Here is a 57,671-nt window from a genome sequence, read left to right on the forward strand (position 1 = left end):
AATCAGAAGGTTAGATTGATTAGAATAAATTTTCAAATTAATTTTAGTAAACTCTTTAGGACTGTGAAATTTGACAAAATCAGGCATATCAATTCTCTGCATGACTTCTCTCAAGAAAGCCAATGATTTATTTATTTCCTTTACAGTACACTCAGTAATTTTCGCAAAAATTTCAGGTGAAAAAGTAGCTAAAAAATGATAATCAAAAGTGCCTACATATTTGCTATCAGAAGTTAATTGTATAATTTTTTCAAATTCTTCAAGCAATCTGAATTTTTTACTTTTGTATTTATCTAACGAAATTACATTAATTTCTAAATCACCCACGTTTGAAATAATCAAATCAGATTTAAGATTCTTTAAGTAAGTGGGGGTTAATTGTGTATTACTAACAATCTTTGAAATTGGCAAAAAGTGAATCAAAAATTCGCCATCAGTAAAGACTTCTATATTAAATTCAAATGCCTTGAGAAGTTTGAAGGGTGGGAAATTCAAACCCTCAACTACAAAAGTGTTATAGTTTAAGAATTGCTTATAAAAAGAGGATAGGTTTCCCCTTAATAGATGGCCGACATAAGAAGAAATCTTAGTAGTATTAGCGTAAGGGGGTGTTATATAGACTGATTGCAAATGTTTGTATTGAGGGTTCGACTTCGCTTCAAGAGGTTGTAAGAGAGTAAAAGAGTCTTCTGTTACTTCGTACAAGTATTGATGCTCTAACCAGCTTATAAACTTATTACGTTTATCGGAATTACTCTTATAACCTTCCGAAAAAGCATATTTATGAGTTGAAATTTGGCTTAAAACTCCTGTTTTGCTTGTAATAAGAGGAACTTCCACAAACGCTCATTTTAACGCTGACAATAAACAACTAAAAGCAAGGTTGGGCTATTTATACTTATAACATTGTTGCCTGTGTTACCGAACCAGAAACTTCCGAAATACAGTGCATCCTTTGTCGCTATAGCACAACCCCGCAAGCCCAAACTTACTCAACGAGGGCAATCCTACTGTCAACCGCAACCCGGAAATGCAAGCCCCAAGTCTCCCGTCGAGACGTGCAACCTGTCACCGAGAACCTACCTAACGTATTTGGGCTAAGCTGTCGGGGCGTTCACTTTGTCACACGCAACCCGGAAATGGAGACCCAAAAACTTGACCGCTGGGATGGGCTGTGTGTCGCACGAAGCCCGCCCCGAAAGCATTTTTTGGACCTTCCACCCAACACCAACGGGTGTTGATGGTGGGCGCGAAACCCGACTGAACAAACGTAGCGCTGACCTTTACACACCCGTTTTTGTTGGGCTGAATACCTGCCTTCGGGACGTGCTACCTGTCGCCCGAAACCTGCCTACGCGGAGCGAAAAACCCTTATTATTTTGACTTCTTAAACACCACTGGCAGGCGGAGAGATTAATAGGTTTTCCAACTTACTGCCATTATCTAAAGCATGACTAATCACTTTCATCTCAGCACTGTTAACTAAAATTTTCAGTACGTCTTCATTGGACATGATGGGTAAACGTTCTTGCAAGACCGTTACAATTTGGCGGTACACAGCAATACTGTTTAGTTTAATCTCCTTGCCTTTGCCCTTACCATTGACTTTCAAATAAGTATCGGACAACTTGACAGGCTGATGTTTGAGCCACTCCCGTGTCAAAGCCACAGGAAGAAACACATAAATTTGGTCAGTCACTTTTTCTTCACCAACGTATTCACGAATAGCGTCGTAAACAAACTCTTCATCTTCAACCTCACTGCCTTCAATATATTTATCAATGGCAAAGTAGATGGCTGCTGAATAATCCCGTGTATCTTCTGGGGCTTGCTTTTTGAACAGGCCAAATAATTTTTGAACCATGCGATATGTTGCCAAAATCTAATTTACTCAGGCGTTTGACATGTCAGCTGAACGTAACTAAGCAAATTTAAACCCACCAAACGGGGCGTTTAGCCTGTCAACCGGAACGCCGAAATGAAATCAAAGCTTAAAACTTACCCTTTTGGGACGTTCCCACTGTCGAACACAACCCGACAAACACGCTTTCTTATACTTTGACTCGCCACCCAACACCAACGGGTGTTGATGGTGGATGACGCTACGTCCCTAAACAGGATCAACCCGCAACCTTTACACACCCGTTTGGTTGGGCTGCCAAGCTTCACCTCGGGACGTGACCCCTGTCACCAAGAAACTGCCCTGTGCAGAGCGGTCAACGACGCTTGGCTAACTATTCAGTAAAATTCACTCAGGAACTTTGTCCCATCCAGCAGCTGGAATTATAGCCACCCAAGCTGGTACCTCCTTATCAGTCACAATTTCTGATAAACTGGGATATTTGCACGAAAAACGAACGTAACGCCTATACGCCATCAGATTGCGCTCCCTTTGTTCATCAACTCTACCCTTCAGGCTACAGCTTGCCTCATACTTTTCTCCGTTAACCTTGTAGCGAAAATTTAATGAATGGCCCGTTTTATAGCTTCCTGAAACGCCATAGGGAAAAGCAACCGTTACCCTATGGCAACCTGTCAGCATAATTTTTTTGTAAATCTGTTTGCCTGTTACAAAGATTAGCGCACCTATTATCAAGTACATTACCCATCTACCAGAATCTACTTTTTTCATCCTAAAGTTTTCGTAATCGGGGCGTTTCTGCTGTCGCACACTACGTGGCAAACGCACTTTTGACTACCCCAACTGGGGCGATTCTCGTGTCGACGGAAGCTGGCTAACGAGCCACAAAATAGACTGCTGAGACGGTCCCCTTGTCGCACCGAAGCCCACCGCTACGTTATTGGCTGTTCTATCCACCCAACATAATAAAGTACGCAAAGTCGCGGAACTAAAAGTAGCTGATAATCAACAAGAAGCAGTTCCGTGTTTTGCATATACGTATCTTTGCTAGACCCTTGCGAAATAAATCAATATTTGTAACTTTTTCAACTAAAAGTATTGAATTGACTAAGCGGTATATGCCGCTCTCGGTATGCCGGATTTGGGATATTGAGGGCTATCCGAATTACTTCTTTGATGCCGACGGACAACTCTACCGGATTACCCCACGGGGCGATATAAAACCAGGACGTCGAACCGTTAAACGGTATACACAAGGCTATGTGTTGAAAAGTAGATTTTACAGTCTTTCTCAACTCCGACTAATGCTACGTCGACATGACCCTACAGATCATCCAACGGGCTTTTAAGCTCGCTGATTTTATGGGCCGTTACGTGTGTATATCGCATAGTGGTCAGGATACTTTCGTGCCCGAGCAATTCCTGTATATACCGAATATCGGTTCCTGATTCGAGCAGATGTGTCGCAAACGAGTGTCGAAGCGAATGAATGCCTCCCCGTTTCCGAATTCCTGCCGAGTGAATAGCAGTACTGTAGACCAATTGAATCGTACGAGTAGCGATAGGTTCGTGAGTCTCGGGATTTTCGAACAAAAATAGGTTGGGTTTATATGCCTTCAGATAGTCGGTCAGCATGGCCTCGATTTTTTCGGTCAGCATAACCACCCGATCTTTCTTTCCCTTTCCCCCACGTACCGTAATAAGTCGTCGGACGCGGTCAAGGTCAGCCAGCCGAAGATGAGCCACCTCGCTCAGCCGCAAACCCGTTGCATAAACCAGTTTGAAAAGTGTTCGGTATTTCAGACTGGTGGTGGCACTAAAAATAGCTTTTATTTCATCAACACTATATACCGTAGGCAATTTCCGGGCCTGCCGCGGATAAGCAATGTCATAAAACTCCTTTTCCCGCTGTAATACTTTTTCCTGATAAAACTTCCAGGCATTGATATGCACATTGATAGTTGCGCTACTCAGCCGTTTCCTGTCAATCAGAAACAGTAAGTAGCTCTGGTATTCCTGCCTGGTCAGTTTATCAAGCGGCCCATTGCCTACATAACGTAGCAACGCAATCATAGCCTGCCGGTAATTGCGGATTGTTTTATAACTGTATTGCAACAGGCGCATCGCATTAGTCAGCGATTCAATGACCGGATGCCTATCAAACTCGCGTAACGGTGGCGAATATCGAAACGAAAGTCGGGCGATTGTCTGCGCACGCTTGCGCAAGGGCGGCCACGGCGGATTAGTGGCCAGTTCGATTTCGGCAATAGTAACGTCAGGTTTGTATAAACGGACCACAGCTTCATCGAAACGGCAATAGTCCCGGCCAAATAATTGCCCAATCCGAACAATACTGTCGCGCGTGTTTGGTACTACCCAGCACCGACGCGTATAACTCCACCGGCGCCCCCACACGCTACGTATGGCTTCATTACCAACCGGGTCCTGTGCAAACGAAACGGTTAGCAGCGTCGAGTCTTTTTCGTCAATACGTATCGTGATCATACACGATAAGACTACGTAACGACTAAAAAGTCTCTTTTCGACAGGATTAATACGAGCGATTAATACTTAGAAGCCGTTTAAACTTTTCATTTTACAGGAAATTTCATGCGTTATGTTGTCATTCCGACCGGTCCGCCGGTGCGGCAGAGGAATCTCAGAGCCCCATATCAGTCAAACTTGAGATTCCTCCTGCCGCACCGGCGGACCGGTCGGAATGACAAAAATTTTATCAAAGCAAAAGCTTAAACAGCCTCTTTAATAATCCTGACAATCTTGTTAATCCTGTCCAAAAAACTAAAGCTCGAACGTAATGCCCTGTGCCAGCGGCAAGGCCGTTCCGTAATTAACCGTATTGGTTTGTCGGCGCATGTAGGCTTTCCAGGCATCGGAGCCGGACTCACGGCCACCACCCGTTTCTTTTTCTCCGCCGAAAGCCCCACCAATTTCGGCGCCCGACGTACCGATGTTCACGTTGGCAATCCCGCAATCGGAACCAGAAACGGCCAGAAACCGCTCAGCTTCACGCATATTTAACGTGAAGATAGCCGACGAAAGACCTTGGGGCACGCCGTTTTGCTGCGCGATAGCGTCATCCAGCGTCGTGTATTTAAGCAGATACAAAATAGGCGCAAAGGTTTCCCGCTGAACTATAGCCCAGTGGTTTTCAGCTTCTGCAATGCAGGGTCGGACGTAGCAGCCCGACTCGAAACCGAGTCCATCCACAACACCGGGTTCAACGACGAACCGCCCGCCCGACTCCCGAATGTCATTCACGGCCAGTTGATAATTGTGTACCGCCTGCTGATCGATTAACGGACCAACGTGAAACGATTCGTCTAACGGGCTGCCTATACGTAGCTGCGCATAGGCGTTCTTAAGTCGATTTTTTACGTCATCATAAATGGTCTCCTGCACAATCAGTCGGCGGGTGGTCGTACACCGTTGCCCCGCTGTTCCAACGGCTCCAAATACAATCGCCGGAATAGCCAGATCAAGATCGGCATGCTCCGACACAATAATAGCGTTGTTGCCGCCTAATTCTAACAGATATTTCCCCAATCGTCCGGCGACGGCTTCGGCCACAGCCTTTCCCATGCGTGTGCTGCCGGTAGCCGATACGAGCGCAACCCGTGGATCATTCGCCAGCCATTCGCCAGCATCACGTCCACCCGTAACCAGACACGATACGCCCTCTGGAACGTTGTTGTTACGTAGCACCTCACCAATAATCTGCTGACAGGCCAGGGCCGTGAGTGGTGTTTTTTCCGAAGGTTTCCAGACGCAGACATCGCCACATACCCAGGCCAGCATGGCATTCCACGACCAAACGGCTACGGGAAAATTAAAGGCCGAAATAATGCCCACTACACCCAATGGATGCCACTGCTCGAACATCCGGTGAGCGGGTCGTTCGGAGTGCATCGACAAACCATACAACTGCCGCGATTGGCCCACGGCAAAATCACAGATGTCGATAATTTCCTGCACTTCGCCCAGTCCTTCCTGAAGTGACTTGCCCATTTCATAACTAACTAACGTGCCCAGCTCTCGTTTATACCGGCGGAACTGTTCGCCCATTTGCCGAACAATTTCGCCCCGACGCGGAGCCGGAACCTGACGCCATTCCAGAAAAGCGGCCTTCGCCGTGTCAATAACACGATCATAATCAGCGCGTGTTGATACGTGTACTCGAGCAATTAACTGCCCGTCGGCTGGCGAATATGAATCGATTGTTTTGTCCGACGATTGCCAGAACTGCTGTCCTGTGCTGGTTCCGGGTTTTACGGGCTGTGTTGGTAGGGGAAGAATCGACTGCATAACGATCAGTACTCAATAGGTTGATGTGATGGCAAATCTATCGGCCATCCTGTAAACAACGAATATATGACAGTAAACTTTTTACGCGCAAAAGGGTTGAAAACATAGTAATAAACTAGCTCAACAAAGACACAACGTTATGAAAATCAACCAAACCCTAAGCTTGCTGACACTCGGAGCAGTGTTGGCAACGGGAGCTGCCTGGGCACAGACAACACCCACCGGTACGGCCACGTCAACAACCTATCCTACTGGCGCTATAGCCCCTGATTCTACGCCTGCTTCGGCCCGGAGCCAACGGAAAGCGATGAAACAGAATCGAAAAGCGATGCAGCAAAATGCCCGCCAGAATCCGGGAACGTCAACGAGCGTACAGGACGGTCAATATCGGCAGAGTTCGAGCAGTGATGGAACGGCCATCAACAATAGCAACACCACAAATTATAATAGCAACAACGTAACCAATGCTCCTACGGGCGCGGGTAGTAACCCCACAACAGCGGTTCCAACACCCGCCGATCAGGTAAGCAATGGTCAGAACAATTCGGCGGCTCGTAGTTCGGTCAGCAGTGAAGGCAGTAGCTACTCGCCCAATACGAACGCAACGCCATCCGGAACCAGTGTCAGTACGTCGGGAACGGGCGAGGCTGTTTCGGGAGCGCGTTCCAGCGAAATGCCAGCCGTGAAAGCCGGTAGCACGAATCGTAGCGCCAGCGTCGGTGATTTTATTTCGTCATCGCCCAATTTCACTACGTTACAGAATGCACTGCAAACATCCGAACTAGACGAAACGCTAAAAGGCACAGGTCCTTACACGGTTTTTGCCCCATCAAACAATGCGTTCAAAAAAATACCAGCCAGTGCCCAGAATGGCCTGCTGGAAGGCAATAACCGCGATGCGCTGAAGCAGCTTCTCTCCTACCACGTTGTTCGTGGCGAGGTAGACGTAGCAGAATTGAAACGTCGAATTAAAGAAGGCAACGGCAAAGCAGAACTGCAAACACTGGCAGGTAGTACGTTGCTGGCTAAAACAGGCCCAAACGGCAGCATTGAACTAACCGACGATCAGGGCCATTCTGCTCAAATTGATGCAGGTGATAACTACAAATCGGCCAACGGTGTCGTACACGGCATTAACGTCGTGCTGATGCCAAAAGCAGGAGGCAGCATGTTTAAGTAAACGACTCAGGTTTTTTGTTTAGGAACCCCAACACCTAAAGGTATTTAATCACTTGTCGATTAAGTCCCTTTAGGTGTTGGGGTTTTTGCTTTTATCGGAAGGGCTGGGTGGCCGTTAACTCGTTTTCCGATAATTCAGTATAGCCCATCCATTCAGGACGATGGCAAAGCCCACTTCATACAGCAGTTGGCGCGAAATATCGGCGAAACCACTTCCTTTCAACACAATCATCCGGACTACGTCGATAAAATGAGTAACGGGAGTCATATACGCAATGGCTCTGGCCCAGGGCGGCATACTATCTACAGACGTGAACAAACCGCTCATGAGAATAAAAATCATGATGAAGAAGAACGCGACAAACATGGCCTGAACCTGCGTATCGCTATAGGTAGAAATCAACAGGCCAAACCCCAGTAGCGCGATCATGTACACACCCGCAAACGTATACAACGTAACAAGACTTCCGACGGGAATAATGCCATAAACAAACCGGGCAATGGCCAGGCCAATGGTGAAAATGAGCATACCCAATACCCAGAACGGAATCATCTTGCCCAGAATAAACTGCCATTTTTTGATGGGCGTTACGTTAATCTGCTCAATTGTCCCGATTTCTTTCTCCCGCACGATGTTCAGCGCCGACAGAAACCCGCCTACCAGCGTCAGCAACAGCACCAGAATACCGGGCACCATAAAGAAATAATACTCGCCCAGCGGATTGAACCAGTTCGACGACGTAACGTCAATAACGGTCATGTCGTTGAATCGGCCGGGCTGTATCCATTGCAATCGAATGTCGTTGTTAAAATCGCCAATAATCCGGCTCAAATACGCTCCTCCGATTGTTGCTTTGGTGCCATTGATGGCATCGACGGCCAGCGATAGTTTTTGCGAGCCTTCGCGCACCAGATTCCGTTCGAAACCGGCCGGGATTTCCATGATCAGATCGGCTTCGTTATCCTCCACGCTACGTAGCGCCTGTTTAAACGACGGGCTGGCATCAACAATACGAAAATAACCCGATGAGCTGACTTTCGTAATTAGCCGCTGAGAATACGTACTATGATCGTTATCGACAACCGCCAGATTCACGTTCTTCACATCAAAATTGGCGGCCTGCGGCATAATGATCAGTTGGATGGTTGGCATCAAAAAGATCATTGCCAGAATACTCTTGTCCCGGAAAATTTGCCGGAATTCCTTACGCAGCAGAAACTTCAGGATTCTCATGCCAGCCGGATTTTAAAATTCTTCAGACTTATTCCCAACAGCGCCAGCGTCATGCCCATCAGGATGAGCGTTTCTTTCCAAACCGCCCCAAGTCCTAATCCTTTCAGCATAATGGCCTTTACAATCAGGTAGTACCAGCGCGACGGAACTACGTTTGCTATAATTTGAAGCGGCACTGGCATGTTTTCGAGCGGAAAAATAAAGCCCGTAAACAGAATGGTTGGCAGCATCATGCCCATCATGGATACCAGCATGGCGACCTGCTGCGACGACGTTACGTTCGAGATCATCAGACCCAGCGATAGACAACAGATGATAAACAACGTACTTTCGGCAAACAACAACGACACACTCCCGCGAATGGGCATGTGGAGCACAAAAACGGCCAGCACCAGAATCAGTACAAAATCCAGCAGCGACAATACCAGATAAGGCACGGCTTTCGCAATCAATACCAGAATGGGCTGAAAAGGTGATACCAGCAGCACTTCCATCGTTCCTAACTCTTTCTCCCGCACAATCGAAACAGACGTCAACGTCGTACAAACGATCATCAGAATTAATGCCAGCACACCCGGAATAAAATTCAGCGAGCCGTTCATATCGGGGTTGTACAGCATTCGCATTTCAGTAACGATCTGATACGGCACCCTGGCATTTTGGTTCATCTCCTGTTGATAATCGCCAACAATCCGGGTCAGATAATTCGTGATGGTGGTGGCCGTATTGGGGTCCGACGCGTCGGTAATGATCTGAATCTGCGCTTTCTTGACGTGCTGCAAATCGTCGTAGAAATCCGTTGGAAACACCAGAGCCGCTTTTATTTTTCCTTTCAGAAAAGCACGCTCCATATCGCCATAACTCATTGTCGATTGCTGTATGGTAAAATAAGTGCTGGATTGAATCTTTCCAACGATCTGCTGCGACGCTACGTCCTTCGAAAAATCGACAATGGCCAGACTGATGTTTTTAACCTCGCTACTTAACGCATAACCAAACAACATAATCTGCGCCGTAGGCAGCCCAAACAGAATCAATAACGTACGCCGATCCCGGAAGACGTGATAAAACTCTTTTCGTATAAATACCACTAGTTGTTTCATGACGGTAACTGCTACGTTAGTCGGCCGAGCGTTTTGCCCCGCGCGCCAACTGGTAAAAAACATCGTCCATCGAATCGGTATTGAACTGGCGCTTCAGGTTTCCCGGCGAATCCAGCGCTTCGACTTTCCCATCGACCATAATCGAAATGCGGTTACAGTACTCGGCTTCGTCCATGTAGTGTGTGGTCACAAAAATGGTAATGCCCCGGTCGGCGGCCGCGTAAATCAAATCCCAGAATTGCCGACGCGTAACCGGATCGACACCACCCGTTGGTTCGTCCAGGAATACGATTCGGGGCTCGTGAATAATCGCGACCGAAAACGCGAGTTTCTGTTTCCAGCCGAGCGGCAGGCTACCCACCAGTTTCCTGGCTTCTGGCCCAAGCCCCAACGTACTGACCAGTTCATCGCTTTTCAGCTTCAGCTCTTTATCAGAAAGTCCGTAGATGCCGCCAAAAAATTCGATGTTTTCCAGAACCGTCAGATTCTCATACAGCGAGAATTTCTGGCTCATATAGCCAATCGTTTTCTTAATCGATTCCTGCTGTTTGTAGACATCAAAACTAGCTACGCTGGCCTGGCCAGAAGTTGGGTACGACAACCCGCAGAGCATGCGCATAGCCGTCGTTTTTCCGGCTCCATTGGCCCCCAGAAAGCCAAAAATTTCGCCAGCCTCCACGTCGAACGTGATTTTATTGACAGCCACAAAATCACCGAACTGTTTGGTCAGTTCGCGGCATGAAATGGCTTTTTCCTGTGTTTGATTCATGAGCTGGTGTCTTTCGTCATGAGCTGAATAAACCGATCTTCAATAGTTGGCGTAATGGCGGTTACGGCTACGTTTGTATGCCCTTTCTGTTGCAGATACTGAGTCAACTGTTGCTGATTCTGTTCATTATCATCCCGAAACGTTACGTGGATGGTATCGCCAAACGCATAACTGCTACGTACTGGATCGAACTGCCGGATTTCGGTTAGCGCGTGTGGAATGGAATCGGCCCTGGCGGCAAACAACTGACCGGCATAAGCGTTCACAATGTTTTGGGGTGTATCGACCGACAAGAGTTGCCCCGTCTGAATCAGGGCGATACGTTCGCAGAGAACGGCTTCATCCATATAGGGCGTCGATACCAGAATGGTAATACCCTGTTGTTTCAGCCGCTTCAACATGGCCCAGAATTCCCGTCTCGACACAACGTCGACGCCCGTGGTTGGTTCATCCAGAAACAACACCGTCGGTTTATGAATGAGCGCACAGCACAACGCTAATTTCTGCTTCATGCCGCCCGACAGTTTACCCGCCCGACGCGTTTTAAACGGCTCGATCTGTTCGTAAATGTCTTTGATGAGATCGTAATTCTCCCGAATAGTTGTTCCAAACAACGTAGCAAAAAATGTCAGATTCTCTTCGACCGTTAAATCCTGATAGAGCGAGAAGCGGCCCGGCATATAGCCAACCGTTTTCCGAATAGCCCGGTAGTCCTTCACTACGTCATAGCCATCGACCGTAGCGGTACCGTTGTCGGCCAGTAGTACCGTTGTCAGGATACGGAACAACGTCGACTTTCCGGCTCCGTCGGGGCCAATGAGCCCAAATAACTCACCCGGCTCTACCGACAGGGAAACGTCATCGACAGCCAGGACTTTTCCTTCGTCGTAGGTTTTTGTTACGTTCGTTAGCGTTACAGCGCCCATAACGGATCAGTTTGTCTGGGGTTTTTGCGTCTTCAGCAGCACTTCGCCATACATACCAATTTTCAGAAAACCGTCGTTTTTCACGCGAATCTTGGTTGCATACACCAGATTAGCCCGTTCGTTTTTAGTCTGAATGGTTTTGGGCGTAAATTCTGATTTGCTCGAAATCCAGGATATAGTACCGGGATAGTCGGTAAAGCCCTTCTCCCCGTTATCGATCCGTACCGTAACAGCCTGATTGATTTTAACCTGCGGCAACTGATCGCCGGTGATATAAGCCCGCAGCAGTAACGTATCGGTATTGGCAATCCGGTAGAGTGGCTTGCCAATCGTAGCCATTTCGCCCGCAAAAGCGTATTTAGTCAACACGGTGCCTGTTACGGGATTAACAATCTGGCCTTTCTGCACCTGCACGCCATACTGCTCGGCCGCTTTAGCGAGTGAACCCTGCTCGCTCAATGCGCCCCGATTCTGCGATGCATTATTGGTTTCGGCAACCCGAATCTGCTGCCGCGTTACGTCCAGTTGCTTTTGCAACTGATCGATCTGGGCGTTCAGATCATCGAGTTGTTTCTGCGTTGCGGCATCGGCCCGAATCAGATTCTCGGTCCGTGCCCGCTCATGAAAAAGTTGTTTTAGCTGTGCTTCCTGCACAATCAGATGGCGCTTCGTTAACTCAACCTGCGGCCGTACGCTGGTGGTACGTTCCCGCAGGGCCTGCATCGATGCCCGAACCTGCTCCTGCTGAAGCCGGGACGTTGTTACGTCAATTTGCCCGACTGTAGCGCCCGCCTTCAGCAGGTCGCCTTCGTTGAGTGAAAATGCCAAAATCTGGCCGGTTTGCTGCGCCGATACGATAACTTCATCGGCTTCAAAGTTGCCAGAGGCATCATAGTCTGGCTCGTTTTTCTGGCACGAAAACAGCGCCGAAAAAGCAGCTATGGATAGAATAGTGATATAGGCTTTCATGGGACAGGATCGGGTTAATTTCCAGACGTATTGTTATGCGTATACTGAGCCTGAAGCCATTGAATCTGATGAAGCAGCAGATTTTGGCGGGCTTCGTTCTCGGCATTCACCTTATTGATGTATTCGTGCGACGTAATGACGCCATTCTGTAGCTGTGCGTTAGCCGAGTTTTTGACCGACGCCCGTAAGTCGACGATCTCATTATCCTGCGTAATCAATTCCTGATATTTCTGCACCTCAACGCGCTGCTGCGTGAGCGACAGATTGGTATTGAACAGAAATGTTTCGCGTTGTACATCGATTGATTGACGGCTGATGGCCAGCAACTGCACATCGTTTTTGCGGGTGGTATATAAACTACTCAAAGCCCAGTTAAACCGAACACCGCCAATCCAGAAAAAGTCGAACGAATTATTCAGAATATTGAACGTTGGCCGCCCATAGTTTTCCTGAAAAAACGCACTGACTTTAGGACGATAGGCCACTCGTAGTTGCTTTTCCTGTATATCAACGATACGTTTCTGACTTTCATAAAGGCTGAGTTCGGGGCGGTTGATTTGGGAAGACAACGTAACGGGTTGTGGCTTGATGAATACTGTGTTATCGTCCAGCGGCTGATTAATCAGCGCTCCCAGCATCGTTACGTAGGCCCGACGAGCGGCTTTCAATTCCGTTGCCAGTTGGTCGGCTCTGATCAATTCAGCTTTCAGTTCGTTGAGGCTACTCCGAAAAGCCGTTCCGTTAGTTAACGCTCCCTGCATTTTGTCGGCCCCGCTCTGAATATCGGCTTTCCGAAGATTAGCTAGTTTGAGCTGTTCATCAATCAGCGCAACGCCAAAAAATAATTGATTGACCCGACCCCGAAGCGCGTAAAGACTGACTTCCAGGCTCTGCTCCTGGGTATCGGCATCGGTGCGCCGGGCTTCCTGCGCGTAGTGAATGGCTCCGCCATCATAAATCACCTGATCGATCTGCCCCGTAATTTTATATTGATCTTTGCTGATTTTAGGCAACGTAACAGTAGGCGGAACAATCGCCCCAAGCCCCGTTTCCGAAAAATCGACAGTTTGGTTCTGATACGTTGCCTGCCCCGATACACTCAACTGCGGCAAATAGCCTTTAGCCGCATTCGCAACGGAAAAATCGCGGGTTTTCTGAATTAACGACCGTTGTTTAATCAACGGATAGTTTTGCCGGGCCAGCGTATAGCAGTCTTCCAGCGCCAAGGACTGAACCGTTTGCGCCCAAACGCTGATCGGCGTTACCAGTAGAATAAATAGCCTGATAAGGAGCGGTTTCATAGATACATATGCGACTTAAAATTTATTTTTAAAAACTTTTTTAATTGGATAGTAAAAAAATTTAGCCAGCCTTTATCATAGACATCACCCACCTAGGAATCAATAGCTTCCGCTCCTGCATGAGTCCATAAAACTCAGTAATTTCCTGCCTGGAAATAACCTGAACAAGTGGCCGGGCGATAAACGGCATAACCACAAGACTCATTAAGCTCATCAAAATCTGCATAGGATGCATCGGCGCATTATTGGTCGCCAGCTCGGCTCGCAGTTGTTGAAAAAAATAGGAATGCATCACCTGATTTCTGCCGATAATATCCACCAGTTTCTCCGGATTGGCGGTTACTTCCCGAAACACAAACAGAGGCAGTTCGGGCTGGCCCGTAAACAGATCGATATAGAACGTAACGATTTTCTCTATTTTCGCCTGAAGAGACGTAGCTGGGTCCATCATGATCTGTTTGATGGAACCCGCAATCATCTGGACATTTTCGGCCATGATGATGTCGAACAGTTTTTCCTTGCTCCGAAAGTAGTAATTGAGCAACGCAATGTTCATCCCGGCTTCGTCCGCAATGTCCTTCACACGCGTAGCGGCATAGCCTTTCTGCATAAACATCTTACGTGCTACTTCCTTGATCCGCTCCTCGGTTGAACTATCAATTGAACCCTCCATACTTTTTCCGTTCCTCGTGCTTTGTTATCCCAGACACCAAGACGCTGTCTGAGACACTATACAGTGTCCAAGCGTATAAGTTTTACAGGGCAAAGATTACGGTTAAAAATTATTTTTAAAAACATTTTTAACACCAACTTTGACAAAGTTAAAAGTTCAGTTCAAGATCGAACTAATGAACAAACAAGCTTAACGCCATTACCCCAGCCAGACCAGTTACTGATACCAGCGTTTCCATAATCGACCAGGTTTTTAATGTATCGGCCATCGATAACTGAAAATACTCGCGAAACAGCCAAAAGCCCGTGTCGTTCACGTGCGAGAACATCATACTCCCCGCGCCAATACTCAGCACCATCAGGTTAGGATCAACGCCGGTCGATGTCAATAAAGGAACCATAAAGCCAGCCGTTGTAATACCCGAAACGGTCGAAGACCCAACGCATACGCGAATGACCGCTGCCATGCACCAGGCCAGTACATAGGGATGCAGTGACGAACCGTTCATCAGATCGGCAATGTTCTGGCTTACGCCACCGTCGGTCAGTACTTGTTTCAAGGCGCCAGCTCCGCCAAAAATCAGAAACAACATGGCCACTTCTTTTACCGACTCCCCAAGCAGCGTTGTTACGTTGGTTATCGATTTTCCCCGTTGCGTTCCTAACGTAACGCCTGCCACCAATACCGATACTAACATACTGACCGTTGGCTCCCCGATTGTCAGAATCACCTGCTGGATAACCGAACCGGCAGGTAGGAACGGCGTTAAGACCGTACTAAATCCAATTAACAGAATCGGTAGCAAAACCGTAAAAAAACTAACCGCTACTGATGGCATTTGATCGTCGGTCAGCTCGTCGGCCATAAACGCCTTGTTCGGTAACGTAGTGTACCGCTTCAAGGTCGATCCAAACAAAGCGCCCGAAACAAGAATAGCGGGAATCGAGACGATAATTCCGTAAAACAGCGTCAGACCCATATCAGCATTGAACTGTTTCAGAATAGCCAGTGGTGCCGGATGTGGAGGCAGGTAACCCTGTGTTACCGATAAGGAAGCCAGCATTGGCAGGCCGATGTACAGAGCAGGGAGTTTGTAGCGATAGGCAACGGTGATGACCAACGGAGCCAGCAGCATGAAACCAACCGAATAAAATAAAGGCAAACCTACGATAAAGCCCGTCACCATGAATGCCCAGCGTGCGTGCTTTGTCCCTACCAGCGACATCATTGTAACCGCAATCTGCTGAGCCGCTCCGCTGGTTGCTACCAGTTTGCCCAACATGGCACCCAGCGCAATAATGCTCATGATCGAACCGAGCGTACCACCAATACCTTTTTGAATCGAATCCAGAATCGCCATCGGAGCCAGGCCAAGCGCCAGCCCGACGCCCATTGATACAAGCAGAAAGGCCAGAAACGTGTGCAGCCGTACGTATGAAATCAACGCAATCAGTACGAGAATGGCAAGGGTAGTGATTAGTAAGGGCATAGCCTCAAAAGATGCATACGAAACAGATTTACTACGTTCCGCCAGCAGGTATTTCGTTTATAGTCCGCTTCCGCTACGTATCTACATCCCCACAATTTTCCTGTACTTTCGCCTGACGTTACGTAGTCCTGATTGATCATTATGCAAAAACTAGTTTACCTGTTTCTAGCGACTATTCTTTCTGTTACCACTTACGCACAACCCAGCAGTGACCTGATCGAACTAGTCAATCCGCTCATTGGTACCGACTCAAAACCCAGCTTATCGAATGGTAATACGTATCCGGCTGTAGCCCTACCCTGGGGCATGAACTTCTGGATGCCACAGACCGGCAAAATGGGCAATGGCTGGGCTTATACCTACGCAGCCGACAAAATCCGGGGCTTTAAACAAACCCACCAGCCATCGCCCTGGATGAACGATTACGGCCAGTTTTCGATCATGCCCATGACGGGTAAACTACGGATCGATGAAGACGAGCGAGCCAGCTGGTATTCTCACAAGGCCGAAACAGCGAAGGCGTACTACTATAGCGTTTACCTGGCCGACCACGATGTTACGACCGAAATAGCACCCACCGAACGAGCCGCCAGTTTCCGGTTTACCTTCCCCAAAACCGATAGTTCTTTTGTTGTTATCGATGCGTTCGACAAAGGCTCATACATCAAAGTCCTTCCCAAAGAACACAAAATCATCGGCTATACCACCCGGAACAGTGGTGGCGTTCCCGCCAATTTCAAAAATTACTTTGTCATTTATTTCGACAAGGCCTTCTCATCGGCTCAAACCTGGCACGATAAAACGATTGCGAAAGACACGCTGGAATTAAATGCCAACCATGCCGGGGCAGTTGTTGGTTTTAAAACGACCAAAGGTGAGCAGGTTCACGCCCGCGTGGCGTCGTCGTTTATCAGTTTTGACCAGGCCGAGCAGAATCTGAAAGAACTGGGCAACGATACGTTCGACGTAGTGAAACAGAAAGCCAAAGCGGCCTGGAACAAAGAGCTGAATCGGATTCAGGTGGAAGGCGGATCACTGGCTCAACGGCAGACGTTCTACTCCTGCCTGTATCGGTCGCTGCTTTTTCCGCGCAAATTCTTTGAACTCGACGCCAACAAAAAAGTCGTTCATTATAGCCCTTATAATGGTCAGGTATTACCCGGCTATATGTTCACCGACACCGGGTTCTGGGATACGTTCCGATCGATGTTTCCATTCCTGAACCTGATGTATCCATCGCTCAATACGCAGATGCAGGAAGGGCTGGCCAACGCCTATAAAGAAGGCGGCTGGCTCCCGGAATGGGCAAGTCCTGGACTACGTAACACGATGATTGGCTCGAACTCCGCTTCGGTCATTGCCGATGCTTACCTGAAGGGCCTTCGTGGTTACGACATCAATGCGCTCTACGAAGCGGTTCTGAAAAATTCGGAAAACGAAGGACCAATGGATGCCGTTGGGCGTCGGGGAGCGGCCTATTACAACAAGCTCGGCTACGTACCCTACGACGTACAGATCAACGAAAATGCGGCCCGAACGCTGGAATACGCGTACGACGATTTCGCCATTTATCAGCTAGCCAAAGCCTTAAAACGCCCACAGGCCGAAATTGATCGATTCGCCAAACGCTGCCAGAATTACCGAAACCTGTATGACAAACAAAGCGGGCTGATGCGGGGTAAAAACCAGAACGGTACGTTCCAGTCGCCGTTTAATCCTTTCAAATGGGGAGATGCCTTTACTGAAGGCAACAGCTGGCATTACACCTGGTCGGTTTTTCACGACGTACAGGGCTTAATAAAGCTAATGGGCGGCAATCAGAAGTTTGTGACCAAACTCGATTCCGTTTTTACGATTCCGCCTGTTTATGACGAAAGTTACTACGGCAGTGTGATTCACGAAATTCGCGAAATGCAGATTGCGAATATGGGCCAGTATGCACATGGCAACCAACCCATTCAGCACATGATTTACCTGTACAATTACGCTGGCGAACCCTGGAAAGCGCAATACTGGCTTCGTGAGGTCATGAATCGGCTCTACCTGCCAACACCGGATGGCTACTGCGGTGATGAGGACAATGGCCAAACATCAGCCTGGTACGTTTTTACGGCCATGGGATTTTACCCAGTCTGCCCTGCTACGGATCAGTACGTAACCGGAGCGCCGTTATTCCAAAAAGTTACCGCTACGCTGGAGAATGGCAAACAACTTATCATCAATGCACCAAACAACAGCGACCAGAATCGGTATATCAACGTTATGCGAATAAATGGGCAGGAGTATAGTAAAAACTGGCTGAGTCATCAGGAGCTACAGCAAGGTGCCATTATCGATATCGATATGACAGCGACTCCTAATAAAAAACGGGGCACTCAGCCTGCCGACTTCCCGTATTCGTTTTCGGCTGAGCTGAAGTAAAACAGACAGGCTAACTGCTTTTTGTATGGTCAGTTAACTGAAACTGGCCATACAAAAGAGAAGGCATTAATCAGCAGGGCTACCTGGATCATATTCTGTTCGAATCTTATTTTAGAAGAGACCGCCTAATAAATATTAATTAACAAAATGCCGGAATAATCCTTATCTATTCTAGCAAAATCGCTCTATTTATCGTCTTAATCCTTATTTGATTATACTTTCAATTCCATATATTTGGCTCATCTAACCTTATCCATGTGAAACGTCAGTCATCCTTAGTATCGGAAAGTGTTCTAATCGAGAAGCTGAACAGGCGCGATGAACAGGCTTTCCATTGGCTGTACGACCAATACTCGCCCGCTCTTTATGGTGTTGTTCTTCGTATTGTACGCGATGAGGAGCAAGCCCAGGATCTTGTCCAGGATATTTTTGTAAAAATCTGGAAAAACTTAGACGCCTACGACGCTAGTAAAGGTCGGCTGTTTACGTGGATGCTGAACGTAGCCCGTAATACAGCGATAGACGCCATTCGCGCCAGAAAAACGCAACCATCTCCTTCTAACGCAATCCGAACCGACGAAGATAACGTACATATTGTCGATCGTCAATATAATACCGAACAACCCAATCCCGAACATATTGGTATTAAGGAAGTCGTTAGCCAGTTACGTCCTGAACGCAGAGAATTAATTGACCTGGTTTATTTCGGAGGGTATACCCACGAAGAAGCCGCCGACGAATTAAAACTGCCGTTAGGGACGGTTAAAACCCGCATTCGCGCTGCGTTGCAGGAACTAAAACAATTATTCAAATCATGAATGTAACGGAGTATATAGAGTCTGGCATTTTAGAATCCTACGTTGTGGGCGCAGTAAGCGAACAGGAACGGCGTGAGGTTCAGTGCTTGTCGTCTATTTACCCTGAGATCCAGCAAGAGCTGGATCAGTTAGCTTTATCCCTCGAAAACTACGCGCTGCTACACAGCGTTGAACCGCCTGCGGATTTAAAGTCGCGGATCATGGCCGAGCTTACGTTTGAGCAATCGACAGAGCCAATTATCCGTCCTATGCCTGTCGATTTCACAACAGATCGGCCCACGTTCAAAGCCTCCTGGATTGTAGCCGCTTCGGTTGGCCTGTTAATGTTTGTTCTTTCGTTCTTTCTGTTAGCGCGTCTTCGCTCCAACCAGGATTCGCTGGCGAAGTTACAAAACGCCAATAGCTCGCTTCAGAAAGAAGTGACCCAACTGAAAGATCAGCAGCAGCTACTAGCTTTGCTACGTCAGCCGGGTAGCCGTACGGTGGCCCTGCATGGCAATGAGAAAGCACCCAATGGCGATATGCTTGTTTTCTGGAACCCTAAAACACGGGAAGTTGCGGTGGAAGTCCACTCATTGCCCGCGCTCCAGCCTGACCAGCAGTATCAGCTTTGGTCGCTGGTAGGCGGTAAACCCGTTGACGCGGGCGTCTTCGATGCCACCACGGCTAATCAGCAGATTCAAAAACTAAGACGACAGATCGACCGGGCCGATGCGTTTGCCGTTACGGTCGAAAAACGCGGAGGTAGTCCCACACCAACCCTCACTACGTTGCTGGCGATGGCCAACGTAGATGCCTGAACGATACCCAACGTTTTCTTGTTTTTACGGTAGCGGGAAAACCTTATTTTCCGTCGTTATGCCCGGCCTGTTGTTAACTGGCAGCTAACGTCCAATGCCTGATGTGATCCGTTTTCGTGTACCTTCTATAATCAACCGATGAGAAACGTCCTGTTTTTTTTAGTGTCTGTCTGTTTACTATCGAGCTTCATCGCCCTGCCCAATCGGTCGTTGACTACTATACCAACTCAGGGCAAGCCAACGGCAGATGGGAAGCCTGGTCGTCGGGTCGTTAAAACCGACGCCGAATGGAAAAAAATCCTGACCCCGAATCAATATGCTGTTTTGCGGGAGCATGGCACCGAACGGGCTTTTACGAGCCCCCTCAACGACATTCATGATCGGGGTACGTTCTACTGTGCTGCCTGTCATAATCCGTTGTTTTCATCGACCACCAAGTTTGATTCAGGAACTGGCTGGCCAAGTTTCTACGCTCCTATATCCAAAACGGCGGTAAAGGACTTAGTCGATAAAAGCTACGGCATGGTACGGACGGAGGTAACCTGCAGCGTCTGCGGTAGCCACCTCGGCCACGTATTTGAGGATGGCCCTAAGCCAACCGGACTTCGTTATTGTATGAATGGCGTGGCCATGACGTTCGAGAAGAAATAATCCTTTCTGTTTTCATTTGCCGATAAAGTAAACAACAGAGCAACATACTAGAAAAGAAGCCTACTTTTGGTCTATTAGCCTGTATGGTCTATTTTTATATAGCCAGTCTCCAGTAGGGACTGGCTTTTTTATATCACTTAGCCCGAAAATACGTTATATTTGAAGCCCGGTGGCTGTACTACATAGCCGGGACTATAGCCGGAGTTTTAGCCCTCTGGCAGTTTCATCCCATAACCGAGAACATACAGCCTTAAAACGCATGAGTGAATACAGGGAGCGATTCCGCGCCGTCCGACACGCATTTGGAGCGTTTCGGCGACGGATCAGGCAACGTCAGCAACAATTGGGCGGGGTCAGGCGCGGAGTTGGCCGACAAATTTACCGACAGACGGCACGGCTTGCCGGTGAAGAACGGGTTAGTTCATGGGTATCTACCTACCAAGAATACCGCGAGCGTCTACGCTCATTTATCCACCAGTATATAGATCCTGACGCCTGGTATTACCCCTACGTAAAGCATGGACTAAAATGGAGTCTGATTGCTGTACTGGCCCTTGGCTTTTACGTATTCACCCTGAATTATAACTTCCTGTACCTGACGGGCGAAATGCCCAGTGTTGAAGAGCTGAAAAATCCGAAACTCAATCAATCGTCAGAGATTTACTCGCAGGATGGCGTAATGATTGGTAAGTTCTACGCCGAAAATCGAACACCAATCAAATACGAGAATATCCCGAAACAGCTTATCAATGCACTAGTTGCTACAGAAGATGCCCGCTTTTATGAGCACGGTGGTGTTGACCTCCGCGCCATAGGCCGGGTTGTATTTAGTTTCGGCGGTGAAGGGGGTGGCTCAACCATTACGCAGCAGTTGGCCAAAAATCTATTTAAGACGCGTCGAAAAACAACTTCTGGCATTTTAACCCGGATTCCCTTTGTTCGTAAAGTCATTTACAAATCGAAGGAATGGCTGATGGCACTGAAGTTGGAGCGTAATTTCACGAAGGAGGAAATCATTACGTATTACTTCAACACGGTCGACTTTGGCAGTAACGCATTTGGGCTTAAAACGGCAGCCCGCACCTTTTTCAACAAAGTGCCCGACAGTTTAAACGTACAGGAAGGCGCTGTTCTGGTCGGCCTGCAAAAAGCTACCACGAGTTATAACCCACTCCGAAATCCAAAGCGTTCGAAAGAACGTCGGAATGTGGTTCTGGGGCAGATGGCCAAATATAAATACCTGACCAAAAACCAGGCAGACTCCATCAGTACCTTACCACTCCTGACCGATTATACCCCCGAGAATCCTTATTCTGGACCGGCTAGCTATCTAAAAAATGCCGTACAGGATTACGTAAAGAAATGGGGTGAAGAAAACGGATATGACCTCTATACCGACGGACTACGTATCATTACGACGGTCGACTCACGAATGCAGAAATACGCGGAGGAAGCAACCAGCGATAAAATGAAGCAGTTGCAGCGTACATTCGACAACCACTGGCGCGGACGAAACCCATGGACAGACGAAGACGGAAATGAACTACCGGGTTTTATTGATTCCGTAGCCAAGCGAACAGAACGCTACAAAACCCTGAGTCGCCGGTTTATGCCGCTTTATCCCGACTCGATCATGTACTACATGAAAAATGTCAAGTACAAAATGCGGGTGTTTAGCTGGACGAGCAAGCGCGGCTACGATTCAACCGAAATGACTCCTTACGATTCCATTGCCTACTACAAACATTTTTTGCAGTCGGGCATGGTGGCGATGGACCCTCATAATGGCTATATCCGGGCCTGGGTTGGTGGCTTAGACTATGATTATTTTAAATATGATCACGTCAAGCAAGGGAAACGGCAGCCAGGATCAACGTTCAAACCTTTTGTTTACACGACGGCTATCGACGACTCGCTGGTCAATTTAAGCCCCTGCGACCGAATTGAAGATCGACCTTTCCGCAAAGAGTTTATCAATGCCAAGGGAGAAGAAGATGTCTGGGAGCCCCGAAATTCGACCGGCTACTATACGTATTCAAATATGACCCTCCGGCGGGCACTGGCCCGTTCCGTAAACTCGATTACGGCCCAGTTGACCGACCGTGTCACCCCTGAACGCGTGGCTGCCTATGCCCATCGAATGGGTATCAAGAGTCCGCTGGCCGCTGTTCCCTCCATCGGTTTAGGTTCATCAGACGTATCACTTTATGAGCTGGTTGGCGCCTACTGCACATTTATCAACGATGGCGAAGCCATTGAACCCCTCATTGTTCAGCGGATAGAAGATCGGGACGGCAACGTCATCGAAACATTCACCGCAAAAACCAAACGAGCCATCAGCCCCGAATCGGCCTTCCTGATGCGGTATATGCTCCAGGGCGGACTACAGGAATCGGGCGGTACATCTCAAAGCCTATGGTCGTTTGACTTGTTCAAAAATCGCAACGAAATGGGCGGAAAAACCGGTACTACGTCCAACAACTCCGATGGTTGGTTTGTTGGTGTTTCGGAAAAACTGGTCGTTGGTGCCTGGGTCGGTGGCGATGATCGAAGTATTCACTTCCGCTCTACGGACCTTGGCGAAGGAGCTAAAACAGCGCTGCCCCTGGTAGGCCGGTTTCTGGAGAAAGTATATGCCGATCCAAAATTCAAGAACTTACAGGGCCCATTTGCTAAACCAGCGTTCACAATCACGAAAAACTATTTGAACTGCGGGCCTAACGGCGATGAAAGTGAAGAAGTCTCGGATTCGACAGCGACTGATCTTGGCGACTCAACTCTAATTCAAACGCCAGTACAGGAACCAACCGTTCCGCCCGATACCACCGGCAATCCAGAATAAACCCTTACCTGAGAGCCTGGCCACTGTTGCCGGGCTTTTTTATTTATTCAAAGTTAGCGGTAGTGGGTACGTGACAGACTATGAAATCACTTGTCCTTCCGTAAATTAGATGTAAAAGCGGCTGTAAGCGAACCGAATTCACTTTTGATTACCTTGCTACGTAACAATCCGGCTGAAATGAGGATAGATACGTAGCAGCTCTGCCCCAAAATTTAAAAACAAAGATTCAGTACGTAACCATAGAAACGTAGCAATTATCATGTTAGATATAGTCATTGATGCACGTCAGGCTTCATTAGGCAATGGCTTTACTGTACGCCGAATTCTCCCTTATCGACTGCGTCGGATGCTCGGGCCTTTCATTTTTATGGATCATGGTGGGCCCGTCAATATTGTTCCTTCGGAGGTAGCGAACATGGACGTCCTTCCCCACCCGCATATTGGTCTCTCAACCGTTAGTTATCTGTTCGATGGTCAGGTAACCCACCGCGATAGTCTGGGCGTTCAACAGGTGATTCGGCCGGGCGAGGTCAACTGGATGACGGCCGGAAGCGGTATTGCTCACTCCGAGCGGTTTGAAGATCCGGCCATGCTGGCGGGTGGTACGCTGGAAATGATTCAGACATGGGTAGCTCTACCCGAAGCCGTTGAAGATAGTGCCCCTACTTTTGACAACTATCAACCGCATGAGTTGCCTATCTATACCGATAAAGGCGTTTGGATGCGTTTGATAGCGGGCAATGCGTTTGGGCTACAAAACGACGTCAAGACGCATTCTCCCTTATTTTATACGCATGTTGTCTTACAACCTGGCGCCCGTTTTGGCCTGCCTACAGGGTACCCGGAACGCGGAGCCTATGTGGCTAAAGGAAGTGTAGAAGTAAATGGGCACCGCTACGGTGCCGGTCAGTTGCTGGTGTTTACGCCCGGCATCGACCCTATTCTGATTGCTCATGAATCCTGTACACTGATGCTGCTGGGTGGAGAACCTCTGGGAGAACGGTTCATCTGGTGGAACTTCGTTTCGTCCCGGCGCGAGCGTATTGAACAAGCGAAAGCAGACTGGCAGGCCGGTCGAATTGCGTTACCACCTAACGATAATGATGAGTTTATACCGCTTCCGCAGGATAACTCAAAACCAGCTGGTAGTCCACCTCCTCCAGCCTTGTCATAAACCCTGGAACGTTACATTACAAGGACTTTCGAACAATCAACTGAAACGGATTTTCGATATGCTCTACACTGCCATCAAGGACAAGTTGCGCAGCTGTGCGCCCCATCTGTGCGAAATCAGTAGATAACACTGTAATTCCTTCCAGCAGAAACTCTTTTAAAGGCGTTTCGTTGTACGACAAAATACCGACCTCCTGCCCAACAATGTAGGGGGTCATTTTAATTTTTTTGATCAGCTCTACCAGGTCTTCTTCCATCAAATTGATGTAAGCCTGCTGTGGATGGATCGTCTCTTGCTGGATGTCGTCAATAACACGGGTATTGAAGTTATGCTCGTAACAAAACTTGTAAAACCCGTTCAAAATGGCTTTTGGATGGTAGGTATAAGACGGGAAAAGTATACTCAACGTTTTGTACTTTTTCAGGAGAGGCAGGGCCTCAGTCAGCGCCTGATAGAGGTCTTTTTCAAAATTCTGAAACACAGCGGCATAATTGCCCGATACCCCTTCAAGCAACTTGTCCATGATGACAAGCTTATGCTTCGGCAGGCTATTTATTAACTCATTGGCCTTTTCCCCACCTTCGAAAAAATGGCCAATAATAACGTAATGCGTATGATTTCGGGCCTGCCGTTCAATCAGATCACGGAATAGCCGAAAGTCGTTATTGTAAATAAAAAAGTCGATGGCAACTCCAGGCCCAAGTCCTTCTACAAAAGAGTCATAAATGATCTTTTTGTGAGCACTTAGTTTATTAAATAATAAAAATATTTTAAGATTTCGGCCGGTATTGGTGTAATTGATGTAATAGCCTTTCCCTCTGACCGCTTCGATAATTTCTTTCTCTTTCAGCAGTTCATAGGCTCGCTCTATAGTGCCTTTCGATATATCAAATTCAGCACACAGTTCATGGATTGACGGCAATTTATCGCCAGGTATAATATCCCGATTTTCTATTCCCTCTATGATGGAGTTATAAATCTGCTGATACTTTGGCGTATTTGAGTAATCGTTGATCTTAATATGACGTAACATAAATCAGTAGTTGATTCAGACCAGCACAACTGAGACTCTTTTCTCTCCGCTACTAATCATAATTCATCCGGTGCTATAAGTCTACTCATTGGAATAAGGCAATCCTAGATAATACCTACTATCATCTGCCGGTTGCTTATTCGTTAAAGCGATGCCTAGTCGCCACATTTAGGGTAAGTTACTTAGCCATCCGAATCTACCAGCAACAATTAGTTGACCCTTTATTGACATCTGCTACAATCTGTAAATATTACATAAATAAGAAATTTTCATGAATTTATACAGATAGTTATAAAAGTGGGTAAGTATAGGAAAGTTAGGGAGTGTGCGGCTGTCATATTTGACCACTGCATTGATCTATCAAAAGCTCAATCTATTCTATTAACTCCTATCTCTTAATCTGATTTTCATGAAAACACTCTATCAATTAGCTGCGCTAAGTATGATGGTAGGTGCCTCTCCTGGCTTCGCTCAGGGGGGTCAGACAACCTCGCCAAAAGGAAGCAAGCAAGCTGCTGAACAATTGTTAGCACTAAACACCCCCAGCCTGGCAAGAATAGCCGTAAAAGCGACCACTGCCGACATTCGAGTGACTGGGCAGGTGGTCGACGAAAAAGGGAATAGCCTACCTGGCGTGAGCGTCGTGATCAAAGGAAGTACCAAAGGATCAACCACCGACGAACAAGGCAATTTCCAGATTGTAGTTCCTAACCCGCAGACGACACTGGTATTCAGCTTTGTAGGGTACCAGAGCAAAGAAATTGTAGTGGGCAACCAAACAACGCTAAGCGTAGCGTTAGTGAACGACGATCAGACACTGAACGAAGTAGTGGTTGTAGGCTACGGTAGCCAGTTGAAAAAAGAAGTAACGGGTGCGGTTCAGACCGTTAGTGCTGCCGAAATTAAAGATTTACCCGTATCGCAGATCGGCCAGAAACTACAGGGCCGACTGGCGGGTGTTCAGATTAACCAGGCCACTGGTAAACCCGGCCAGGGCATTAGCATTCGTATCCGAGGCCAGGTGTCGGTAACGGCTGGTAGCGATCCTCTATACGTAGTTGATGGTTTCCCCATTACCGGCAATATTGCTCAGTTGAACCCCGACGAAATTGAGGATCTGTCGGTCCTGAAAGACGCAGCGTCTACGTCATTGTACGGTTCGCGGGCTGCTAACGGGGTGGTTCTGATTACCACCAAAAAAGGGAAGCCTGGTCAGACCAATATTAGCTTCACGGCTTATGCGGGCGTACAGAAAGTACCACAACGTGGTCGGGTTAAAATGCTGAATGCCGTTGAATTTGCGCAGTTCAAGAAAGAATTTTACGAAGATCAGCTTCAGCCTGTCCCTGACATTTTCCAGAACCCAGCCCAATATGAAGGCAAGAATAACGATTGGTATGATGCGCTGCTACGGGTTGCTCCCATTCAGAGCTACAACCTGAGCGTATCAAACAATACGGAAAAATCGAATACGTCGCTGGTTGCCGGTGTTTTCAATCAGGACGGGGTTGTGCTGAATAACAAATACAAGCGTTATTCGCTACGTATGAATTCGAACTACAACCTGTCGAAGCGGGTTGCGGTAGGCTTTAACGTAGCACCCAGCTACGTATTCGATAACACTCCCCGTACAGATGGTGACCGGGGTACGGGTATTTTATTCAACGCCTTGCACACCTGGCCAATCATGCCGATCTACGATGCCAACGGCGAGCTAACTAAATTCAATACGTTGCCAAGCAGTACAGGGAACATTTTTAACTATCCTAACTGGGTTCGGGCAGCCAATGAATTGATTAACGAAACCAAAAACACGAATCTGCTGGCAAACGCCTATGTTCAGTATCGCCCTATTGAGGGTTTAACACTCAAATCGACGATAAACGTTGAATATCAGAACTCTAAGTTCTTTTATTTCAACCCGTCGACGGCTACCAGCTCGATTAACGTACCGATTCCAACCACAGCTTCTTCAACCCGGCAGAGCCTCGAAAACATTTCCTGGCTGAACGAAAACTTAGCAACGTATTCGAAGAGCTTCAACGACCACAATTTTGAACTGTTGGCTGGTTTCACGAATCAGCAATACCGTCAGGAGTTTACCCGTATTTCGGCCAATACGTATGCCGACGACCGCCTGCCAACCATTCAGGGGGCCCTGAACATCGATCGTAGCGGCAACCCGAATGCAACCCGTAACGATATAAACCAGTGGTCATTAACGTCTTATCTATCTCGACTGACCTATAACTACAAAGGTAAATATCTGTTTACAGCTGCCGTCCGGGCCGATGGTTCGTCGCGGTTTGGTACCAATAATCGCTGGGGTACATTCCCGTCAGCCTCGGTAGGCTGGGTTGTTTCGGACGAAGATTTCCTGAAAACCGTACCGCAAGTTTCGTTTGCTAAAGTCCGGGCTAGTTACGGTGTAATTGGCAACAACAATATTGGTAACTACACCCAGTACGCGCTTGTCAATAATACGACCAATGCCGTTTTTGGCGGCAACGTAGCAACAGGAGCCGTCGTTACGTCGCTGGCAAACCCCAACTTAGGCTGGGAAACAACGAATCAGTTCGACGCTGGTCTTGATCTGGGCTTGTTTAACGATCGCATCCAGTTCATTTACGATTTCTACACGAAGCGGACAACCAACCTGCTCTATGCGGTGCAGGTTCCGCAGGAATCAGGCTTTACGAACTTTAACGATAACATCGGTGAAATCAAGTTCTGGGGGCATGAATTCTCGCTGACCACCAAGAATACAACCGGCAGACTGAAATGGACAACCAACGCCAACATTTCGTTCAACCGGAACCGCGTGCAGGAACTGGCTCCAGGCATCGACCGGGTTTATGGCTCCTTCCACATCACGCAGGTAGGACAGCCTTTTGGGCAGTTTTATGGTCTGGTGAAACAAGGCTATTACATGAGTGCCGAAGAGCTACGGACTTCCGCTATTATTCCAGGACGTTCGGCCATCGGTACTATTAAGTTCCAGGATGTCAACGGTGATGGTGTCATTACAAACGGTGGCGACAGAGACGATCGGGCCATTATCGGTAGCCCATTCCCCAAATTCACTTACGGTATCACTAATGATCTGAAATTTGGCAACTTCGATTTCTCGATCACAGGTTCCGGCTCGTACGGCAACCAATTATGGGTTCGCCACCTGTATAGCACGGCTAACCTGGATGGCGTATTCAACATGGTGGCAGGCGTAAAAGACCGGTTCCGTGTTCAGAATGCTCTTGTTAATGTGAATGGCGTGCAGACCAGTGTGGCTACGACGGTGATTACCCCAGGCGCTGGCCAGTTTGGCGCAACGAACAATGGTGGAAACTATACTGGTATCGAACGCGACTGGAACAGCTCACAGTTTGTAGCCGATGCCTCGTTCTTCACCATCAAGAATATAACCTTAGGGTATAACATTGGCGCTGTAAACAAGCTCTTCAAGTCGGCTCGTGTGTATGCATCAGTACAGCAGGCGTACGTATTTACCAAATACTGGGGTGGTCCAAACCCAGAAACGAGTGGTAATGGCGCCGGCGATGGCGATGGTGGTAACCTCAGCCAGGGCGTTGACTTTTCGAACTATCCAGTTCCACGTACCTACACGCTGGGTGTTAACCTGAATTTCTAAACAGACAGGTCAATTTAACTCATTGTCAACTCCTTATTCATACTTAGGAATGAAAACAAGATATATAGCAACCTGGCTTTTAGCAATTGCCCTGACTGGTTGCACAAATGATTTTTTAAACGTAGTCCCCGAAACAGCGCTGAGTTCAGCAACATTCTTCACCAAAGAAGCCGACTTTCAGCAAGCTGTCAATGGCGCATACGTACCGCTCCGGCAGATGTACAATGAACGTGCCTGGGTCTTGGAAGAAATGCACTCCGACAATACGTATTACGCCCGGAATACGCTCTACGGCGCTGTTGATGCTACCGAAAACGTTGCTGACTTTGCCATACCAGTTGCCGATGGCGAAGGGGGCGTCAAGGTTACAGCTAACGATAACGTACTGGTTCAGTTCCGTTTAAACTACGTGATCATTGCCCGCGCCAATCAGATTCTTACAACAATCGATAAAATAGACTTCTCGGCCGATTCCAAAAACAATCTGAAAGGACAGGCTCTGTTTCTGCGGGCGTTTGCATACTTCGATCTGGTACGTCTGTTTGGGCGGGTACCGCTTCACTTAGTACCCGTAACGGGACGTAATGACGCAGCTCTGCCACTGGCAACCACGGAAGAACTGTACGCGCAGATCGAAAAAGATGCTACGGAAGCCAGTAAACTGCTGCTTAACAAAGCGAAACAGGAACCAGGCCGCGCTACGTCGGGAGCCGCCAAAACGCTGCTCGCCAATTTGTATCTGACACAGAAAAAATGGGCGCAGGTTGAAACGCTGATGCGCGATGTGATCACCAATGATGGGTACCAGCTCAGACCTGATTACAACGATGCGTTTTCGTTCACCAGTGCCAACAAGAACAACTCAGAGTCTGTATTTGAAATCCAATATATGGAAGGAGCGGCAGGCTATAACGGCAACCAGATCTATCGGTTTATTCCATCCCCAATTACAGCCGCTGAAATCGCTCCACTCACGGGTACGTCGAACCCACAGCCGACCTCGCAGGAAAGCAATAATATCCCAACACCGGATATTATTGCAGCCTATGAATCGGGCGACAAACGGAAAGATATTTCGATCGGAACCGTTACGTTAAGCGGCAGCTTACGGGCAAACAAAGTATATCCTTATATCAAAAAATACGCCCGCCCGCACTCGTTACACAACAACACTGGGCAGAACTGGCCGGTATATCGCTACGCTGAAGTTCTGTTATTTATGGCTGAAGCGCTGAACGAGCAGGGCAAAACAGCTGAAGCCGCTACGTATCTGAATCAGGTGCGGACTCGTGCGGGTCTGGGTGCCAGCCCTGCTACCGGACAGGCCGATATGCGGGAAGCGATTTTCAAAGAACGTCGCGTTGAGCTGGCTTTTGAAAACAAGCGGTGGTTCGATCTTACCCGCACAGGCCGTGTTACGGAAATTATTTCGGCCTATGGCGCACGGGTAAAAGCCAATCCAGCAGCCTACTATTTCCCTGCCGGAGCTGTTCCGCCACCAAACGCCTTTACGAATCTGGATATTTACTATCCGTTGCCAGCCGTCGAGTCGGCACTGACGCCAAATTTCTAGTCCTATCAGGAGCCCAGGAATGCATGCTTGTATCCCTGGGCTTTACCCCTGAAAACAAGTAATGCATTACGCTTTATTCACAGAAACCCAACTCCAAAAAGCGCACAGAAAGCCTTTTTAATCGTTTAAACAGTAGAAAATAGCCCTTCCCTATTTCTTATTACCTGAATACAACCATGAGCCTGATAGAAGCTAACCGGAACCGCACTCTATCGATAACATCCCATAAACTTTTAGCCACTTATAACCATGTCATCACGATTCAATGTCGCTAAGCTCGGACTAGCCGTTTCCGGCCTTGTACTGATCGGAGCATCCTGGGTAGGTCTTCGCTACCCGGAAAATAACAGGCAGGGGGCAGAGAATCCCAAAGTCGATAAGCTCAAACTACAGCCTGGTTTCAAAGCCGAGCATATATACAGCCCTTCTGAAAACAAACAGGGATCATGGGTATCAATGACCTTCGACGATAAGGGTCGAATGATTACCTCCGATCAGTACGGAGGATTATTTCGTTTAAAAATTCCGGCTGTTGGATCGGGCTCTACACAACCGACCATCGAAAAACTGGTTATCAGCAAGGATACCAGCATAGGAATGGGCTATGCACAAGGCCTTCTGTATGCCTTCAATAGCCTGTATGTGATGGTCAACAACCGGCCCAGCAAACAGTTTCCGAAGCCCAGCGGCCTATATCGATTACAGGATACCGACGGCGACGATCAGTTCGATAAGGTAACTATGCTGAAAGAGCTGAAGGGTGAAGGCGAGCACGGCCCACACAGTATTGTTCTATCTCCTGATAAACAATCGCTCTACGTCTGCTCGGGTAACCATACCGACGTACCAAAAATGGACGCCTATCGGTTACCATCGAACTGGCAGGAAGACAATCTGTTCCCATTAATTAAAGACCCTCGCGGCCATGCTAACGACCGAATGGCACCGGGTGGCTGGGTTGCCAAAGTTGACCCGGAAGGAAAGCGCTGGGAGCTGATGGGTGCCGGTTTTCGGAACGAATTTGATATTGCCTTCAACGAGGCAGGCGATATGTTTACCTATGACTCCGATATGGAATGGGATTTTGGCCTGCCCTGGTATCGGCCGACCCGCATTTGCCACGTAACGAGTGGAGCCGAGTTTGGCTGGCGCACAGGCGACAGCAAATGGCTACCGGCTAACCCCGACAATCTACCTGCTATCGTCAACATTGGACAGGGTTCGCCCACGAACGTAATGTCAGGTATGACGGCTAAATTCCCGCAGAAATACCGGCAGTCTATTTTCGCTTTCGATTGGAGCTTTGGTATTATCTACTCGATCCATCTAAAGCCTAAAGGTGCTACGTATGACGGTGAACGCGAAGAGTTTATCTCGGGTACGCCACTACCACTCACGGATGGTGTTATTGGCCCCGATGGCGCCATGTACTTCCTGACCGGTGGCAGACGGCTGGAGTCCGATTTGTATCGGGTATACTATACAGGAAACGACGCCAATACGTCGGCTCTTACACCCACGTTAACTGCTGAGCATAAAATTAGAACCAGTCTGGAAAAATACCACGAAGGCCCCAACCCACAGGCAATTGCTGCGGCATGGCCCAACCTGAACCACCCAGATCGGTTTGTACGATATGCGGCCCGCATTGCTGTTGAGCACCAACCTGTGGCTCAGTGGCAGGAAAAAGCGCTGGCCGAAACAGACCCAGTTCGGGCGACTCAGGCTATTGTAGCCCTGGCTCGACAAGGTAGCGCTGATTTAAAAAGTAAAGCAATAGCGACGCTGCTGAAAATCGATTACAATAAACTATCAGAATCACAGCAATTCGACGTACTACGTGCTTTCGAACTGATCTTTCTGCGGATGGGCGCACCCGATGCAGCCGATAAGGCCAAAGTGGTGGCCTACCTGAACCCGCATTTCCCGGCTAAAAGTGCGCTGTTGAACCGGGGACTGAGCAAGGATCTGATTTATCTGGAAGCGCCAAACGTAGTGAATAGAACGTTGGCTCAGATGGATTTGAAAGAAGAGCCCGGCATGAAAAACCTTAATCTCGATCCAACTACGGCCTCGTCTGATCTGATCCTGCGAAACCCACAATATGGGATGGATATTGCCAAAATGCTGGCTAAAGTCCCACCGCTTCAGCAGACGTATTACGCTGTGATGTTGAGCCGGGCTGAATCGGGCTGGACACCAGAGCTTCGCACCAAATACTTCACCTGGTTTGGTAATGCTTTTAAATATGAAGGCGGACGTAGTTATGTTGGCTTTATTGACCGGGCTCGTAAGCTAGCCCTGGCTCATGTACCGAAAGACCAGTTCGAGAAGTTCAACAAATTATCCGGTGCCGATATTCTGACCAGTTCAGGAAACGATCTGGTAAAGAGCGACTATACGCCTAAAGGCCCTGGAAAACGCTGGACCTTAGACGAAGCGGTGGCCGCTGTCGACAACGCTAAAATGTCTCCCAATTACGAAACAGGCAAGAAGATTTACGGAGCCGTTTTATGTAGTAGCTGTCACGCCATGCAAGGATCTGGTGGCGACATCGGCCCTGATTTAACTCAACTTGGCACCCGTTTCTCCAATAAGGATATTCTGGATGCGATTATCAACCCGAGCAAAGCCGTATCTGATCAGTACGCATCAACCATTTATATCCTCAAAAATGGCGAGTCAGTAGCCGGTCGGCAAATCAGCGAAGACAAGATCAATTATTCGATCTCGCAGAACCCATTTGCGCCCGATCAAATTCGTAAGATTCCGAAGAAAGATGTGAAGTCGAAGCGGTATTCGCCCGAATCAATCATGTATCCCGGTTTGATTAATAGCCTGAACGCCGATGAGTTACGGGATTTGATGGCCTACCTGAAAGCAGGAGGCAATCAGAGTAACGAAGTCTACAAAGCAGGAGGAAAATAAGTTTTCAGTTTAGCGTTTTCAGTTTTCAGTGGCTGACGCGTCAGCAAGTATCTGGCGTCAGCCACTGAAAATTCTAAACGCTAAACTTCCTTTAAATCAACATACAATGCTGAAAAGAACGATAAGGCAAGTCCTGCCAGCAGGGCTTGTTATAGCAGCCGTACTGACTGGTTCGCTTGTAAATGCCTGCTTAGGACAAAGTAAAAAAGCGAAGAAAGATGGCTTTGTACAGATATTCGACGGCAAGTCGCTCAAAGGATGGGACGGCGATCCTACCTACTGGCGGGTTGAAGATGGAACCTTAACCGGAGAAATCACACCGACGACATTACTAAAAACCAACTCGTTCATAATCTGGCGGGGTGGAGAACCTGGCGACTTTGAGTTTAAGGGTGAATTTAAAATTACCGAAGCCGGAAACTCTGGTATCAATTATCGGAGCGATCAGCTAACCGATGTACCATTTGCCCTGCGGGGCTATCAGGCCGACATCGACGGTAAGAATACCTATACCGGCCAGAACTACGAAGAGCGGAAACGTACTACGTTGGCGTATCGTGGTCAGCGAACCGTTATTGAGCCTTATACGGGTGATAATACGCCGGAAGCTATCCGGTCGAAGGTGAGTCGGAATGCCTGGACCGGGATGAAAGTAGTTGGATCGCTGGGTAGTTCCGATTCGTTGAAAACGCTGATTAAAGCAGGCGACTGGAACACATTCCATCTGGTGATTAAAGGCAATAAGTTACAGCATTATATTAATGATGTATTGATGAGTGAAGTAACAGACGACGATACAGTAAACGGAAAAGCAAAGGGCTTACTGGGTGTTCAGGTCCACGTAGGACCACCCATGAAAGTTCAGTATCGTAACCTGCGAATCAAACAGTAAGAGAAAATACAGGATGTATGGCGTAGGATATATGATGTATAATCCATTTAGACTAACTCTCGAAATACATTATACCTCATACTTCCTACATCATACATTGTACTTACTATATGACAATACAACCCTGGCATAATAAAGTATCTAATCCGGCTCAATTGGGCGGTATCGAAACGTCTGTTCTGGACAATGGATCGGGCCGGGGCACTCGTATTGCCTGGATCAATACCGGAACCGGACTTCGCTATAAAGTAGTCATCGATCGGGCTATGGATATTGCTGATGCCTTCTTCAATCAGCATAGTCTGGCCTGGTTGAGCCACGTTGGCGTTACGTCCCCGCAACCTTTCTCGGACCGTGGTATCGACTGGCTCCGCACCTTCACCGGTGGCTTACTCACAACCTGTGGGCTATCCCACGTAGGAGGCCCCGAAGAGGATCAATACGGCCAACGTGGTTTACACGGCCATATCAGCAACTCACCCGCCGAAATTGAATCGATTATTCAACCCGACCCGGCGGCTGGTCGGCTGGATATGACTATTACCGGACGTATCAAAGAAACACGGGTCTTCGGACCCAGTCTGGAACTACGACGTACCATATCCGCTACGCTTGGTCAGCCAACGATTCGCATTCACGACGAGGTAATTAATCGCGCCAATACCCCTGCCCCTCACATGTTGCTCTATCATTTCAACTTCGGCTGGCCGCTGGTCGACGAAGGAACCGATATCATCTGGCGTGGCAGCTGGACAACGGGCGATAGTGAACGAAATCAGGAGATTTTCCGGGAAGGCAACAACTTTCGGCAATGTCCGGCCCCGATGGAATCGCATAGCGGTACCGGCGAAGCAGTCGCCATTATTGACATTGAAGCTGATTCGAATGGCCAGTGTGTGGCCGGATTGCATAACGCCCGGCTGGGCATTGCACTGGCCTTACGCTTTCAAAAAAGCCAGTTACCCTGGCTTTCCAACTGGCAGCATTGGGGCAAAGGCGAATACGTAACGGGCATTGAACCAGGAACGCATCCGCCTATTGGTCAGGCCAAAGCCAGAGAACAGGGCAATTTATTATTTATTGAACCAGGCGAAAGCCGACAGTACGATCTTGAGCTGGAACTGCTGACAGACGCAACATCCATTAATGAATTTGTAAGCAATTACGTATAAGTCGAGTAATAATAACCCTTATGGAAACAACCGAAAAAGTAAGCTTAGCAGAAAAAGCGTTAGAACAGGGAAAGGGAATTTTGCGGCTTACGCCCACCTGGGTCCCCCGGTCATTTTGCGTACCAGGCCGACGTATCAAACTCCATCCCGACGACTACTACGTATTGGGTGGTGAACGCGGTGGTATCGACGAGCGCTGGTTTTCTTCGACCACGCCCGCTAAAAATGGGCCATTAACGGGCGAGAACGAAGGGTTGAGCCATATCGTTTACAAAGATGAAGACGGGCAGGAAGTTCAGTTTCTGCTGAAAGACGCTGTCGACGAACTAAAAGGTGAACTAATTGGCGATCGGCTTTGGAATGAATACCAGAGCTGGCCGATGTACTCGAAATTTTTCGACAACATGGGGCCTCTCCCCCACCACCTGCATCACAACGACGAGCAGGCTGCACTGATCGGTCAGTTAGGCAAACCCGAAGCATATTATTTCCCTCCTCAGGTGAACAACCACGGTGGCGATTTTCCATATACATTCTTCGGCATTGCGCCAGGAACCACCAAAGAAGAAATTAAAGAGTGCCTGAAGAATTTCACGAAAGGCGATAATAAGATCACGAACTTTTCATCGGCCTACCGACTCGAACCCGGCACCGGCTGGGACGTACCGCCCGGACTGCTCCACGCGCCCGGCAGTATGTGTACCTACGAGCCACAGAAAGCGTCGGACGTATTTGCGATGTACCAATCGCTGGTTAACGAAGCCATTATTCCTGAAGAACTGCTCTGGAATGGTACGCCCAAAGACCGCGTCGGCGACTATGATCAACTGATGGAGGCCATCGACTGGGACCTGAACACCGATCCGCAGATGATGACGAATCGGTTCATGCGTCCGAAGCCGGTTCATGACGAAGAAGAAATGAAAGCGGCTGGTTATCGCGAGGTTTGGGTCTGCTACAAAAACGAAGCGTTTAGCGCGAAAGAATTAACCGTTTTCCCTGGCCAGACGGTCACCATCAACGATAGTGCTGCCTATGGTCTGATCATGATGCAGGGGCACGGCAAGATGGGCGTTTGGGATATCGAGACGCCAACCATGATCCGCTACGGCCAACTCACCAACGACGAGTTTTTTGTGAGCGAAAAAGCAGCCGTAGAAGGCGTAACGATTACCAATCATTCGACGACCGATCCGATTGTGATGCTCAAACACTTTGGTCCATTGAATCCTGATCTTGTATTATAGAACGCAGATTTTTATGATTGGTATGATTAATTATAGATCTTACTAATCATAAAAATCTGTGTTCTATATTCTCGGTTTAACCCTTAAAACCATAACCTCTCCATGAACGAGAATAATTATCCTAAGCTCCACAATGCCATGTGGCCGGGCGTGGTCGGAAAAGGCCCCGACTCAGAACCCGTTATTGGATTTGACACCATGCTGGAAATGACAGCGGCTGCTGAGGTTGATGGCGTAAAATTCGACGGTGTTGACCTGGCTCTGTTTGAGCATATTGATGTTAATCTGTCAGACGACGATATCAAACGACTGGCCGATAAATTGAACGGTTATAACCTGAAAGTTGGTTCGCTGGTAGCGCCCATCTGGGGTGGACCAGCGATGGGTAGCAAAGAAGATCGGGCCAACTTTGTCGAAATGGTTCGTAAATCCTGCCACATCGGTCAGAAACTAACCGAGTTAGGTATCCGGCCCAGCGGTGTTGTTCGAATCGACTCGGCCAGCTCCCCTCATGATTGGGCCGTCGATCCAGTGGGCAACAGCAAACTGATCGTCCAGACATTTCAGGAAGCCTGCGACGTAGCAGCCGATTACGGCGAGAAACTAGCGGCCGAAGGCGAAATCTGCTGGGGCGGTATGCATAGCTGGAAAACGATGGTCGATACGTTGGTTGCCGTGAACCGGCCCAACATGGGCTTCCAGGCCGATATGGCTCATACGCTGCTCTATCTGCTGGGCTATAACAGCCCTGAAGACCGGATTCTGCCGCCCGATTTCGACTGGAGCGACCGCGCCACCCTATCCGATGCACTGAAAAAAGTAACCAATGCGTTACGTCCCTTCACCATCGATTTTCACGTAGCACAGAACGACGGTACAGTATTCGGATCGGGTTCTCATGACAAAACTGGCCGTCACTGCCAGGCGCTGGATCCAAATGGCAAACTCGACATCGTACACGACGCAGGCTATTGGCTTCGGAATGAAAATGGCGAACTGACCAAAGCCTTCAAACACATCTGCTGGGATGGCTGTATGTTCCCCAACGAGGTAATGACGAAACAGCAAACCTGGAACGACATTCTGGCTACCATGATCAAAGTTCGTCAGGCCCACGGCTGGTACGAAGCGTAAAAAGAAGTTTTCACGGGGCCGCCCGTGCGGTTTATAGTTTTCAGTTTATGGTGGCTGACGCGTCAGCAATTCTCTTGCGTCAGCCACCATAAACTGAAAACTATAAACTCAAAACTTATAGACTGAAAACTGTCTTCTCCCTCCTTATCAAATGGCAAACAAAAAAGAACTACGTATTGGCTTAATTGGGACTGGTTTTATGGGCCGGACCCACTCAAACGGATATAACCGAGTCCCTAATTTTTTTCCTGATCTGGCTTATAAGCCCGTTCTAAAAGCAGTTTGCTCCCGTAACCCCGAAAAAGTGAAAGCCTTTGCCGAACAGTGGGGTTATGAGTCGACGGAAACAGACTGGCGGGCACTCATCGCCCGCGACGATATTGATGCTGTTGACATCTGTACGCCCAACGATTCTCATGCTGAGATTGCGATTGCAGCGGCCGAAGCAGGCAAAATGATTCTGTGCGAAAAACCACTGGCACGTACCGTAGAAGAAGGACAGAAAATGGTCGATGCCGCCGAAAAAGCGGGCGTTGCCACCACGGTTTGGTATAACTATCGCCGTCTGCCAGCCGTTACGTTGGCCAAGCAAATTGTTGACTCGGGTAAACTCGGTAAAATCTTCCACTACCGGGCTAACTTCCTGCAGGACTGGACCATCAGTGCCGACGTGCCACAGGGTGGAGCCGGCACCTGGCGCATGGACGTAGAAGCTGCGGGCTCGGGCGTTACTGGCGACCTGCTGGCTCACTGCATCGACACGGCCATGTGGATAAACGGTGGCATCACCGACGTATCGGCCGTAACGGAAACCTTCGTAAAAGAACGGATGCACGCCGTAACCGGAAAAGTTCAGCCCGTCGGAATCGACGATGCCTGTATTTTCCATTGCCATTTCGACAATGGCTCACTGGGTCTTTTTGAATCAACACGCTATGCACGTGGGCACAAAGCCTTGTATACCTTCGAAATCAACGGCGAAAATGCCTCGATTCGCTGGGATCTGCACGATCTGAACCGACTCGAATATTTCGACCATAGCGATGAAGGCATCGTTCGCGGCTGGCGCTCCATCCACGTAACCGATGGCGATCAGCCCTATATGGACAAATGGTGGGTTCCTGGTTTAGGCATTGGCTATGAGCATAGCTTTATTCATCAGGTAGCCGACTTCCTGAAAAGTCTGGAAACCGGCGAACCATGCTCTCCTACGTTCAAAGATGCGCTGGAAACACAGAAAGTTTGTGAAGCCGTTCTGGAATCGGCGGCTACAAGAAGCTGGAAAGATACGGGCGTAGCGTGGGCGCAGTAGCCAGTCGAATAGGCTGAAAACTGGTCAAAACCTTTTGGCTTTTCATACTGTAGGTTTCCTGGCAGGGGTAGCGAACCAATACGTTCGAGGCCAAATGCAGGAAACCTACTCCTATTTTATCCATATCAACGATACGTTACGTATGAGTCAGTCTCAGGAATATATTCTTGACGTGCGCGGCCTAAGCAAAACGTTTTCAGGCATCAAAGCACTCGACAACGTGCAACTGGCAGTCAGAAAAGGGGAAGTACACGCACTCATGGGTGAAAATGGAGCGGGGAAATCGACCTTTATGAAGATTCTGATTGGCTTGCTGAAACCCGACTCGGGCGACATTTTTTTTGAGGGTGCACCCTTGCAGGTCAAGAACGTTCATGATTCATTGAAGAAAGGGATTTCCATGATTCATCAGGAAATTCTGATGGTTCCGGAATTGACGGTAGCGCAGAATATTTTCCTGGGCCGCGAAACAACCCGATTTATGCCCGGCTGGCTCGACGACCAGACAATTTACCGGAAAGCCAACGAAATCTTGACGCAGATGGGGGTTTCTCTCGATGTCAGAACTCCCATGAAATACCTGAGTGTGGCGGAGATGCAGATGGTGGAGATCGCCAAAGCTATATCCAACGATGCCAAAGTGATCATCATGGATGAGCCAACGTCCGCCATTTCCGATAAGGAGGTGGCTACCCTCTTCTCCATTATCAATGATTTGACCAAAAAAGGGGTTGCTATTATCTACATTTCTCACAAGATGGATGAAATATTCACCATTGCCGATACCATTACGGTACTGAGAGATGGACGATACATTGCCACTCACAGCGCCACCGAACTCGATACCAACCGGCTTATATCGCTGATGGTCGGGCGCGAAATTGATAGTCTCTTTCCTGATGCTGTTGAATTAGGCGGCCAGGAAGCCATATCCGTTAAAAATCTGGGACGCAAAGGCTCTTTTTCTGGAATTAGCTTTACCGTAAAAGCGGGCGAAATTCTGGGTATGGCGGGGTTGATGGGAGCTGGTCGAACCGAAATTGCCCGTGCTATATTTGGTCTGGACCGATTCGACGAAGGCGAAATTGCAGTCAACGGAAACCTTGTATCTATTACGTGTCCACAGGATGCCATGCAACACGGCATTGGCTACGTAAGCGAAGATCGTAAAGCCTTGGGTTTTATACCCAATATGACAGTCAAAGAAAATATTACACTGGGCAATTTATCGAACTACACACAAGGCCTCTTTATCCAGCAAAAACAGGAAGCAAAAATCGCCAGTGAGGTTGCTGAAAACCTGCGCATCAAAACGCATACCCTCGACCAGAAAGTTGCCAATCTAAGCGGAGGCAATCAGCAGAAAGTAGTGATCGGAAAGGTGTTGCTGGCCTCACCCCGAATTATCATTCTCGACGAGCCTACCCGTGGCATCGATATTGGTGCCAAGTCAGAAATTTATAAACTGATACGTCAGCTAACAGCCTCGGGAATTGCCGTCATCATGATCTCTTCTGAGCTACCCGAACTAGTAGGAATGAGCAACCGAATACTTGTGCTGTCGGAGGGCAAACAAACCACCATCCTATCGAAACAGGAAGCCACCCAGGAAACCATTATGGCCCATGCCATGCCGCACTAATTCTTAACCAACCGGAATGAAAAACGAACCCACCAGTTATGTCAATCAGATTGGCAATACGTATCGATTACGAACACGCGGCATCGGCAAATACGGTATTGTCCTTGCCTTCATCGCTCTATGTATTATTCTGTCAGTTATGACGCCCCGTTTTCTGACGGTAGCAAATCTGGTCAATATTTTTACCCAAGTTTCCATCAATGCCTTACTGGCTTTTGGTGTTACGTTCGTGATTATTACGGGCGGCATTGATCTGTCGATTGGGTCGATGGTTGCCGTGGCAGGCGTAGTGGCTGCCTTATTCGCGCATCCTGATACGTATCCGGTTATTGTACCCATTCTGATGGGTTTATTGGCTGGCCTGGCTCTGGGAGCACTCAATGGATTTGTGATTACCCGAACGAAAGTTCCGCCTTTTATTGTCACCCTGGGCACCATGACGATTGGTCGGGGTTTAGCCCTCATTCTCAGCAAAGGTCGCCCCGTTTCTAACCTCTCAGATTCATTTAATTTTATTGGCGGTGGACAACTTTTCGGCATTCCGATGCCTATTCTTATTCTGATTATTGCTTTCGCGGTCTGCTCAATTCTTCTGAAAAAGACGGTCATTGGTCGGTATATGTACGCCGTTGGCGGAAACGAACTAGCAGCCGAAGCATCGGGTATTCGGCTAAACAAAGTCAAAATGGTCGTTTATACGCTCTGCGGAGGACTGGCTGGTCTGGCTGGTATTGTATTGACCTCCCGCATCACGACTGGACAGCCCAACGCAGGAGCTGGCTTTGAGCTGGATGCTATTGCCGCTGCCATCATTGGCGGCACCAGTACGTCAGGCGGAGTTGGCACCATAATGGGAACCCTGATCGGAGCCTTGCTCATTGGTGTCATCAGCAATGGCCTGGACCTGATGAACGTAACGTCATATTATCAGCAAGTGGTGATGGGCGTCATCATCATCGGAGCCGTAGTACTGGACAGCTTAAGTCAAACGAAAAAATAATCACTGAACCCACAAAGCCCTATGATACGTAAATCCGTACTACTCACCCATACCCTGCTCCTATCGTTATTTCTGGGAGGATGCGGCCAATCATCGTCCAGCGAGAAGGCAGATAAAGAAGGTGGCAAAAAGCTGGTTATTGGAGCCACTATGCTCAGTATGCAAAATGAGTTTATAGTTAATGTCAACGACGAAATGACTAAAAAAGCGGAGGCCGATGGCGTTGAACTCATCTCTATCGACGCCGAACGGTCACCATTAAAACAAATCGAGCAGGTGGAGAGCTTCATTGCCCAACAGGTAGATGCCATTATAATGAACCCCTGCGAAGTAGAAGCCAGCTCACCGGCCGTAACAAAAGCCCTGGCTGCCCATATCCCCATTATTAATGTAAACTCGGCCACCAGCGCAAAGCCCACAGCCTTCGTAGGCTCTGATGACGCAGAGTCAGGACGTATTGCCATGAATTACATTGCGAAACGGCTGGGAGGAAAAGGCAACGTAGTGATGATGCATGGTTATATGGGGCAGGCCGCGCAGATTCAGCGCGAACAGGGTGCCCGTGAGGTGCTGAAACAATACCCTGGCCTGAAATTACTGGCTCACCAGACCGGCGAATGGGACCGGGCGAAGTCAATGACGCTGATGGAAAACTGGATTCAATCCTATGGCCCGCAAATCAATGCTGTTTTTGCTCAGAACGATGAGATGGGCATGGGAGCCGTTAAAGCACTAACAAGCGCGGGCTTAAAAAACAAAGTTATTGTGGTCAGTATTGATGCTATTCCCGATGCGCTACAGGCAGTTAAGAACGGTACGTTAGATGCAACAATTTTTCAGAATGCAGAACAGCAAGGCGCTAAAGCAATCGAAACAGCGATAAAAATAGCGAAAGGCCAGCCTTACGATAAAGAGACGCTAATTCCATTTGAGCTGGTTACGAAAGAAAATATAAGTAAGTATCAGAAGTAAGCACAAAAAAAGCCGTAACCGAACTATGGTTCTGGTTACGGCTCATGAAGCCTGGTGTATCATTTAGGTAGAAGCGGAAGCCGCGAAAACAGATTGTTATTGGCTCTAAGTTACAGTTTTTCTTTTCGTTAAAAAGGAAATCCAATAAAATACCCATGAACTAATGTCTATTATTTCGATTTTCAACCAAATCAGCATTCATAAATAGTAGACTATTTTTCAGAAGCCAGCAACGCCCAGCATCCAGGCCGCGTACTAACTGATGAATAGGTAATATGAACAAGATGAAGCAAAAACACCCGGCCAATTGAGCCGGGTTGTTTTTTATAACCACCTTTTAACCCCGATGTCTTAATGAGCTTACTACTTTTGCTTAGAAGGTTTTTGGAAAAGAGGATGAGATAAATGCCGGGCGTACTTGGTCCGGCATTTATTTTATGCTGAGACTGTTTAGGCTTTTCTTGTTCACCATCCTACCTAATGGAAGTATTGCTTGAGCTGCTCATATCGGCTACGTCCGATGGGTAATTGTTGGCCATTGGTTAATTGCAGCGTATAGCGTCCACCTGATTGAATGTGAATACCTGCAAAATATCGGCTATCAGCCAGATAGGATTTATGAATACGGTCAAAGCTATCGGGTAGTAGCTGGGCCAGTTTTTCCAGGGTTTTATCATGCAATGCCTTAGAGCCGTTATGCAGATGCAGTTCGGCATAAACACCTGCCCCCTTTACAAACAGGACATCCTCAACGGGAATTAGTCGAATCTGGCCCCGCGTTTTTACTGCTAGAAATTTAAGAGGAGACTGCAACGTAGCGGATTTTAAGCTAACCCGGTCCAACGCTTGTTTTACCCGTTCGATGGCGAAGGGTTTGCCAATAAAGTCGAGCACACCGTACTCAAAAGCGGTGATGGCCTTGTCGGTATAGGCAGAAACTACAATGGTATGGAAAGATTCTGCAACTACACTTTTCAAGACGTCAAACCCATCCTGTCCATTCAAATTCAGGTCCAGAAATAACAAATCAATGCCATAGCGACGAATGTGCTCAATACCCAGCTCAATGCTATCGCAACGAGCCAGACTGGTTAGCGAGGAACCCAGCAATTCGCGTACAAACCGTTCAATTCGGGCAGCTATTCGGGCTTCATCGTCAATGATTAGAATGCGCATAGATTGTTATTTGGGTTAACCACCCTTCTTCATTTCCCTGAGAAAGTAAGCTCCAGTCACAGCCGTAACTTTCGGTTAGCCTGGCTTTAATGTATTGCAAGCCCAGACCTGCCTGGACTTGTTGACTAACGGTGCGGTTTATCGCCAGCGTACGGAACTGATACTGCCGATAGTGCTCATTTCGATGACCCGAAAGATGGAACCGGATTGTCCCATCAGCCAGTGGTAAACTGTGCGTAATGCCATTTTCCAGCACAGTGTGTAATAATGCCGGGGGGATTGTATCTGATGGATCGATGCCGCAATCGGCCCAAACATAATCGATCTCTTTACGGAAACGCATGACGGCCAGATGGCTTTTGCATAGCTCGATTTCATGGGATATGGGCACCAAACGCACATCAACCATTTGGCTCAATAACCTGAATTCGCCCGCCAGCGCTTCGATAAACACTACGCCCTGCCGAGGAGATTCCTCAATCCAGTCGATAAGCGCAGTTAAACTGTTCAGCAAAAAATGGGGCTGGATACTTTTTTTCAGCAATTCCGTTTTTAGCCGTTCTGAAAGCAGTAAGCTCTGCCTATATGCCTGATCTATTTCCTGCGAACGAATTACCAGTCCATAGAGCATGGCTAACAGTAAGAAGCCGAAACTCAGGTAAAGACTATAATCGTAATAAAAGAAGTAAGCGCATATTCCACTTAAAACGACCGCAATCAGCATGCGAATGCTTCCTTTTCGTTGTCGCTGCACGGCCAGTAATGATACCAGCACGACACTGACGCCCATCGTCAAACTCAACAATTGGGCTGTAAGATCGTATCGTCCGTGAAAGTAGACGAAAATTCCCAGCAACAGCAGCCCCAATAGACCCGTAAAATACGTAGGTTTGAAAAGTCCGAATTGCCGATTGAGAAAAGAAGGGACCAGCAGCGCAATACATCCGGTTAGTACTCCAATTATTTCCAGCCGGGGTGTTTGCACAGTATAACGATACGACCAGACAAAGGGAACGTACTCCACGACAATCAGACAGAAGAATAATCCACAAATTAAACTAAACAGCCTAAAAAGGGGCTCCTGGCGGTTATGAAGCGATAAAAACAAATAATATATCGCCCCGATTAGAAAGGCTCCCGCCAACATAGCCATCCAGCCAACTGTTTGTAGCGATGCCCGTACTCTATCTGAATAACGTTCTATCCCACAATTATAAAAACTGTAGCCTGTACCGGCGTAGAAATTAGATATCCGAAGCGCTAACACATGGACACCAGGTTGCGTATCAGCATCCGATAAAGGCCACTCAGTAGCATGCAGCCCCGGCTGCTCGGCCGCTTTCGTACGTCCAACCCGACCATTATGACCAATCAGGCGTCCGTCCCAGAAAGCATCGAAAGAACCCAGCGCTATGATTCTCAATCCTAATGGCTTACGCCTGGCAGCTACAGAATCCAGCCGGAAGTGAAAGCGTACCCAGAATAGCTGTTGCCGGGACGTACCGTTGGTAGCTATCCAGTCCTGATCATTCCAATTCAGGCCCGCCCAGCTGGACTGGTCCCCAAGTTTGAGCCGGATACCTTCTGGCCTGACTACCTCGGGTTGACAGCCTGCCATTGCAAATAACCCCAATAGGCTAAAACAGGCAATCCAGGTTTTGAAGCTCGTCATGCTCGTTGGTGAATGGACAAAGATAAACACCTGCCGATGAGTTTAGGTGTCGTTGACAAAGGGATCGTGCCGTTGGCAAGTTTACCACTTTATTACACGTTTGAACATCGTATCCTTGACTGATTTTCACAACGATACAATGTTCATAAAACGCTTATTACTAATCAGCTTAGCGCTGGCAGGGCTAGTAATCTGGTTCCCATCCACGGCTCAACAGCTACCTAACAAGCGGATCGATTCGCTCCTGCAGGCCGCTCATCAACTGGGCGTTTTCAATGGCAACGTTCTGGTTGTTCATCGAGGAATTGTTCAGTACCGTAACAGTCTTGGCTACGCCGACGGCACTAAACGTACCCCATTGACCCTTAATAAACTCTTCGACGTTGGCTCTATCTCTAAAGAGTTTAATGGCGTAAGTCTATTGCTGTTACAGCAACAAGGAAAATTATCACTGACGAATCGGCTCAGCCAGTACCTGAAGGATCTGCCTAGCTGGGCCGATAGTATCCAACTCAGACACTTAATTAACTACACCAGTGGGCTACCCATTACGGGGGCTACGAGCGATCAGCAGCTACTTGACGAACTAAAAGCGTTGAAAGCACTAGCCTTCAGACCAGGTAACGCCTATGCGTATAGCTACGCCAATGTGTATCTACAGCGTCGAATCATTGAAGCTGTGTCGGGCCAGGCTTACGCTACGTTCGTAGGTGAGCACCTACTAAAACCCCTGCGCATGAACCATACCTATATGGATCTGCCGCTAACGGCACCCGACATGACACGGGCATTTGACAGTAATTTTAAAGAAAGAAGGTACGAGCAACAAATGAGTGGCTTTATCCGCCTAACCATTGACGACCTATATACCTGGCTGATTAAGCTGGATAACTATCAGTTGGTTAATAAAGCGGCCATGCAAATGCTGGCCGTCGATTTTGGCGGTAACGAAAGTAGCCTGGGTCATGCCGTCTTTAAAAATGACAAATTAGTCTGGCATCAACATCATGGCTCTAATTATAATTATGAAGCGCTGATGACACATGATGTGGAGAATGATATTGTTGTGATTCTGATGACCAATAGTCAACAGTTTAAGGTCAATGCGCTGACCAATAGCATTATCGCGATTCTCCAGGGAAAGCCCTACACAGTACCCAAACGATCGGTATATCTGGATCTTCGCGAAAAAGTGCTGACGGATTTCGAGCAGGGCATTGCTTTCTACCGGGATATCAGGGCGAATCAGCGGGATCGGTATGATTTTGGTTTTGAAACCGGCGATTTGATTAATACGGGCAAATACCTGATGCGTCGACAACGGTACGAAGAAGCAATTCGACTATTTCAACTAAGTGCGAGCGTAGCCGTTCAGCCAAGTGATTATTCTTATACGTATCAATTGATAGCAGACTGTTATGCTAAGATAGGTTTGAAACAACTAGCGATCATCTACTATCAGAAAGCTGTTGAGAAAGACCCTATGAATGAAAATGCGAAAGGCTATCTAGCGGAATTAGTCAGATAAAACGGGGAAGTTAAAGTCGATTTATAGGGAGTAATCAGATAGTCAGCGGTGCTTACTTCCCGGATAAAGTTCGGGTAGCGTAAAGAGCAAATTACACCAGTGACTAAGCACATGGTCTCTTTGATTCAATTAGTCTTGACGAATATGCATAGCCGCCATTCGATCCACTCAAACGACAACTAATGTTAACGTCTTTTAACATACCACTTCCTAAACACGTAGTACTTTTGCAACCGTAAGAAATATCTCATAGGTTAAGAAAACGGCAAACGCCAGTTCTGTTTTGAGCTGGCGTCTTTGTTTCTATCATGGTTAATGAGCTTTCACAGCTACACCCCGCTCAATATACCCATTCGTATCTATGAACAGGCTATCAAGATAATTCAGCACTTCCCAAATATTGACCCGGGCGGGTACTACAGCCCCATCGAACTGCCGTTCTGATGATATAACTCCCTGCGTCGTGATTGTTAGTCTGATAGGGCCAGACACTAATTCGATGTGAGTTGCTGCTTTGGCCAACGTAACGATTTCGCCTAAATCCCAGTAAGGATATCCTAGTCGGAAACACTGTCGCGCTTCCTCATCCGTCAGGCTGTCGAGCCTACGAAGAAATGGACGTATTTGCTGTGGGTGCATGGATCGGGTAAACGCTTCCCCTTCAAACCAGACACCAACGGTTGGGGTTAGCGAATTCCCTTCAATCTTATCACGAACGTATTGAAGGACACCCGTTTCTCCATGTTTGTCATGCTCCAAAGAATTGACCTGTACCTGCCGTCCCAGATAACGAGTCAGTTCCTTTATCATCAATGACGAATCTACATTGATCATCTTTTATTTCCCGCAAAACAACAAGTGTTGGCCTGAATAGAATTTAAAGATCGGATCGTTATGTTCGTACAGCAAGAAAAATCATAATATACCTACTTAAAGGCTTCACAATAGCCAGTAAGATCATTTTTTATATACGACCTATCAACTTTAAACTACAAAATAGTTAACAATTGATAGCATAGACTTCTAGGATATCACTAGAATTCAGACGATTGAAATCTGGCTTTTAAAAATTTACGTATGTATATATAAAAGAAGCTTACAGCGTACTGGATCAGGCAATTCCGATGGGATTGCCCGATTTTATTCTACTCCTTTCACCTGCATCTGTACTGTATAAATAGATTCCGTTGCGGTAATAAACAGTGTTTTTCGATCTTTGCCTCCAAAGCAAATATTGCCAACCCAACGCGATGGCACGGGAATATTCCCAATACGTTTCCCCGCCGGATCATAGACCGTAACGCCTTTCCCGGATAGATAAAGATTCCCCTGATTATCCAGCGTTATACCATCTGATCCCTGAGCGACAAAAAGCTGGCGATTACGTAAACTACCATCATTATTGATCTGGTATTTATACGTTTTATTATCCCGAATATCAGCTACGTACAGATAGTTACCATCAGGAGTACCCACAATACCATTTGGCTGGAGCAGATTATCGTCTACGACTACGGGTTCTTTTTTGCCTTTGGGTAAGTAGTACACTTTCTGCCCATCAAGATCAGGTTTCTTCCGTTCCCAGTAGTCGCGCTGATAGTATGGGTCGGTAAAATAGATACCTCCCTTATTGTCGGGCCAAAGGTCGTTGGGGCCGTTCAGGCGTTTCCCCTGGTAATCGGTCATCAGAACCGTAACCTGTTTAGTCGGGCTAATGGACCAAAGCTCATTTTTTTCGTCGGCACAGGAAATAATATTCCCTTTCTTATCAAAATACAATCCATTTGACCGGCCAGTTTTGTCCATAAATAGAGAAAGCTTTCCATCTGTATCGTATTTCCAGATTTTATCATTGGGCTGGTCAGTGAAATAAATATCACCTTTTTTATTAACTGCCGGGCCCTCCGTGAACGTAAACTGACTGGCTATTTTCTGAACGGTGGCCCCTTTCGCCACAACTTTTACAGAATCAGCCAGTTCCTGACCATAGGAGTAACCACAGATAGTTAAAAAGAAAGCCAGTGCGAAACCGGTTTTGGGGAAGCTAGTCATAAGCAGAAAAAGAATAAGCTTATGCAGAAGGCGAAACAAGGAATACTTCTACTGATCGCCGGAAAGTGGATCAACAGGATACACGTATAAAAAAAAGTCCTTACAGCTGATACTGCAAGGACTTTCATCATTTGTTGGCGGTCCGGACGGGACTGCGAATAGTTCATTTATACACTTTTATTTACTTTTTAATTGTTTGATTATTAGCGCACTAATCTAATATTCTGTAAAATACCTTGAAAACAAAGAATAAAAATGAACAAAATGTTTTACCTATGTTTCACCAAACGCTTGCTTTTGTCAATTATATTTTGTAACTTTATATAAGATAAAACACATATATGGCAACAAGTTATAAGATAATTCTACGAAAAGAGAAGATAAATGGAAAAGGGGAGCACCCACTATATTTACGGATTACTGACAATCGCAAATCGAGCTATAAGGCTTTAGGAATCTATGTGGCTCCATTACTATGGGATGACGAACGGCAAATAGTAAAACGCGGCTACCCAAACTCGGCCCGAGTTAACAACCTCTTAACTATTGAGTTAGGAAAAGTCCAAGGCAAGGCTCTTGAGATGGCCACATCTAATAAAGAAGTCAGTGCTCGACGTATAAAAGAAGCCGTTAACCGAAAATCTAGCGATAGTTTCATAGAGTACTTTGTAGGCTATCTGGATTGGCTTAAGCGGGAAAATAAAGCTGGAACTTACGATAAGGCTTGGGCAACACTTTCAAAGCTTAAGCAATATATGCCAAATCGAAATCTTACTTTTTCGGATATTGATATTGACTTCTTGAGAGCCTATGAACGATATCTTAGGGATGAATTAGGTAACTCGATTAACACGATCCATTCAAACCTCAAGATTTTTCGCAAATTGTTTCATCAGGCATATATGGATGGTACAATTACGGCAGAGCAAAACTCATTCCTGCGCTACAAACTTCGTACTGAAAAAACCAATAAAGACTATATAACTGAGGATGAATTGGCACGACTCGAAGCGCTGGAGATCCCTGAGCGGTATATGATGAATCATCATCGTCTTATGTACATATTTGCATGCTATAGTGGAGGGTTACGTATCTCTGACATCCTACAATTACGCTGGCGTAACTTCACGGGAACTCATTTGGTCGTAAATACACACAAAACTGGCGAACCTGTAACAATTAAACTCCCTAAGCGTGCCTTAGAGATAATCGACTTTTACAAGCCTTTGACTAGTGAAAAAACAGAGAATTTTATCTTTCCGTGCCTTAATAACGAAGCTGACTACACTGATAGCAGAGTACTTTTCCGAGCTTTATCCTCTGGAACGGCTTATGCTAACAAGAATTTAAAGACCTTGGCTCAACGAGCAGGTATTGACAAGTCGATTAGTTTCCATACGTCTCGTCATACCTTTGCTACCCGTGCGTTAAGGAAAGGTGTAAGAATGGAATACGTCTCGAAATTGATGGGTCATACTACTTTGAAAACGACTCAGATTTACGCCAAAATCGTTAATGAAGAGTTAGACAAAGCAATGGAGGTTTTTGATTGATATGAAGGAATATCCTTTTCATGAACTTGATTATATAGTCAGGGAAGATGGTGCGCGGTTGATTCGGGCTTATGTCCAAAATCCAGATGAGCCTAGCATGAATCTTTTGAGAAACAGGATTCAACCTGCGGCAAGGAATTCCGTTGTTCCTTACTTCTGGGATCGAATAGATGAGATCGCCCAATCACAGGAGCCCGTTCCAGAATTAATTAGAAGAGTTTTCAACTTATGCTTTGACTGCGCCTTTTGGGATATAAAGCTAACGTGGTATGATACCCCTGATGAGCGTAGATCATTGGTAAAAAAAAACCACAATGTACCTCTTAGCCTATGTCTCCAAGCTATTGAGACTACAGAAGAGTGGAAGCCTTACATTGACCAATTTCGCATGGAGTATAGGTTGTTTATCGACAGGTTGCATGAAAATCTCGATGGTTATCAGGACACCTCAATAAATAAGCCATCAGCATTGGCTGTTGTTGAAGAACATAGAAGCGAATTACGGCCAATTGTCGTTCAAAGAAACACCTTTCAGCAAGGTGTTGCAAGAACAAGGACTTATGAGATGGGAGTTGATAAGCTTTATGATTTTTTGGTTGAGGGTAATTTTATAGTTGCCGCAGACAGCTCAAAGGTAGATTTCAGAGGCTTGTTTTACGGTGAATTTCACCGGAAGATAGATTGGATCGGTACCAACCAGCAACTGAGATACTTCGTAGACTCATTAATCAATCTGAAATTCATTCAGAAAGCGGAAAAATGGCAACGGGCAAGCGATTGCTTTACAAATAAAGGAGAGGTAATACTGCCACATCAACTGAAAGACACTTCTGACCCTCCCCGAATGAGTTCCAGTTTTAAGCTGATTAATCGTGTAATTCTGGAATTGTATAACATCCTTTACCCAAATAAAAATTCTGCCTAATTCTGCCTTTGTAAAATTCATTTAGAATTTCAGGTTCACAAATAGGTACTGTTTTCGCTCATTTGCGGGGAATAGCTCAATATTAACCTATAATGTGTTCCTCTGCCCTACTCAGCCATTGCACATCAGCCTTAAATGTAAGACGCTTTTTTACAGACCTTTGTACTATGGCCGCTGAAAAAATCAGGGTGGTTTTTATAAAGAGCGGTTGTAGAAAAAATGAACATAGAGTTAATAACACGTGCTGATCTCAATGAGTTGGCACAAAAGCTGGAAACCCAGATACAACGGGTGGCCCAATTAGGACAAGGCAGTGAACAAATCATTTATGATAATGACGATCTCAGCCTGAAAATGAAGGTAAGTAGTCGTACGTTACAAAATTGGCGGGATAGGGGGTTGATTGAATTCAGCCAAATAGGCCATAAGATTTACTACACGGATAAGGCTGTAGGTAAATTTCTAGAAGACAATAAGGTTAAATTTTGGGGAAAATAGTATATATAATGGTTATAGAAGATAAAAATAAATTATTAGTAGTAGGAGATATAGATAAATCGAAGGAAATAGCGAAGGTTGACAATCAATTTGAACAGATAGAGCGATTTCTTAGTCGAAATTATTCCTTTAGATACAATATTGTTAAAGGGCATGTTGAGTGCCTAAATACTGAAAACAATCGCTATGAGCCAGTAACAGATAGAATTGAATATTCCATACTTAGGAACGTCCGACGGAACCAAATCAAATGCGATGGGAATACGTTAAGGTCCATTTTACTATCGGACTTTAGCACGACCTATGATCCATTCTTGAGCTACTTTAAGGAATTAACAAAATGGGATGGAACCGATCATATTCAGAGTCTAGCTGATACAGTAGTAACAACTAATTCTGTTTTATGGGAAAAATGCTTAAGAAAATGGCTGGTGGCATCAGTAGCTAGTCTATTAAATCCAAGAGTAGTAAATCAAACAGTAATTGTGTTCTCTGGTAAGCAGGGCTTAGGAAAAACGACTTGGATGGAGAAATTAGTACCTGAATCGCATAAAGACTATTTGTTTTCAGGCACTGTAAATCCAGGCAATAAAGATACACTTATCAACTTGGCGGAGTGCTGGCTAATTAACCTTGATGAGCTGGAAAACCTTAACAGGACTGAGATTGGTTCATTAAAGGAAATGATAACCAAAAGTAACATCCGAATTCGTAGACCATATGGACATAACAACGAAAATTTGGCTCGAAGGGCTTCATTTGTAGGGTCTGTTAATGGACATCAATTTTTAACAGATACTACGGGTTCTCGTCGTTTCTTATGTTTTGAAGTTAATGATATCCAACACCAGCATGCCGTTAACATAAACCAAGTATATGCTCAAGCATTACAATTGTATAGAGATGGGTTTCAGTACTGGTTTGATAAAGATGAAACAGCTGAGATTGAGAAAAGTAATGATCAATATCATTCAAAATCGGTTGAAGAGGAGTTACTTCTAACTTACTTTAAATATGCCGATAATGAAAACGCAAAATTATACTTGACAACTACTCAACTTATTCAGCATCTGATAGAAAGAGGGGTACGCATTGACCAAAGAGCAACAAGAACGATGGGTATGGCATTACATAAACACGAATTTAAAAGACTCAAAAAAGGTGGTGTATACGTATATGCTTTAAACGAAAGAAGCGACGTGGAGATAGCTGTAGATACACAAAAAGAAAGAGCTATAGCACCAGAAGATATGCATAATACAATTCTAATCTCCCGAAATTAGGGTAAGATGGGTAGGTGAAATAGATCAAAATGAAATCGATCCAGCGGACTATATTTAGTTAGTTGGATCGATTTCATTTATAAATCAGCCTCTTCTGCATATTCTTCATATTCTTCTAGAACGGTATCTTTCATATATTCTAGTCGTTTTTCCTTAGAAAGTTCTTGAATGGACTCATAAGAGAGAAATGTGCACGATTCTGCTAATGGACCTCTGTCAAGAAATGCAAAAACAGGCCTCGATATTTCTTGGAACACTTTCTCTTTTCTATCAACAGGAGCAACAATATGAGCACTAATATTTAGGTTAGGTTGTAAAGCCATTAAATCCGCCATTCTTAAGATACCTGAATATATCAAGGTCGTATGTTCAACCTCAAAAGCTCGTACAATCGACCGCCCCCTGATCCAGAGAACATCAATATTTTCAATAGTCTTTAATGTAGCGTCATCGTAGTTGAGAGGTAAAGTGTCCAAAAGGACTTTTTCTTTGGGTTGCCAGATGTCTATTACTCTTTGTCGATCATTACGAGGTAGCCAAATTTTTAAATTCATTCTTTCTCCAATTTCAGCTAATAGAGCTTGGATTTTAATAGATTCCCTCTGAAATGATTGCTGTTGCTGTTTGGTAGGGTTGTCAGTTGCTTCCTCGTTATCAGGAATAGATACAGCTACCTGCTTACTATTTTGAGTCTTAACCGTTAGAGCTTTAAGCTTTTTCTTATCAGTTTCCCCAAAGGGGTAGACTACTGGATAATTTAACTGTTCGAGTAATATTTTTTCTAGATATTCACCATCCTCTTCTTCAATTTTTCGTAAGCTTCCACGAACCATACCAGTCCACGCCAAGCTCTTTTTGGGTAGCTGCTTTGTAAATGACAGATGATCCCAACAGATATTGCTATCAATCGGAATACCCTTCTCAAGCGGTAGGTATATGGTCGACTTTACCTTAAAACGGACTATATACGGATCACTAATAGGGACAAATATAGGATCATTGTCTTGGAAGGATTTACTGGTTACTTCTAATACGCCTACCCATCTTGACAGCTTGGTCACATAACATATTAACTTATCCCCTACTTCTAGCTTATTTGCTATCCCTTTTTGCCGTTCTCGAAACCCAGTAATATCTCGATTTGAGTTGATAAAAGCCTCATATGTACTAGGAGAAAACAAATCAATATAGTAATTCATTTGGCGTGGAAATGTATAATAGAATAATTAACATATGTATGATTAAAGGACTTTTTAAAGTTATATAGCTATTTCCCATTTTACAAAGAAGTTTTATACCTGCTATACAACTCACCAGCCTAAAAGATCATTGAATCGAATTATTTTCATCAGATTTAATGACTCGGGGACTTTTTTTCAATTACTAGTGCTTCAATTCAGTATATGTGTATATGAAGCTACCCGGTTTTGATTAGCTCCCTGGTCCTAAATCTGTTGCTATGTGCCCCCGGCGGTTGATGGCCAGAAAAATTTCAGTGCATTAATAATTAGTTATGTATATGTTTTCTTAGCCGTACTAAAAGCATTGCTTTTTTAAGCCTTTACTCATATGAAACATTATAGCATTTTTTGCACTTGCCGTTTTTATAATCGTTCAGGGTACGTCGTCATATAAAAGTGGACAAAGTGCTTAAATGTCTCTCTTCTGCTTTCACCCGCATCTATCCACTTTTAGCTGATAATATAACCCAGAGAGAGCCTATCATCAGGTGCAGGGTAGACTTTCATGCTCCCTTGTAATCTCAGAGAACGATTAGATACTGTGTGAAGGGTAAGTTGAGTACCTAGAATTAGAAATACTCGTAGTCTATCTGCGGGTATTTCTCTTTGTGATAAATTAAAGAGAAACTGTATTGTTGAAGACCTCTTGAGATTCGATACTTGATAGTAAATTTTTATATTTGGCTTTCCAAGCAAACAAACCTTTTTATAGCATAACCGAATTTACTAACATTTTTCAATAGCGTTGAGCTTCTAATCCTGCGGCCTGAAAGTGTCCAAATCTTAAGTACAGCAGGGAAGTGAAGAGCAACGCCTACAATCTCGTAGGCGTTGGCTTTGCTTTGCTGTACAGGTGCTGGACACACCTCAGGCTGCAAGCAAGTCTCGTCTACGTTTTTTTATGCCTATACAGTTCATTACACCACATACTTCAATTTTCAAAACCGACAATTCAATGAAGAAAACATTCACTCTAAGGTTCGTTTGTCTATTTATACCCATCTTGACTAATGGTCAGTTCCTGATTGGCTACACTAAATCGGAAATTAGTCAATACTACAGCCAACATGCCCCCACTTCTGCTGTCTCTTACGGTCAAGAGCAGGCGGGCAATTTCATTAAAGTACTTGATAGTCAGAGCTTAGTTAAGTATTATCTCGACAGTCATTCAAACTGTTATATGGCGAAGTTTTTCCCGAAAAGTGCATCCGTAACCAAACGTTTGTTCGCAATACTTAATGCTAATGGGGAAGTTATTGTAGATGGCTATCGCTGGCGTTTATCCGATAACGAACCTTCAGTGGATGTATTTAAGATGGCTGAGTCACCTACTGAATTCAAAATTGTATCTACCCAGCTTGCTACGTACGTAGATAATAAAATTATGACGAGGTCTGTACCCCAGCAAGGTAAGGTAGATTGGGAAGCTGTAAACCGTACTCCTGTCTATACGAATAATGGAGATTATTACTCGGCCTATCAGATAGTTGACTTTGCAAAGCAAGTTAAGTTCACAGTTCATGGCTTGAGCATCGAGCAATTCGAAAAGGTAATTCTTAAGGTTGGCCAAGCTGGTATTGAGCAGTTGAACCGAGATGCGGCCTACAAATGCTACAAGGAGAAAGATGTGATGCTACGTCGTTATACCGAAAAGTATGGTCCTGCTCCCGCTGCTACTTTGGAGCGCTATTGCACATTATTTACTATGCTGGTGATAATCGGCGACAACTTTTAAATGTACGTAGTAGTGATATTACACAATAACCTTTTGGCAATAGTAATCAAAATCAACCATAAAGTGCATTTAATTATGATTACTATTGCTATTTGCATATATGCTTTTATTGTACAACCCAGTCTCAAGAACTCGCCCCCCCTTCTATTGAGATCTGCACTACCCCCACTGATTCCATTAATTAACTTTGGCTAGCAGAATTTTAAAATATGTGTTTCCCATTAGGCGTACGCCTATGTTACTATTTTCCAGGGTTTTTACGCTAATTCAAATCCGCTCAATCAGATATTATATTATAGCATTTTTGCTTGTATCCAGCACATTGCTGTAATCATTGTACAACTAACTACCGTAAATCAGTCAATCTAATGTTTAACATAAATTAATACCATGCAAACACAAAACCTGTTAAAAGCTGAGGCTTTGGAAGCCACGGTAATCAATCAAGCCTCTTCAAACGAAGGGGCTTTTATTTTGGCTAACACTTTACCTACGACCTTGTGGGAAATTCAGCAACATCACATTATTCCAGTGTATAGTAAGGATAATGAACCATTGATTAGCCACGGAGATTTTATTGAAGCTACTACTGAATCGGTTCATCGGCTTTTTCCGCACGAAACTATTCTTAACCCAGTAATTAGGGTTTCTCATCCCATTAAAGGTAGAGTTCCAACAGCGAGGAATAAACCAGCCAAAGACTTAGAGGAATGGGAAAAGACGCTCTATTACGAACGAGCTGCCTTTGTTATTGAAATCCCATCGTTATATGAAACCATTGATGGTAATACACTATCCCTAACCATTGGTGGAGTCAAAGCGTATAATCTCGACAGTTTGCATCAAAGGAAAGGCGTGGATGAACACTTTAAACTGTTCATTGGCTTCCAAAATAAAGTGTGTACGAATCTTTGTATATGG

46 protein-coding genes (1 of these 46 running past the window's edge) are annotated in these 57,671 nt (G+C 46.4%); 27 read left to right on the top strand and 19 right to left on the bottom strand.

The features are described 5' to 3' along the window. On the bottom strand, nucleotides 1-840 hold an 840-nt coding region (locus GK108_RS30100; RefSeq protein ID WP_163955310.1), incomplete at its 3' end, for a hypothetical protein. 336 nt (nucleotides 841-1,176) lie between these two features. Between GK108_RS30100 and GK108_RS30105 the strand changes: the two genes are divergently transcribed. Further along, the gene (locus GK108_RS30105; protein WP_163955311.1) at nucleotides 1,177-1,383 is read left to right on the top strand and encodes a hypothetical protein; all 207 of its coding nucleotides are present in this window, start codon (nucleotides 1,177-1,179) and stop codon (nucleotides 1,381-1,383) included. Nucleotides 1,384-1,387: 4 nt separating this feature from the next. Here the strand turns inward: GK108_RS30105 and GK108_RS30110 are convergent, their stop codons facing one another. Together GK108_RS30110 and GK108_RS30115 are read right to left on the bottom strand one after the other, a co-directional pair. Then, nucleotides 1,388-1,879 (bottom strand): hypothetical protein, encoded by a 492-nt coding sequence (locus GK108_RS30110; protein ID WP_163955312.1) that lies wholly within the window; start codon nucleotides 1,877-1,879, stop codon nucleotides 1,388-1,390. A 369-nt stretch (nucleotides 1,880-2,248) separates the two neighbouring features. Beyond that, nucleotides 2,249-2,632 (bottom strand): hypothetical protein, encoded by a 384-nt coding sequence (locus tag GK108_RS30115; RefSeq protein WP_163955313.1) that lies wholly within the window; start codon nucleotides 2,630-2,632, stop codon nucleotides 2,249-2,251. Nucleotides 2,633-2,979: 347 nt separating this feature from the next. Here GK108_RS30115 and GK108_RS30120 point away from each other — a divergent pair, with 347 nt between their 5' ends. Continuing rightward, nucleotides 2,980-3,210 carry a hypothetical protein gene (locus GK108_RS30120; protein ID WP_163955314.1) on the top strand — a complete coding sequence of 77 codons (231 nt, stop codon included), beginning with the start codon at nucleotides 2,980-2,982 and terminating at the stop codon, nucleotides 3,208-3,210. Here the strand turns inward: GK108_RS30120 and GK108_RS30125 are convergent. Beyond that, entirely contained in the window at nucleotides 3,185-4,366 is a 1,182-nt protein-coding gene (locus GK108_RS30125; RefSeq protein WP_163955315.1) for a tyrosine-type recombinase/integrase, read from the bottom strand. The two genes, GK108_RS30120 and GK108_RS30125, sit on opposite strands and share 26 nt — an antisense overlap. 294 nt (nucleotides 4,367-4,660) lie before the next feature. Beyond that, nucleotides 4,661-6,184, bottom strand: coding sequence for an L-piperidine-6-carboxylate dehydrogenase (gene amaB / locus GK108_RS30130; protein WP_163955316.1), 1,524 nt, complete (start codon nucleotides 6,182-6,184; stop codon nucleotides 4,661-4,663). Nucleotides 6,185-6,323: 139 nt separating this feature from the next. Between amaB and GK108_RS30135 the strand changes: the two genes are divergently transcribed. After that, complete coding sequence (locus GK108_RS30135) at nucleotides 6,324-7,364, top strand: fasciclin domain-containing protein (RefSeq protein WP_163955317.1); 1,041 nt, start codon at nucleotides 6,324-6,326, stop codon at nucleotides 7,362-7,364. 114 nt (nucleotides 7,365-7,478) lie between these two features. Here the strand turns inward: GK108_RS30135 and GK108_RS30140 are convergent, their stop codons facing one another. The 8 genes from GK108_RS30140 to GK108_RS30175 form a co-directional block, all read right to left on the bottom strand. Beyond that, entirely contained in the window at nucleotides 7,479-8,597 is a 1,119-nt protein-coding gene (locus GK108_RS30140; protein WP_163955318.1) for an ABC transporter permease, read from the bottom strand. Continuing rightward, nucleotides 8,594-9,700 carry an ABC transporter permease gene (locus tag GK108_RS30145; protein WP_163955319.1) on the bottom strand — a complete coding sequence of 369 codons (1,107 nt, stop codon included), beginning with the start codon at nucleotides 9,698-9,700 and terminating at the stop codon, nucleotides 8,594-8,596. The genes GK108_RS30140 and GK108_RS30145 overlap by 4 nt, the downstream gene beginning before the upstream one ends. Nucleotides 9,701-9,716: 16 nt before the next feature. Next, the gene (locus GK108_RS30150; RefSeq protein ID WP_163955320.1) at nucleotides 9,717-10,469 is read right to left on the bottom strand and encodes an ABC transporter ATP-binding protein; all 753 of its coding nucleotides are present in this window, start codon (nucleotides 10,467-10,469) and stop codon (nucleotides 9,717-9,719) included. Beyond that, nucleotides 10,466-11,395, bottom strand: coding sequence for an ABC transporter ATP-binding protein (locus GK108_RS30155; protein WP_163955321.1), 930 nt, complete (start codon nucleotides 11,393-11,395; stop codon nucleotides 10,466-10,468). Before GK108_RS30155 ends, GK108_RS30150 begins: the two co-directional genes overlap by 4 nt. Nucleotides 11,396-11,401: 6 nt before the next feature. Further along, nucleotides 11,402-12,364 (bottom strand): HlyD family secretion protein, encoded by a 963-nt coding sequence (locus tag GK108_RS30160; protein ID WP_163955322.1) that lies wholly within the window; start codon nucleotides 12,362-12,364, stop codon nucleotides 11,402-11,404. A 14-nt stretch (nucleotides 12,365-12,378) separates the two neighbouring features. Continuing rightward, a complete protein-coding gene (locus GK108_RS30165; protein WP_163955323.1) occupies nucleotides 12,379-13,665 on the bottom strand; it encodes a TolC family protein in 1,287 nt (428 codons plus the stop codon). 61 nt (nucleotides 13,666-13,726) lie between these two features. After that, complete coding sequence (locus tag GK108_RS30170; RefSeq protein WP_163955324.1) at nucleotides 13,727-14,338, bottom strand: TetR/AcrR family transcriptional regulator; 612 nt, start codon at nucleotides 14,336-14,338, stop codon at nucleotides 13,727-13,729. 172 nt (nucleotides 14,339-14,510) lie between these two features. Continuing rightward, nucleotides 14,511-15,827 (bottom strand): gluconate:H+ symporter, encoded by a 1,317-nt coding sequence (locus tag GK108_RS30175; protein WP_163955325.1) that lies wholly within the window; start codon nucleotides 15,825-15,827, stop codon nucleotides 14,511-14,513. Nucleotides 15,828-15,968: 141 nt separating this feature from the next. Between GK108_RS30175 and GK108_RS30180 the strand changes: the two genes are divergently transcribed. The 6 genes from GK108_RS30180 (at nucleotide 15,969) to GK108_RS30205 (ending at nucleotide 24,533) form a co-directional block, all read left to right on the top strand. After that, nucleotides 15,969-18,248, top strand: a complete 2,280-nt coding sequence (locus GK108_RS30180) for a GH92 family glycosyl hydrolase (RefSeq protein WP_163955326.1) — start codon at nucleotides 15,969-15,971, stop codon at nucleotides 18,246-18,248. A 257-nt stretch (nucleotides 18,249-18,505) separates the two neighbouring features. Continuing rightward, nucleotides 18,506-19,066 (top strand): RNA polymerase sigma factor, encoded by a 561-nt coding sequence (locus tag GK108_RS30185; RefSeq protein WP_163955327.1) that lies wholly within the window; start codon nucleotides 18,506-18,508, stop codon nucleotides 19,064-19,066. Next, nucleotides 19,063-19,866 (top strand): anti-sigma factor, encoded by an 804-nt coding sequence (locus GK108_RS30190; protein ID WP_163955328.1) that lies wholly within the window; start codon nucleotides 19,063-19,065, stop codon nucleotides 19,864-19,866. Before GK108_RS30185 ends, GK108_RS30190 begins: the two co-directional genes overlap by 4 nt. Nucleotides 19,867-20,004: 138 nt before the next feature. Next, nucleotides 20,005-20,517 (top strand): peptide-methionine (R)-S-oxide reductase MsrB, encoded by a 513-nt coding sequence (gene msrB, locus GK108_RS30195; protein ID WP_163955329.1) that lies wholly within the window; start codon nucleotides 20,005-20,007, stop codon nucleotides 20,515-20,517. Nucleotides 20,518-20,776: 259 nt separating this feature from the next. Next, nucleotides 20,777-23,359, top strand: a complete 2,583-nt coding sequence (locus GK108_RS30200) for a penicillin-binding protein 1A (RefSeq protein WP_163955330.1) — start codon at nucleotides 20,777-20,779, stop codon at nucleotides 23,357-23,359. Between the two features lie 259 nt (nucleotides 23,360-23,618). After that, nucleotides 23,619-24,533, top strand: coding sequence for a pirin family protein (locus GK108_RS30205; protein WP_163955331.1), 915 nt, complete (start codon nucleotides 23,619-23,621; stop codon nucleotides 24,531-24,533). 16 nt (nucleotides 24,534-24,549) lie between these two features. Here the strand turns inward: GK108_RS30205 and GK108_RS30210 are convergent, their stop codons facing one another. Then, a complete protein-coding gene (locus tag GK108_RS30210; RefSeq protein WP_163955332.1) occupies nucleotides 24,550-25,566 on the bottom strand; it encodes a GntR family transcriptional regulator in 1,017 nt (338 codons plus the stop codon). A 409-nt stretch (nucleotides 25,567-25,975) separates the two neighbouring features. On the opposite strand from GK108_RS30210, the gene GK108_RS30215 reads away from it, so the two are divergent. The 11 genes from GK108_RS30215 (at nucleotide 25,976) to GK108_RS30265 (ending at nucleotide 43,087) form a co-directional block, all read left to right on the top strand. Then, complete coding sequence (locus GK108_RS30215; RefSeq protein WP_163955333.1) at nucleotides 25,976-29,215, top strand: SusC/RagA family TonB-linked outer membrane protein; 3,240 nt, start codon at nucleotides 25,976-25,978, stop codon at nucleotides 29,213-29,215. Between the two features lie 49 nt (nucleotides 29,216-29,264). Next, nucleotides 29,265-30,788 carry a RagB/SusD family nutrient uptake outer membrane protein gene (locus GK108_RS30220; RefSeq protein ID WP_163955334.1) on the top strand — a complete coding sequence of 508 codons (1,524 nt, stop codon included), beginning with the start codon at nucleotides 29,265-29,267 and terminating at the stop codon, nucleotides 30,786-30,788. A 249-nt stretch (nucleotides 30,789-31,037) separates the two neighbouring features. Beyond that, entirely contained in the window at nucleotides 31,038-33,716 is a 2,679-nt protein-coding gene (locus GK108_RS30225) for a c-type cytochrome (RefSeq protein WP_163955335.1), read from the top strand. Between the two features lie 106 nt (nucleotides 33,717-33,822). Beyond that, complete coding sequence (locus GK108_RS30230) at nucleotides 33,823-34,608, top strand: 3-keto-disaccharide hydrolase (RefSeq protein WP_163955336.1); 786 nt, start codon at nucleotides 33,823-33,825, stop codon at nucleotides 34,606-34,608. Nucleotides 34,609-34,718: 110 nt separating this feature from the next. Then, on the top strand, nucleotides 34,719-35,780 hold the full coding sequence (locus GK108_RS30235) for an aldose 1-epimerase family protein (protein ID WP_163955337.1): 1,062 nt from the start codon (nucleotides 34,719-34,721) through the stop codon (nucleotides 35,778-35,780). A gap of 20 nt (nucleotides 35,781-35,800) precedes the next feature. After that, complete coding sequence (locus GK108_RS30240) at nucleotides 35,801-37,027, top strand: class I mannose-6-phosphate isomerase (RefSeq protein WP_163955338.1); 1,227 nt, start codon at nucleotides 35,801-35,803, stop codon at nucleotides 37,025-37,027. A gap of 102 nt (nucleotides 37,028-37,129) precedes the next feature. Next, entirely contained in the window at nucleotides 37,130-38,161 is a 1,032-nt protein-coding gene (locus GK108_RS30245) for a sugar phosphate isomerase/epimerase family protein (protein ID WP_163955339.1), read from the top strand. Nucleotides 38,162-38,312: 151 nt separating this feature from the next. Continuing rightward, nucleotides 38,313-39,473, top strand: coding sequence for a Gfo/Idh/MocA family protein (locus tag GK108_RS30250; RefSeq protein WP_163955340.1), 1,161 nt, complete (start codon nucleotides 38,313-38,315; stop codon nucleotides 39,471-39,473). Between the two features lie 142 nt (nucleotides 39,474-39,615). Continuing rightward, nucleotides 39,616-41,115: a sugar ABC transporter ATP-binding protein gene (locus tag GK108_RS30255; protein ID WP_163955355.1), complete on the top strand. Its 1,500-nt coding sequence runs from the start codon at nucleotides 39,616-39,618 to the stop codon at nucleotides 41,113-41,115. Nucleotides 41,116-41,131: 16 nt separating this feature from the next. After that, nucleotides 41,132-42,115, top strand: coding sequence for an ABC transporter permease (locus tag GK108_RS30260; protein WP_163955341.1), 984 nt, complete (start codon nucleotides 41,132-41,134; stop codon nucleotides 42,113-42,115). Between the two features lie 21 nt (nucleotides 42,116-42,136). After that, the gene (locus tag GK108_RS30265) at nucleotides 42,137-43,087 is read left to right on the top strand and encodes a sugar ABC transporter substrate-binding protein (RefSeq protein WP_163955342.1); all 951 of its coding nucleotides are present in this window, start codon (nucleotides 42,137-42,139) and stop codon (nucleotides 43,085-43,087) included. Nucleotides 43,088-43,564: 477 nt separating this feature from the next. Here GK108_RS30265 and GK108_RS30270 read toward each other — a convergent pair whose 3' ends face one another. Together GK108_RS30270 and GK108_RS30275 are read right to left on the bottom strand one after the other, a co-directional pair. After that, nucleotides 43,565-44,263 (bottom strand): LytR/AlgR family response regulator transcription factor, encoded by a 699-nt coding sequence (locus tag GK108_RS30270; protein WP_163955343.1) that lies wholly within the window; start codon nucleotides 44,261-44,263, stop codon nucleotides 43,565-43,567. Beyond that, nucleotides 44,244-45,935: a histidine kinase gene (locus tag GK108_RS30275; RefSeq protein WP_163955344.1), complete on the bottom strand. Its 1,692-nt coding sequence runs from the start codon at nucleotides 45,933-45,935 to the stop codon at nucleotides 44,244-44,246. Before GK108_RS30275 ends, GK108_RS30270 begins: the two co-directional genes overlap by 20 nt. Nucleotides 45,936-46,074: 139 nt before the next feature. Between GK108_RS30275 and GK108_RS30280 the strand changes: the two genes are divergently transcribed. Then, a complete protein-coding gene (locus tag GK108_RS30280) occupies nucleotides 46,075-47,463 on the top strand; it encodes a serine hydrolase (protein ID WP_163955345.1) in 1,389 nt (462 codons plus the stop codon). A gap of 312 nt (nucleotides 47,464-47,775) precedes the next feature. Here the strand turns inward: GK108_RS30280 and GK108_RS30285 are convergent, their stop codons facing one another. Both GK108_RS30285 and GK108_RS30290 read right to left on the bottom strand, forming a co-directional pair. Further along, nucleotides 47,776-48,297, bottom strand: a complete 522-nt coding sequence (locus GK108_RS30285; RefSeq protein ID WP_163955346.1) for a hypothetical protein — start codon at nucleotides 48,295-48,297, stop codon at nucleotides 47,776-47,778. Nucleotides 48,298-48,603: 306 nt separating this feature from the next. Further along, a complete protein-coding gene (locus GK108_RS30290) occupies nucleotides 48,604-49,515 on the bottom strand; it encodes an SMP-30/gluconolactonase/LRE family protein (RefSeq protein WP_163955347.1) in 912 nt (303 codons plus the stop codon). A gap of 341 nt (nucleotides 49,516-49,856) precedes the next feature. Between GK108_RS30290 and GK108_RS30295 the strand changes: the two genes are divergently transcribed. The 4 genes from GK108_RS30295 (at nucleotide 49,857) to GK108_RS30310 (ending at nucleotide 53,774) form a co-directional block, all read left to right on the top strand. Continuing rightward, nucleotides 49,857-51,068, top strand: a complete 1,212-nt coding sequence (locus GK108_RS30295; protein ID WP_163955348.1) for a site-specific integrase — start codon at nucleotides 49,857-49,859, stop codon at nucleotides 51,066-51,068. A 1-nt stretch (nucleotide 51,069) separates the two neighbouring features. Beyond that, a complete protein-coding gene (locus tag GK108_RS30300; protein WP_163955349.1) occupies nucleotides 51,070-51,993 on the top strand; it encodes a hypothetical protein in 924 nt (307 codons plus the stop codon). Nucleotides 51,994-52,212: 219 nt separating this feature from the next. Beyond that, the gene (locus tag GK108_RS30305) at nucleotides 52,213-52,491 is read left to right on the top strand and encodes a helix-turn-helix domain-containing protein (RefSeq protein WP_163955350.1); all 279 of its coding nucleotides are present in this window, start codon (nucleotides 52,213-52,215) and stop codon (nucleotides 52,489-52,491) included. Between the two features lie 8 nt (nucleotides 52,492-52,499). Beyond that, complete coding sequence (locus tag GK108_RS30310; protein ID WP_163955351.1) at nucleotides 52,500-53,774, top strand: VapE domain-containing protein; 1,275 nt, start codon at nucleotides 52,500-52,502, stop codon at nucleotides 53,772-53,774. A gap of 77 nt (nucleotides 53,775-53,851) precedes the next feature. Here GK108_RS30310 and GK108_RS30315 read toward each other — a convergent pair whose 3' ends face one another. Continuing rightward, complete coding sequence (locus GK108_RS30315; protein ID WP_163955352.1) at nucleotides 53,852-54,973, bottom strand: EVE domain-containing protein; 1,122 nt, start codon at nucleotides 54,971-54,973, stop codon at nucleotides 53,852-53,854. A 997-nt stretch (nucleotides 54,974-55,970) separates the two neighbouring features. Between GK108_RS30315 and GK108_RS30320 the strand changes: the two genes are divergently transcribed. Continuing rightward, nucleotides 55,971-56,750, top strand: coding sequence for a hypothetical protein (locus GK108_RS30320; protein WP_163955353.1), 780 nt, complete (start codon nucleotides 55,971-55,973; stop codon nucleotides 56,748-56,750). Nucleotides 56,751-57,140: 390 nt separating this feature from the next. Continuing rightward, nucleotides 57,141-57,671: the 5' portion of a DUF3871 family protein gene (locus GK108_RS30325; RefSeq protein WP_163955354.1), read on the top strand. Its footprint extends 453 nt past the window's final position; 531 of the gene's 984 nt are visible here — the first part of the coding sequence; it begins with the start codon at nucleotides 57,141-57,143; its stop codon lies off the right edge, out of view.

This window comes from Spirosoma terrae (assembly GCF_010435915.1).
Classification (GTDB): Bacteria; Bacteroidota; Bacteroidia; order Cytophagales; family Spirosomataceae; genus Spirosoma; species Spirosoma terrae.

Excerpts from the sequence above, each read along its gene's own strand:
- GK108_RS30305 (WP_163955350.1), top strand. The coding sequence starts at position 52,213 with ATGAACATAGAGTTAATAACACGTGCTGATCTCAATGAGTTGGCACAA.
- GK108_RS30210 (WP_163955332.1), bottom strand. The coding sequence starts at position 25,566 with ATGTTACGTCATATTAAGATCAACGATTACTCAAATACGCCAAAGTAT.
- GK108_RS30270 (WP_163955343.1), bottom strand. The coding sequence starts at position 44,263 with ATGCGCATTCTAATCATTGACGATGAAGCCCGAATAGCTGCCCGAATT.
- GK108_RS30265 (WP_163955342.1), top strand. The coding sequence starts at position 42,137 with ATGATACGTAAATCCGTACTACTCACCCATACCCTGCTCCTATCGTTA.
- GK108_RS30125 (WP_163955315.1), bottom strand. The coding sequence starts at position 4,366 with ATGATCACGATACGTATTGACGAAAAAGACTCGACGCTGCTAACCGTT.
- GK108_RS30140 (WP_163955318.1), bottom strand. The coding sequence starts at position 8,597 with ATGAGAATCCTGAAGTTTCTGCTGCGTAAGGAATTCCGGCAAATTTTC.
- GK108_RS30160 (WP_163955322.1), bottom strand. The coding sequence starts at position 12,364 with ATGAAAGCCTATATCACTATTCTATCCATAGCTGCTTTTTCGGCGCTG.
- GK108_RS30190 (WP_163955328.1), top strand. The coding sequence starts at position 19,063 with ATGAATGTAACGGAGTATATAGAGTCTGGCATTTTAGAATCCTACGTT.
- GK108_RS30165 (WP_163955323.1), bottom strand. The coding sequence starts at position 13,665 with ATGAAACCGCTCCTTATCAGGCTATTTATTCTACTGGTAACGCCGATC.
- GK108_RS30285 (WP_163955346.1), bottom strand. The coding sequence starts at position 48,297 with ATGATCAATGTAGATTCGTCATTGATGATAAAGGAACTGACTCGTTAT.
- amaB (WP_163955316.1), bottom strand. The coding sequence starts at position 6,184 with ATGCAGTCGATTCTTCCCCTACCAACACAGCCCGTAAAACCCGGAACC.
- GK108_RS30180 (WP_163955326.1), top strand. The coding sequence starts at position 15,969 with ATGCAAAAACTAGTTTACCTGTTTCTAGCGACTATTCTTTCTGTTACC.
- GK108_RS30135 (WP_163955317.1), top strand. The coding sequence starts at position 6,324 with ATGAAAATCAACCAAACCCTAAGCTTGCTGACACTCGGAGCAGTGTTG.
- GK108_RS30150 (WP_163955320.1), bottom strand. The coding sequence starts at position 10,469 with ATGAATCAAACACAGGAAAAAGCCATTTCATGCCGCGAACTGACCAAA.
- GK108_RS30240 (WP_163955338.1), top strand. The coding sequence starts at position 35,801 with ATGGAAACAACCGAAAAAGTAAGCTTAGCAGAAAAAGCGTTAGAACAG.
- GK108_RS30200 (WP_163955330.1), top strand. The coding sequence starts at position 20,777 with ATGAGTGAATACAGGGAGCGATTCCGCGCCGTCCGACACGCATTTGGA.
- GK108_RS30225 (WP_163955335.1), top strand. The coding sequence starts at position 31,038 with ATGTCATCACGATTCAATGTCGCTAAGCTCGGACTAGCCGTTTCCGGC.
- GK108_RS30145 (WP_163955319.1), bottom strand. The coding sequence starts at position 9,700 with ATGAAACAACTAGTGGTATTTATACGAAAAGAGTTTTATCACGTCTTC.
- GK108_RS30300 (WP_163955349.1), top strand. The coding sequence starts at position 51,070 with ATGAAGGAATATCCTTTTCATGAACTTGATTATATAGTCAGGGAAGAT.
- GK108_RS30290 (WP_163955347.1), bottom strand. The coding sequence starts at position 49,515 with ATGACTAGCTTCCCCAAAACCGGTTTCGCACTGGCTTTCTTTTTAACT.
- GK108_RS30155 (WP_163955321.1), bottom strand. The coding sequence starts at position 11,395 with ATGGGCGCTGTAACGCTAACGAACGTAACAAAAACCTACGACGAAGGA.
- GK108_RS30245 (WP_163955339.1), top strand. The coding sequence starts at position 37,130 with ATGAACGAGAATAATTATCCTAAGCTCCACAATGCCATGTGGCCGGGC.
- GK108_RS30320 (WP_163955353.1), top strand. The coding sequence starts at position 55,971 with ATGAAGAAAACATTCACTCTAAGGTTCGTTTGTCTATTTATACCCATC.
- GK108_RS30255 (WP_163955355.1), top strand. The coding sequence starts at position 39,616 with ATGAGTCAGTCTCAGGAATATATTCTTGACGTGCGCGGCCTAAGCAAA.
- msrB (WP_163955329.1), top strand. The coding sequence starts at position 20,005 with ATGAGAAACGTCCTGTTTTTTTTAGTGTCTGTCTGTTTACTATCGAGC.
- GK108_RS30280 (WP_163955345.1), top strand. The coding sequence starts at position 46,075 with ATGTTCATAAAACGCTTATTACTAATCAGCTTAGCGCTGGCAGGGCTA.
- GK108_RS30120 (WP_163955314.1), top strand. The coding sequence starts at position 2,980 with ATGCCGCTCTCGGTATGCCGGATTTGGGATATTGAGGGCTATCCGAAT.
- GK108_RS30170 (WP_163955324.1), bottom strand. The coding sequence starts at position 14,338 with ATGGAGGGTTCAATTGATAGTTCAACCGAGGAGCGGATCAAGGAAGTA.
- GK108_RS30250 (WP_163955340.1), top strand. The coding sequence starts at position 38,313 with ATGGCAAACAAAAAAGAACTACGTATTGGCTTAATTGGGACTGGTTTT.
- GK108_RS30275 (WP_163955344.1), bottom strand. The coding sequence starts at position 45,935 with ATGACGAGCTTCAAAACCTGGATTGCCTGTTTTAGCCTATTGGGGTTA.
- GK108_RS30310 (WP_163955351.1), top strand. The coding sequence starts at position 52,500 with ATGGTTATAGAAGATAAAAATAAATTATTAGTAGTAGGAGATATAGAT.
- GK108_RS30115 (WP_163955313.1), bottom strand. The coding sequence starts at position 2,632 with ATGAAAAAAGTAGATTCTGGTAGATGGGTAATGTACTTGATAATAGGT.
- GK108_RS30235 (WP_163955337.1), top strand. The coding sequence starts at position 34,719 with ATGACAATACAACCCTGGCATAATAAAGTATCTAATCCGGCTCAATTG.
- GK108_RS30205 (WP_163955331.1), top strand. The coding sequence starts at position 23,619 with ATGTTAGATATAGTCATTGATGCACGTCAGGCTTCATTAGGCAATGGC.
- GK108_RS30175 (WP_163955325.1), bottom strand. The coding sequence starts at position 15,827 with ATGCCCTTACTAATCACTACCCTTGCCATTCTCGTACTGATTGCGTTG.
- GK108_RS30230 (WP_163955336.1), top strand. The coding sequence starts at position 33,823 with ATGCTGAAAAGAACGATAAGGCAAGTCCTGCCAGCAGGGCTTGTTATA.
- GK108_RS30260 (WP_163955341.1), top strand. The coding sequence starts at position 41,132 with ATGAAAAACGAACCCACCAGTTATGTCAATCAGATTGGCAATACGTAT.
- GK108_RS30215 (WP_163955333.1), top strand. The coding sequence starts at position 25,976 with ATGAAAACACTCTATCAATTAGCTGCGCTAAGTATGATGGTAGGTGCC.
- GK108_RS30295 (WP_163955348.1), top strand. The coding sequence starts at position 49,857 with ATGGCAACAAGTTATAAGATAATTCTACGAAAAGAGAAGATAAATGGA.
- GK108_RS30315 (WP_163955352.1), bottom strand. The coding sequence starts at position 54,973 with ATGAATTACTATATTGATTTGTTTTCTCCTAGTACATATGAGGCTTTT.
- GK108_RS30220 (WP_163955334.1), top strand. The coding sequence starts at position 29,265 with ATGAAAACAAGATATATAGCAACCTGGCTTTTAGCAATTGCCCTGACT.